Genomic DNA, 57,671 nt, shown 5'->3' on the forward strand with positions numbered 1-57,671 from the left:
GACAACGACATCGCCGGGATTCACGATCTGCTGGGCGCATACCACCGGAATGTTCACCGAGCCGAGCGTTTCCTTGACCGTCCCTTGCGCGGACACGGCCTTCGACCAGACCGGGAATTTCATTTCCCTGAGCGAGGCTACATCCCGGCAACCCGCGTCAATGATCAGTCCGCGCACACCGCGTGCCGCTAGCGAGGTGGCGAGCAGGTCGCCGAAATAGCCGTCCTCGCAGGGCGAAGTCGGCGCCACGACGAGAACATCCCCCTCGCGGCATTGCTCGACGGCGACATGCAGCATCCAGTTGTCCGACGGCGGCACCAGCACCGTCACTGCAGAACCCGCGATAGCCGGTCCTGAGTAGATCGGTCGCATATACGACGCGAGCAGGCCGAGACGGCTCTGTGCCTCGTGAACGGTGGCGGCGCCCGCGTGCTGCAGCACGGCCACATCGTGCGGATCGGCGCGGCGGATAGTCGTCACCACGACGCCCCGCTTCATGACAGATCTCCTGTCACCGTAGGCGTGATGCGCTGATAGCCTTCCGCGTATTGGATATCGCGCGTGGCTGTGATGCCGATATTGCGCTTGGCCTGCACGCCGCGCTGCAGGGCGACCCGCGTGTAGTAGTCCCACAAGTGCTCCTGGCCCGCCATGCACTCGATCGCGCGACGCTTGGTTTCCCAGACCTCGGTGATATCGAGGAACGTATTGGGTATCCATTCGCATTGTTCGGTTTGATGCGGCTCGAACGCGTAGACAGGCGGCGCACCAACCACCTTCTGCCCGGGATTTTGACCTTCGGCCTGCGCGATGATCCGCGCTTCCTGCGCCACATGCATGGCGAGCGGATGATCAAAGTTGTACGGGTCTTTCTGCGAATGGCTCAGTACGAACGCCGGTTGCAGTTCACGGTACACATCGACGAGGCGCATCAGGGCCTCGTCCGAGACGCGCAATGGGTAATCGCCAAGGTCGAAGAACTCGACTTCCGCACCGAGGATGTCCGCGGCCCGCTCGGCTTCCTCCCTGCGCGCCGCCTTGACCTTCTCGATCGTCATTTCGCCCTTGCGCCAGAGTTTGGCCGACTCCCCGCGCTCACCGAACGAAAGGCACACGACCTTCGCGCGGTATCCGTTTTTCTTGTGCAGAGCGATCGCGCCGCCTGCCCGCCACACGAAATCGGCGCTATGCGCGCTCACCACCAACATCGCCTTGTCTGCCATTTCCAACCTGCCCGTATTCACTATGTGATGGGCACTATTGTAGGATTCGAAGGTGGTCTGGAAGCACCTAAAGGAGCGTGCAATGCCATCTAATCTGTTTATCGGTATGGGTCGACTCAGCACGGGTCCGGCCACACGCCTTAAGCGGCCCGTGGCTCAGCGATGTGCGCGAACACGTCGACTGAAGCGTAGTGGCAGCGCGTGAGCGGCACGACGGGAATGCAATCACGCCGCCACACGCTCAAATCAGAACAGGTGATGTATCCCGCTCAGAAACACGGTCTGCCTTCCACCTGACGCCGCCCCGATCCCAAGCGTATTCGCCACCGCCCCGCCACCCGCGGTCTCGAACATCAGATCCGCGTAGACTTGCGTCGCTTTCGATAGCGAATACACGTTCGCCACGGTGAATTGCGTCCAGCGACGCCCGGCGAGTGTCGCGCTCCACGCCCCCGCCGCGATTTCCTCCGCGGGCGTCAAGCGGACGTTGACGCCGCCGTCGATCGTGCGAAAGTGCTCGCTGCCGCCGTCCGACTGGATTCGCACATCCGTTGCGAGCGCATGCAGCGTCACGCGTTCAAAACGATACGATCCGCCGATCCCCATGTCGCGTACCTGTTTCGCGTTGAAGGTTGAGCCGGGCGCGAGTGTCTGTCCTTCGAACGACGCCAGGCCGAGTCCATTGGAAAGCGGCAGCAAACGGTCGCGGTATTCGGAATACACCGCCACCAGCTTGAGCGGCCCATTTGTATAGTTAGCGCCGAAACTGATAGTCCGCCCATTGGTGTTGCTTGCCGACGCGCCGGGAAATCCGTAGAGCGCGCCGAAACTCAATCCACTGTAATTCGCGCTTTTCCATTTCACCGTGCTCGACAACTGCACTGGCAAGGTACTCCCGAGGCCATCGAGATTGCCGGGGTGAAACGCGGAGAAATCGCCAAGCAGTTGACCGGTCGACACCGAGCCGAGCCAATCGAAATTCCAGTCGGTCTGACGGCCGAGCGTCACGGTGCCGAACATCGGATCGGACAGTCCCACATAGGCCTGACGATTGAAGAAGGTACTGCTGCTGGCGGACGCGCCGGTCGTCGTGACGAAACCGCTTTCGAGCCTGAATACCACCGAGCGTCCCGCGCCGATATCTTCGACGCCCTGGAAGCCGAAGCGGTCGGCCTGGAACGTGCCCTGCTCGGCGATATATGCATGGGCGCCGTGCAGGTTGCTCACGTAACCAAGTCCCGCGTCGAGACTTCCATACAGCGTGACACTGCTCTGGGCGTTGGCCGTAGTAGAAACGACGAGCGCAGCCAGGCACGCGACGACCGTCGCGCGGAAAGCGATATTGGTTTTCATGGAGAGAGGGTTGAAGCGTTCGAGGGAGGACTGCGAGGGCGTGCGTTAAACGTTAAAGCTCGGGATCAGATTGCCTGGATCTTCTCCGCGGGCCTCACGCGCCATGCACCGAAAACCAGATTGACGACAATTGCGGTGAGCGTCCCCGCCGCCATGCCGTTGCCCAATACGATCTGCGAATAGCCGGGGAACAATGCATACACGTTGGGGACCAGAATCGGCAGCAAGCCCACAACGAGCGCCGCCGCGAGCGTGTACTGATTGCCGCGTGCATGCAGGTCGACCTTGCCGAGCAGGTTGACGCCCATCACACCGATCATCGCGAACACGATCAGCGCCGTGCCGCCTACCACCGGCGCGGGAATTGCGTAAGCGAAGCGTCCGAGCGGCGCAAACAGCGCGATGACCATCAGCATCGCACCAGCCGTCGCGGTCACGTAGCGCGAGCGCACACCGGTGGTCTGCACGACGCCGATGTTCTCCGCGCTCGTGATGATGAGCGAGGTGCCCAGCAGCGAGCCGAGCAGCGACGCCACTGCATCGCCGCGAATGGTCCTCGGCACGTCACGGCGCATGTCGATCTTCTTGCCGGTGATCTCGCCGACGGCAACCGTCTGACCCGTCGCCTCGGCCATCGAGATGACGCTGAAGATCAGCATCGGCAGCGCGGCGAGCACGTCGAAGCGCGGCATGCCGAACGGTAGCAGCGTCGGCAGGGTGAAGAGCGGACCGCTCCACATGCCGCCCGCGGGCATCAGCCCGATTGCCCAGCCTGCACACGTGCCGATCGCGAGGCCGATCAGCACGGCAAGCCGCCCCACCGTGCCCTTGAACAGACGCGCCACGGCCAGCGTGCCCACGATCGTGAGCAGCGCGAGGCCAAGCGACTGCGGCCGCGCGAAACCAGGCGTTCCCTGCTGGCCGACGATGATGCCGGCGTAGATCTTGATGAGACTCACCGAGACGAGCAGCAGCATCGTTCCCACCACCACGCGCGGGAAGAACCGCAGGCAGCGCGCAAATACCGGCAATACGAGCCAGTAGAACAGGCTGGTGAGAATCGCCGCGCCCGCGGCAGTGCGCAGATCCGTCTGCGTGGCGATGACGGCGAACAGCATGGCAGGCGCGCCGCCCGGCACCATCACGAAGGGCAACCGTGAACCGACCGATCCCGCCCCGAGCGATTGCAGCAGTGTGCCGGCGCCGCAGGCAAAGAAGGTCGCACCGATCAGTTGCACGGTCATGCCCGATGAGAGCGACAACATCCTCGACACCAGAAAAACCGCGGTGACGGGCGAAGCCGCCATCGACAGGACATGCTGCAAGCCGAACAGCACGAGTTGCCACGCGGGCAAGCGCGCATCGACGCTATGTGAGGCTGGGTCTGGATTCACGTTACCCCCGAGGGATCGAAATCGCGGCGTTCAGGCGCGCAGCCACGGCAATTGCTCGCGGCTGCAGCGGAAGGTCTGGAAGACACTGTTCAACTGGCCGGGGCCGGTTTTGCGTGCCGCTTCGTCCGAGTACTCGCCGAACCAGGGGATTACGTATTCCCACACCACCTCACCCGCGGGCGTCACTTCGAAGAGGCGGCCCGTCGCCGACTCGGTGATGTGCGTGTTGCCATTCGCGAGCCGCTGCGCGTTGCCCATGAAGGCGCTGTAGAACGCATTCACCATGTCGTCGGCGTACGACCACACTACTTCGTTGTTCGATGGATCGATCTCGAGCACGCGCGAGAAAGCCACGTGCGCGCCGCTGCGGAAATTGCCGTTGTCGAACGTAAGAATGTTGCCGTTGGCGAGCGCCACGGGTGCGTGCTGGTGCGACACCACGCTCGGCGGAATGTGCATCGTGACACCGCCGGTCTTGCGCTCGACGGCGATGATGCCCGACGTGGTCCGCAGGCTCATCAGCACCTCGCCCTTCGCATTCACGCCGAGCCCGTTCACGAGCGGCCAGTGATACCGGCCGAAGCCGGACGCGATCGGAAAGTCCTCGGGCTTGAGGTGCTCCCACGCCTTCCATTCCCACACCAGCTCGCCGGCGCGATTCACTTCGCGGATCACATCGGCGTACATGACTTCGTTGGGACCGTGCGCCGTGCCGCCCGGCACGCGCTCGGCAAACCCCGCTGGCACTGGTGCGCACGCGGCGTAAAGCAGATTGCCGTTGGCGAGCCACTGCGCGTCATGATGATGCGCCGGATCTTCGTAATGCCAGACCACCTCGCCTTCAGGCGTGACTTCGGAGAAATCGCCGCCATGCCACATCGACCACGGCGCGTAGCGGTTTTCCGATTTTGGATGGTTGCCGTTGTAGCCGAGGTTGCCGTTGGGAAGAATCACTGCGTGGCGGCCGGCCCGCACCGGCATCTTCCATTCATGAACGACCGTGCCGTCGATATCGATGAGATACACGTGACCGCCCGCCGTTTGTGGCGCAATCAGCGTATACCCGCCGGCTGAAGCCTTGGGGTCGTGAGCGATGAGGCCGACGCCGCGGCGCCGTTGGGTAATTTGATCGACTGTCGTGGTCACGGTTCGCTCCGTTAAGATGATGAAGTGAAATCTAGGCTATCCGACCCGTCAATAAAACCTGATTATTCTTTACGGCACGTATGGAAAAACTATACGGTTGATTTATGCGTCCAATATCGCAGACATTCCGCTGTTTCGACGAAGTAGTCAGACGTGGTTCGATCCGCAAAGCGGCCGAATCGCTGCACCTGACCGCAGCCGCGGTGCATCAGCAAATCCTCAACCTGGAAGATCAGGTCGGCTCACCGCTGTTCGACCGTTTGCCGCGCGGCATGCAACTCACCACGGCTGGCGAGATCATCATTGCTGCGGTGCGGCGCGGTCAGCGCGATTTCGATAACGCGATGACTCAGGTGGAAGACTTGCGCTCGCTGCGCCGCGGGCATATCAACCTGGCGGTGTCGCCATCGTCAGCCGAGCAGTTGGTGCCCGAAGCCATTCAGGCGGCCATGAAAAGTTATCCGGGCGTGACTTACAGCGTGCGCTCAGGCAACGGCGAGAGCATCCTCAAGTGGGTGGAGACCGGTGAAGCCGACATCGGCTATGGCCTGCGCCGCAAGCCGCCGCCGGGCGTCGTGGAAGTGCGCGCCTTCACGCAGCACCTTGGGCTCGTCACGCCGCCTGGGCATCCGCTGACGAAGCTCGGCAAGCGGCCCCGGCTGCGCGACTGTCTCGACTATCCGCTCATCCTCATGACACCGGATACGGAGTTGCGGGCCATGGTGGATCAGATCGACCACCGGGAGCAGCGCAAGGCACGTCCGCTGGTGGAAACGAGTTCGGTTTCGATGGCGCGCCGGCTCGTTGCGGACGGTGTTGGTATCAGCTTCCTGATTGCGGAGAACGTGGCGGAGGACGTGACGCAGCGCAAGCTCGCGTGGACCGCGCTCGCCGATGCCGGCGCGAAGTCGTTCAGTTGTCTTTATCAACGCTCGGATCTGACCACGACCGTCGCGATGAGCATGTTCTTGCAGTTCCTCGGGCAGGCGATCGAGACGATCGAGAGCCAGTTTCACACTTCAGGGCAAGCGGGCCGCAAGCGTGGGCAACGGGTCAAGTGAGGAGTCCAGAGGCATTCCCGGCGGAAAATCGCTCCACACAAGCCTGCCTCACTCTCTCGACAGTCACGGACCAGCCTTCGCCCACCGCCCGGCGGAACAGGCGCAGCGTGTGCGGATACCACGGCGAATCGCTGCGCTCGTGCATCCAGCGCCAGTCGATGTCTTTTTCCGGCAGCATCACCCAGCACGGTTTGCCCAACGACGCGGCCAGATGCGCTGTGGACGTATCCACGCAAATCACCAGATCGAGTTGCTCGATGATCGCGGCACTGTCCGCGAAATCGTTCACTGCCGAACCGAGATCGAACAGCGGCTGACCGTCGGGCGGGTTTTGCGCCTCATCCTCGCCCTGGCCTTTTTGCAGGCTCACAAAGCTCAGGCCGGGCACGCTCCACAGCGGCGCGAGCGTGGCCAGCGTGGGGATCGATCGGTTCGCATCGTTATGGTGTTTCGCATTGCCTTTCCAGACCAGCCCGACTTTGCGGCCAGGCGGCATCGTCTCGAGCATCGGCCGCCACTTTTCGACGAGCGACGGCTCGGCCGCGAGACGAACCGCGCGCGGAATCGTGTCCACGGTCGTACGCAAGTGCAGCGGCGCGCTCAACAGACTCGTCCAGCAGTCGTACGTGGATGCGGCCACGCGGGCCAGTGCCGTGTCGTGATCGAGCACGGCGTCGACGCCGTCCACCGAAGCCATCAACCGGTGCAAGGCAGGCGCGCACGCAAAGGCGATATGCGCGGCCCCTTGCGCCTTGAGCAAGGCGAAATAGCGGCTGAATTGGACCATATCGCCGAGCCCGTCTTCCTGCCAAACCAGCAAGGATTTGCCGGAGAGCGTGTCGCCTTGCCACTGCGGACAACTCAACATGGCGCGCGTCTTGTGATGCACGAAACCCGGCTGGTCGTAGCGGCACTCGTACAGCCGCCAGCCCTCTTCGAACCGGCCCATGCCGAGCACCAGCACGGCCAGACCGAACCTCGCATCACCGTAATCGGGGCGGAGCGCGAGCGCCCGAAGGTAAGCGGCTTCGGCCTCAGGCAGCCGCTTGAGCTGCGCTAGCGCGGTCCCAAGGTTGTAGTGAGTCTCGGCCAGATCGGGACGAAGCGCGGGCGCTTGGGCGAAGGCCTCGAGGGCTTCGGGCAAACGGTCGAGCAGACGAAGCACACAACCAAGATTGTTGTGCGCGTGGACGATGTCGGGCCGGCAGCGAATCGCCTCCCGATACGCCGTTTCGGCCTCGGGCAGCCGCTCCAGGTTGGACAGCGCAAGGCCGAGGTTGTAGTGCGCCTCCGCATAGTCCGGGCGATGCGCGATGGCCTCCCGGTAGGCCGCTTCGGCCTCGGGTAGGCGCTTGAGATCCGCCAGCACCGCACCGAGGTTGAGGTGTGCCTCGGCGTAATCCGGGCGAATGGCCAGCGCGAGCCGGCAAGCCAGTTCGGCCTCGGGCAGGCGGTACGCCGCCTTCAGCACGCCCCCGAGATTATTGAGCGCCTCGGGATACTGGGGCTTGATGGTCAGCGCCTGCCGGTACGCGGTGTCCGCCTCGCCAACACGGCCGAGTTCCATGAGCACGTTGCCCAGGTTGTTGTGCGCCTCAGCATGCTGAGGCAGCCCTGTCAGCGCCTGACGATAGGCCACTTCCGCCTCATGCAGGCGGCGCAGTTCGTGCAGCACGATGGCCCGGTTGTAGTGCGCCTCGGCGTAATCGGGGTGGATCGCGACCGCCTGACGATACGACGCCTCCGCCTCGTCCTTGTATCCCATCCCGTAGAGCACGGTGCCGAGATTGTTGTGCGCGTCGGCCTGGCCGGGGCGCAGCGCGACCAGTTGCCGATAGACCGCCTTGGCCGCCGACAGGCGCCCGAGCGATTTGAGCAGCATGCCGAGACTGCTGTACACCTCGGCGTACCCGGGTTTTGCGCGCAGACATTGGCGCCAATGGTTTTCCGCGTCCAATAGACGGCCTAAGCCATACGAGCAGGCCCCCGCAATATTCAATGCGTCGGCCCGCGCGTCTTCCGTTAGGCCCGCGCGCGGCCCGAGGATCGGCTTCACCATCGATAAAGCCTCGGCGAATTGCCCAGCCGAGCAAAGCAACGCCGCCTGCTGATTGAGGTCGGTTATCGAGGATGCGAGCGAAGATGCGCGCGTCTGCGTGGATATCATGAGTCGTCGTAGCTGGGGTCGGCGGCGTTCAGGCCGGGTCAATCGTGCATTTCGCGCCCTGTCCGGCGTTTCACGTATTTGCGCATTGCACGAGAATGCCGAAGCGCCGGCCTGAAAAGCGGAACATGGTCTACGCAGCTTACGGGAAACGGCCAGGCGGTAACGCGCGGAAATGAGCGGGTTTCGGGCTTCTAATCCAGCGCTATATCCAACGCGATAAGCAGAATCACACGAGAAAAGACCGCGCGGCAGTGCTAGAATCGCCCGCGTCTTTACGTTGACCATCATGACTCTACGCTCCCGCAACTGCATGACCGCATGGCTTGGCCTGATCGCCATGTGGCTCGTCGTGTTCGCGCCGGTCGTGAGTCAGATGCTGGTATCGAACCGCGCGCACGAGCCCTTCGCGGCGCTTTGTTCAGCGCTACAGCCGAGCAACCAGAGCCTCGCGAGCCAGTCCACGCAAGCCAGCCCCGCGCCGGTCCATCTCAGCCACGACGACGCGTTCGGCGCATGCGGCTACTGCCATCTGCTCCAACATCACGTCGCCATGCCGAGCGTGGCGGTCGTCGAACCGCCTGCCGCCCTCGTGCTGGCCGGCACCGCGCCGCCCGCCCTCTCCACCCGCTTCACGCCGCTCGGCGCGTTCCCGTCCGGACGCCCACGCGACCCACCCGCTGTTTCCTGATCGCTGTTGTTCCTGATCGCGCATCTCGTCGCACCCGTTGAGGGGGCGCGCGATCGCCTGTTCAATGCATCAAGGAAACATTCATGCTCAACTTCGCTCTGCGAAGGCTGCCCTTTTGCGCCCGCCGCGGCGCTCGGCGCATTCCATCCGGCCGGCGGCCGCTGTCGTATTTTTCGGCGTATTTCCCAGCGTGTTTTCCAGCGTTAATTCTCGCGTTCGTGCCGGCATTTATCGCATCTCCAGCTCACGCGGAGAACGCGCCCGCCGACGCCACACTCCCCGCTGTCAGCATCACCGCCAATGCCGTCGCCAGCCCGCGCGCCGTCGACCCTAACCTGCCGGCCTCGGTCGAGACCGTGACTCGCGAACAGTTCGACAACTGGAACGTCGTCAACACCGAAGACGTCTTGAAGTACATGCCGAACCTTGCCGTGCGCAAGCGCTTTATCGGCGATCTGAATTCGATCATCGCCGTACGCGGCACCAGCAACACGCAGAGCGCACGCGGCCTCGTCTACGCGGACGGCCTGCTGCTCAGCAATCTGCTCGGCAACAGTTATTCGTTTCCGCCACGCTGGTCGATGGTGTTTCCCGACGAGATCCAGCAGGTCGACGTGATCTACGGGCCGTTTTCCGCGCTCTATCCGGGCAATTCGCTGGGCGCCACGGTGCTCATCAGTACCCGCATGCCGAAGAAGTTCGAAGCCGACGCGAACGTCAAAGCCTTCACCCAGCATTTCAGCCTGTTCGGTGTGAATCAGAATTTCAACGGCAGCGAGGCGAGCGCGTCGATCGGCGACCGGATCGGGAAGTTCTCGTATCGATTGGGCGTGAATCACCTGGAGAACACGAGCCAGCCGCTGCAATTCGCCACGCTCGCCAAGTCCAGCACGCCCGCGAAAGCCGGGGACACGCCGGTTACCGGCGCGTACTTCTACAACAACCAGACTAATACGCCGACCGCAGTGCTCGGCGTGAACGGCGAAGGGATCGAACACACGGTGCAGGACCAGTTCAAGCTGAAGATGCAGTACGACTTCACGCCGACACTGCAGGCCGCCTTCACGCTCGGCTACTGGCATCAGACCTATAACAGCGAGACGTCGAGTTTCCTGCGCGACGCGAACGGCAACCCCGTATACAGCGGCAAGGTTGCGATCGGCGGCTACGAATACACGATTCCAGCTGCCGCCCTCGCCCCGAGTCTCGGCCGCAGCGAGAACTGGCTATATGGGCTCACGCTGAAAACCCGCAACGCCACCGGCTGGAACGGCGAAGCGATCGCTTCGTACTACGACGTCGGCAACAGCGTGGCGCGGACCGCGAATTCGGGTGCGCCGGGCAACGGTCCCGGCACGGTGATCTTTGGCGACGGCACCGGCTGGAAAACGCTCGATCTGCGCACCACTTACACACCCGTCACGCCGCAAGCAGGGTTGACGAGTCACGCGCTGAGCTTCGGCTATCACTACGACAACTACTTCCTCGACAACCAGAGTTACAACACGCTGAACTGGCGCGACGGCGCGGCCACGTCGTTTGCCAATGCGTTCGCCGGCAAGACGCAGACTCAGGCGCTGTACGCGCAGGATGCATGGCACTTTCTGCCGCGCTGGAAATTGGTCTACGGCGTACGGTACGAAGACTGGCAAGCCTATGACGGCTCGCAGACACTGCCAGGCAAAGCGTTCGCGTACAGCGACGCGAACCAGCATCATTTTTCGCCGAAAGCCTCGTTGTCGTTCGATGTCACCGACGATCTGACCTTGCGCGCTTCCATCGGCCGCGCCTATCGGTTTCCGACTGTGGGTGAGATGTTCCAGGGGCAAATCAACGGCTCGTCGATCATCAACAACAATCCGAACCTGAAGCCCGAAGACGATCTCTCGAGAGAGCTGACCGCCGAATGGGCGCACTGGAATGGCGTGTTCCGCTTCTCGCTGTTTCAGGACGATGTGAAGAACACGATCTTCAGCCAGACCGATACGACGGTGATTCCGAACGTGACGAACTTCCAGAACATCGGCAAGGTGCGCTCGCGTGGCGTCGAAACGAGCTACTCCGGACAGGATGTATTCGTACGCGGTCTCGATCTGCTGGCGAGCGTGGCGTACACGCAGTCGAAGATCATCGCGAATGCGCAGAATCCGGCAACAGTCGGCAAGTACTTCTATCGGATTCCGCTGTGGCGCGCCAATCTCGCCGCGACGTATCACATCGACGAACGCGCGGCGCTCACGCTCGCCGCACGCTACTCCGGCCGCGAATACAACACGCTCACCAACACCGATACGAATCCCGATGTATTCGGCGGCACCAGTTCGTACACGGTGGCGGACGCGAAGTTCACGTTCAAGCCGACCAAACAGAGTGAAATCGGCATCGGCGTCGACAACCTGTTCGACGCGCGCTATTTCGTCTATCACCCGTATCCGGGCCGTACGTTCTACGTCGAAGCGAAGCTGCGCATGTGAACACGCGATCTGCATGCGCGGTTTGCGCTCGTGTTGTAGTCGATGTGCTCGATGCCCTCGATGCACTCGCGAGTTGCAAACCAGTGCATGCATCGCTGCGCAAACCGATCGACTCACTATTTGCTTCAGGAGGATTGAATGTCGACCACCACCGCTCAACGCACGACATCGGCAACGAGCGCAGCGAGCGCCGGCTACCGCACGCTCTGGCGCTGGCACTTTTACGCGGGCCTCTTTGTGATGCCGTTTCTGGTGGTGCTTGCGATCACCGGCACGCTTTATTGCTTCCAGCCGCAAATCGAGCCGCTGCTTTACCCGCATCGCCTGATCGTCGAACCGCAAGCCACGCTCAGGTTGACTGAAGATGCATTGCTTGCCAAAGCTCGCGCGGCGATGCCGGCCAATGCGCGCGCAGTGACTGCTCCCATCGCGAGCGCACCGGAGCGCAGCACCGAGTTCATCTTTCGTCTCGCCGACGGCGAAAAGCAGAGTGTCTATTTGAACCCGTACAGCGGCGAAGTATTGGGCACGCTGAGCGTCGAGCGCCGCTTTATGCAGGTGGACCGCATGCTTCATCGCAAGCTGCTGCTCGGCAAACCAGGCGAGTTGCTGATGGAACTGGCGGCGTGCTGGACGCTGGTGATGATCGGCACCGGCATTGCACTCTGGTGGCCGCGCGAGAAAACCACCGCACGCGCGGCGCTGGTGCCACGCTTCTCGCTACAAGGTCGCGCGCTTTGGAAGAACCTTCACGCCGTGATGGGCATCTGGCTCGCGCTCGGCGCGCTCGCATTCGTGCTGAGCGGTCTGCCGTGGTCGGGTTCATGGGGTAAGCAGTTCAAGGCGCTCGCAACCGCCGCCAATCTTGGCGCGCCGCCGGGATCGTGGGGCGGCCTGCCGTTGCGCTCCTCGATGCCGGGCATGCGCGCCGGTGAGCATGCGGGCACTGCGGATACACGCGCCGAAACGCAATCGGCCCACGGAGCCCACGCATCAACTCATGAACGCGACGAGCATAGCGCCCACGGAGCGAACATGGATTCGATGCCCGGCATGGTGATGGACGACCTGCCGTTGCCGCTCACGCCATGGGCCGTCGGCAACACCCCAGTGCCGCAATCCGCCGATGCGCATACGGCACAAGCGCTGCCGCTTGGACGCATCGTCGCTCTCGTCGCATCGCTCGGTGTCTCGAGCGGTTACGACATCGTGCTGCCCACCTCCGCTACGGGCGCCTACACCATCTCGTACTTCCCTGCAGACCCGAAAGACGAACGCACGCTGTATATCGACCAATACAGCGGCGCGGTGCTGAAAGACATCCGTTACGGCGACTACGGCGCGGTGTCGAAGGCCGTGTCGTACGGCATGTCGTTGCATATGGGCCGCTATTTCGGCGTCGCCAATCAGATTCTCTGCGCCGCGATTTCACTTGGACTAGCGGGGATGGCCGTGACCGGCTGCGTGATGTGGTGGAAGCGCCGCCCGCAGCGCTCGCTCGGCGCCCCCTCGCGCGAACGCGCCGCGCCGCCGATGCGTGGCTGGAAAACCGGGCTCGTTCTGCTCGGCATCGTCTTCCCATTGATGGGCGCCACGCTGCTCGCGGTGTGGCTCGCCGACCGCACGATTTTTGGCCGCGCCACGCGGCAACCTGCTTAACGCTTCATACCTGCTTAAGCTTCATTTCCGCTGACAAAACCAAGGAGCACATCATGAAGACACGCCGCAAACTTCTACTCGCCGCCTTGCTGCGCGGTTCATCCGTTCAGGCGTTCGCGGGCGCCGCGGCAACCGCGAGCGTATCGGATTGCTGGATCCGCGCCTTGCCGGGCGATCTGCCATCGGGCGGTTATTTCAAGGCCAGCAACACCGGCGACCAATCGATCGAGAGGTCATCGGCACAGTCGGTCGGACCGAATCGGCTACGGCCTACTTTGATGCGCTAACGGTCACGCCGCGTGCCGCCGTTGCACTACTTGCTCGCTTATGATACATTGCGCTCGATTATGATCGTTTTGTAATCGAGCAAGGTGAAGTCATGCAACGAACGCGACAGGACGCAATGGACGGGCTTCTGCCCGAGGAACGGGAACGGCTGATTCTGGAACGACTGCGGGCGCAGGGCCGCGTATTGGCATCCGAACTCGCGGCTGAACTCCAGACGTCCGAACACACGGTCCGCCGCCATTTGCGCCAACTGGCCGATCAGGGTCATTGCAAACGCGTCTATGGCGGCGCCCTGCTGATCTCGCCTTCTGGCAAAAGCGCATCGGTCCGTATGCGTGAAGCCGTGGACCGCAAGGCCTGTCTCGCCGTCGCGGCTGCGTCGATCGTCCGGCCGAAGCAGATGATTTTGCTGGACACCGGGTCGACCAACGTCGCCATCGCCGCGGCGCTCCCGGACAACGCAAATCTAACCGTCGTGACGAACTCGCCAGAGGCCTGCGCACGCCTCCTGAACCGGCCGGGGTTCGACATCATCCTCATCGGCGGGCGTATCGCTCAGAACGCGGCCGGCTCGACCGGTGCCACGGCCTTGCTGCAGATCCAGCAAATCAAGCCCGACCTTTGCTTTCTGGGCGCGTGCGCGTTCGATCCCGACGAAGGGGTCGCCGCGTTCGAGGCCGAAGACGCCGAACTCAAACGGGCGATGGTAAAAGCAAGCAGCCAGGTCGCCATCGCCTTGACATCGGAAAAGCTGATGACCGCTGCGCCGTTTTCCGTTGCACCGGCGCGCGCCGTGGATTATCTGTTCGTTGAAGCGGATGTAACGGCCGAGCGGCGTGCCCTGCTCGAAGCGGTCTGCGACAACGTGATGGTGGCGCGCTCATGAAGGCACTCGCTCAACCTGTCAGTACACCGCTCATGAAGCCGCTCAAGGAGCGTGCGGCCACCCTCGGCGTGTTCCTCGCCAACGGATTCGGGATCGGCGCTTGGGCAGTCGAAGTGCCGCGCATCAAGGAAAGCCTGTCACTCAGCGACACGTCGTTGGGCATCGCGTTGTTCGCCTTCGCGCTGGGCGCCATCATAGCGATGCCGCTGGCCGGGCAATTGGCACCGCGCTTCGGCAGCGGCCGGGCCACCGCGCTGCTCGGCGCGGCGTTTGTCGTGGCGCTGCCGTTACCCGCCTTCGCGCCGAACCTGGCGACGCTTTGTATCGTGCTCCTCGCGCTCGGTGCGGCGAACGGCGCGCTCGACGTCTCGATGAACGGCCACGCCAGCACGATCGAAACGCAATGGAAGTCGCCGATCATGTCGTCGTTTCACGCGTCGTGGAGTGCGGGCGGCCTGCTCGGCGCCGCAACGGGCGCCATGCTTCAGAAAGGCGGAGTCGGCGTGATCGGCGGTCTCTTCCTGCCGGACGGGTTCATAGCCGTCCTCATTCTCGCCGCCGCGGTGCTCGCGTTGCGCGATCTCGGGCCCCGGGTGGCCGCGACCTCCAGTGGATTTGCGTGGCCCAATGCCGCAGTGATGAAACTCGCGCTGCTCGCGTTCCTTTGCATGCTGGTGGAAGGCGCAGTGGCCGACTGGAGCGCGGTGTATTTGCGCTCGGCCTTGAACGAAGAGGCCAGCGTCGCCGCGGTCGGTTACTCCGCGTTTGCATTCTCGATGGCGGCTTGCCGCTTCGTCGGCGACGTCTCCGTGCGCCGCTTCGGTTCGAGCAAGGTAATCGGCATCGGCGGTCTTCTGGCGATGGCCGGGCTCGCGCTGGTGTTGAGCCTGCCGACCGTATTCACGGCATGCGCGGGTTTCGCCATGGTGGGTGTCGGCCTCGCGAATATCGTTCCGGTCATTTTCAGTGCGGCGGGCCGCTCGACCGTCACACCGGCTATCGGCGTCTCGATGGCGGCCACGGCGGGCTATGCCGGCTTCCTGGTCGGCCCGCCGTTGATCGGACTCGGCGCGGGCTGGCTCGGCTTGCGCGTTGCGCTATGCGTGCTCGTCGTGGCCACCCTGATCGTCTGTCTGCTGGGCGGCAAAGCGGTGCGCAACGCGAGCCTTGCCTAGAACACGCCCTGAATGGGATCTTCGCAGCCTGTTCTGCGGCGCGCAAGTATCGTTTGGCGCGCAGGTTCTCAGCATAAACACGTAGCGATCAACATGGGGGCTTCGCTACGCGCTCACCTGCCTTGTCACTCAATATTCCACAAGAACGGTGACACGGCGATTCGCGGCGCGCGCCGCCGCATCGTCGCCGATGATCAGCGGGAAATTGTCCGCCCTGCCGATCGCGGCCATTCTGTGAGGCTCAATCCCTTTGTCGGCAAAGAATCGAACCACGGCACCGGCCCGTGCCGACGACAGCTCCCAGTTGGATTCGTACTTCGCGGTCGATATCGGCACACTGTCGGTGTGTCCCTCAACGAGGATGTTATTTTTCGAACGGTCGCGCAGCACCCCTGCGATCTGATTCAGCACGCCGAAAGATTCCGGCAACAAATGCGCGTCGCCCGAGTTGAAGAGCACTTTCGCGTTGATGGCGATTTCCACGCCCTGTGAGGCGTTCGAAATCGTAATCTGCCGGTTGTCCTGAAGCGGCGCCAGCAACGAAAGAAGCTGCCGTCTTGCTGCATCGGGCGCGCCGGACACACCCGCCGCACCCGGCACGGCGACCGGAGTGGGCGTGCTGCCGGCGGCCGTCTCTGTTTTCACCTCGCGATGCACGAGCGCCTTGACTTCGAGTTCGCGGTTTTTCGCCAACTGCAGCACGTAAAGCGCGAGGAACAACACCATCATGGTGGTGATGAGGTCCGCATAGGAGATCAGCCAGCGCCCGGACTGCGCCTCAGCGTTACCGTCGCCGTCATCATCGTGCTGATAGCCGGTTTTGTCCGCCGCAAGGCGCTTGTTACCCGAGTAGGTATTCATGCTCGAAACGTCTGCTTCCGAATTGCGTTTGAATGGGCGCCTCGCGCGCTATCGCCAACCGGTCGACGCCGGCTTCAAGACCGGCTTCGAAGCCAGTTATCCCAGCAACTCAGCCGACCTTTCCCGTATGTCGCCCGCCAGCCGGGTTTCGATCGTGTGGGGCGACTCCTTGCGCGAAATCGCGAGCAAACCATCGAGGTATAAACGTCTGAAGCGCAATTCGCTATCCACCTGCGCCCTGATCTTTCCGTACAACGGCAGAAAGACCAGATTCGCCAACGCGAGACCGTACAGTGTTGCGACAAACGCGACGGCGATACCTTGCCCGAGTTGCGCCGGCTCGAGCATATGGCCGGTGACCTGAATCAGACCTAGCACCGCCCCCAGAATGCCGAACGTCGGCGCATAGCCACCCGCCTGCTGCCATATCCGCGCGGCCGCCATGTGATTGCGCTCATAGGCATCCAATTCTCGTTGCAAGGCGTCTTCGAGCACGGCAGTCGACACCCCGTTGGCCAGAAGCTCCAGGCCTCGTTTGGCAAACGGATTGATGCCGCCCGCCTCGATCGACTCGAACGCGAGCATGCCGTTCAGCTTCGCCTGATCGCCCCATCCGAGCAGGATCGACAAGCTTTCCCGGTCGACCTGCCGAGCTTTCACGAAGGCGAGCCGCAGTTGCTTCATGCCGTCATAGAACCTGGCCCACGTGTTCTGGATCATCACCGCGCCGAACGTGCCGCCCAATACGATGACGAACGCCTCCAACTGAAACAGTGAGGTGAAGTGACCACCCTCGAGCGAAAATCCGGCCACGATGGCCGTCACGCCAAACAGGGCGCCAAATAGCGTCAAAAGATCCATACATCCTCTCGAACGGCTGCGCTAGTCATCGGACCGGACCTGAAAGCGGCCTGTGATCCGATCGCCAGGCGTCAGGCATTCACATTGGAAAGCGGCGCCGCCGTGACGGCCGACGATTTGATCGCGCGTACAGTCTCGATGAAGCGCTCCTCTATCTCGGCAATCTCGAGCGGATCGATCTTGATTTCACGACGCATGACCCACGACACCTCCTTCTTTCGCGCCTCGGTCATCACCGAGAACAAACGATCGGAGATCGGCTCGCCCGTCACCGCGGAGAGCAATTTCGCGAGGTCATAGGTGTCGAAAGCGCTCACGGCGTCGAACAAGGTCCGCTGATCGACAAACTCCAGATCGGCCAGAGACTTGAGCTCGCTTGTGCCACGAGGACTGCGCCGGGAAAAATACGTGATGCCCTTTTCTTCGACGTAGTTCAATACCCGGGTCTTGCGAAACGCGAAGATGTCTTCTGCAATTTCCGCGTGCGAGAGCTTGTTGAGAATCAGATTCTTTTCGACGCCGATCAGGGCTTCCAGGTCGGCCAGCTCGATCAATTCCAGTTCGCTGTTGATCGACACGTCGAGATCGTGGTCCGCCACCTGCTGAGCCCGTTCCGTGATCCGCACGGGATCGAAGGTCACGAGCTGCCGGCCGGCTGCGCCGTCTTGCGCCGAGTATCGCGCCGACTGGGTGCTCACGCGATCGGAGCGGCCCGGTTCGAGCGTCACGAGGTTTAGTTTTTCCATGCGCTTGAGCATCGCCATCACATGCGGACGGGAATGACCGGCAATCGCATGACACTTCTTGATGACTTCAGGCAGAGGCACCGAGAACTCCTCCCCTTGAGCGCGGCGCGCGCGTCCGTCCACCCGGTCTGCGTTCTCGGTGCCTGCCATCAGCGACAGAACATGCGCGTAGGAGAGAATACCGGGCAGAAAATCAGCATGCGTATTGGTAGCGAGGACATCGTCCTTCTTCTTCACGCGTCGAATCATGGTGCGCACGATATGACGCAGCAGCGGCGATACGCGTTCGAGTTCTTCCTCCACGACGCTGGCCGCGATCACGGTCAATTGACAGAAGCTGATGGCTTTCGCGGTGTGCGCTCGCGGCTCGGCCGGCAACAGGGACGCCTCGCCAAAAAACTCGCCCTTTCCCAGGGTGGCGAGGATGACTTTTTTGTCGTCGCATTGGGTGGAGATTTCGACTTTGCCGTCTGCGATCACGTAGATGACGGCGTCGCCTGCGAAGCCTTCCGAATAGATGACTTCGCCCGGAGCCGCGGCGCGCGACCATGGCGATCGTTGGTGATTCAAGATTCATTCCCCCGAAGAGCTATTACCTCGTGCATCCCGCGCCTTCATGAGGCGCAGGTATGTGCGATGGTCCTGACTTATTTGACTGGATAACGACATGCAAAACGCAAATCTTTAACCCGACAAATCGTCAGACCAATAGCCACAACGGCGCAAACGTTTGGCAGACCGTGGGCCTAGCTAAGGGATAGGCCTTCGTAGCTGGTTTCGTCCCCGGCGCGATGAACACGGACCGGCATGCGCGGCGAGGCCTGATCGTGCCGTATTCGACTCATCCCCCTGCGCCCGTGCGCAGACGTTCCAGTAATTCACGGCCCTGGCGGGTGAGTCGCAGTGTCGAACCTTGCGGATCACGCTGCCGTATTTCCACGAGCTCGTAATGGCGTAAGGCCAGCACGTCTGGATCGAAATCTTCCAGCCGCTTGTCCGTGTCGCCAAGCAGCATGAGTGTCGCGAGTTCGTGATGACTGAGCATCCTGCACCTCCATTGATCGATACATGGGCGATGGGGACATCCTAGACACGCGACACTACAGTTTGACTACGGTTATGTTTCAGTGAGTTACCTGCTGCGCTGTAAGCGTCGGCGGCAAACCGTTGCTACGCCTTGTGATAGAGGCGGTGTGCGAAGTGCGTGAGTAAAGGGGTGCAACACTTTTCGCGCGGCCCGTAATTGGGGTCTGCGTTCAGGCTACGCTTTCGACTTCCGCACGAGTCGGGATCGACGGCTGCGCACCGGCGCGCGTGACGGAAATCGACGCCGCGCGTTGTGCGAGGCTGATCGCGCCTTCCGGCGGCTGCCGCGCGGCGAGTTGCGCGGCAAAGACACCGATAAAGGTGTCGCCGGCCGCGGTCGTATCGACCGCCCGCACCTGCGGCGCGGGAAAATGCATACCTTCGCCGCCTTCCGGCAACAGGTAAGCCCCTTGTGCACCGAGCGTGACGATCACGTTGCGGGCGCCGCCGCGTTGCAACTCCAGCGCCGCCCTTCTCGCGCCGCTTTGCGATTCGACCGGCAGGCCGGCGAGTATCGCGGCCTCGACCTCGTTCGGCACGAGGTAGTCAACGAGCGGCAGCCATTCCGCGGGTAACGGGCCGGTTGCCGGCGCCGGATTCAGCACGGTGATCTTGCCCAGGCGCCGGGCGAGCGCAAGTGTTGCGTGGACGGAGTCCCACGGCGTTTCCAGTTGGCAGACCACGACGTCGCTGGCCTTGATCGCCGCTTCGTGGCGCGCAACGCTCTCCGGTGTGAGTTCGCCGTTACTGCCCGCGACCACAACGATCGTGTTCTGCCCGTCGTCCGACACCGTCACCATCGCCACGCCGGTGGGCTGTGCCGGGTCGACCTCGATACCCGCGCAGTCGATGCCCTCCGCTTCCAGATCCTGGACCCGCTGGGCGCCGTTAGCGTCCTTGCCCACACGTCCGATCATCGCCACGCGCGCGCCGATGCGGGCGGCCGCCACCGCCTGGTTGCCACCCTTGCCGCCGGCAACCTGCGAGAACTCATGACCGCCGATCGTCTCGCCGGGTCGCGGCAAATGCGGTGAGCGGGCGACCAGGTCGGTATTGATGCTGCCCACCACGAGCACGCGGCCCTGCTTTGCTTCTTTCGACACGTTCACTCTCCTGCTGACCATCCACAAATGGTCGCTAATGGTCAATTCATGCGGCGCGACGCCGGCTTCTATAAGTATCCAGCACGACGGCCACGACAATGACGGCCCCCGTGATGATGCGCTTGGTCGGCTCGGTCGCCCCAATCTGGGCGAGACCCGCGGCCAGCACCGAGATGATCAGCACGCCGAAGAATGTGCTGATCACCGAGCCGCGCCCGCCCATCAAGCTCGTTCCGCCTATCACGACGGCCGCGATCACCTGCAATTCGATGCCCGAGCCGGCATTCGGGTCCGCAGCCTCGAGCCGCGAAATCTGAAACAGGGACGCGAGTCCAGCTAACAGTCCCATCATCGCGAATACGGCAATCTTGTAGGGCCGCGGGTTGACGCCTGCGAGACGCACCGCTTCCTCGTTCGTGCCGATGCCGACCAGATAGCGCCCGAACACCGTGCGGGTCAGCACCAACTGTGCCGCGACCATCACGACGATGGCAATCAGGAACGCGGGAGAAATGCCGAACGCAATCGGGTTGGACAGAAAATCGAACGCATCGCCGATGTAGGCCGTGCGGGAGTTGGTCATCTGATACGCGAGACCGCGGGCCGCCTCGAGCACGCCGAGCGATACGATGAACGACGGAATCCGCCAGGCCACCGTAATCGCGCCGGTCACGCAGCCCGTCAATGCCGCCCCCGCCATGCCGAGCAAGGCCGCGGGCAACGCCGGCCAGTGCCACTGCAAGGCCGCGACGCTCGTGAGCGCCGCGCCGAGCGCCAGCACGGAGCCGACCGACAGGTCGATCCCGGCGATGATAAGCACAAAGGTCATGCCGACCGACATCACGACCAGATCGGGAATCTGGTTCGCGATCGTGCTGAAGGTGTCGTAGCTCAGGAAATGCGAGCTCAGCAGCGAGAACAGGACGATCATCCCGAGCAATGCGCCGAGCAGGCCGAGGTAGTTCGAGAATCCAAGGCGCGTGCCGATCGGCTTCGCGTCTTTGGGCGGTTCGTTCTGCAACGTAGGCAGGCTGGTTGGTGCGGTCATGCTTCAATACCCCACTGATTTTTTGTCGGGCGCCGGCGCGCCGGGCGCTTTCGCGTGGCGCGCCCGTGCGTCGGGTTCGATCGGATCGTGCAGCAGCGCGTCGCGGTTCGTATAACCCGCGAACGCCGCTGCAAGCAGCGCGTCCTGGGTCCAGCTTCCGCGCTCGAACATACCCGTCATCCGTCCTGCCGACATCACCCCGATCCGGTCGCAAATCGACATCAACTCGCGCAGATCGCTCGACACCACCACCAACGCGCGGCCTTCCCGCGCGAGCGCGCCCATCAAGGCATAGATATCGAACTTCGCACCGACGTCGATGCCGCGAGTGGGCTCGTCGAACAGCAGCACCGTGCAATCACGGGCGAGCCAGCGCCCGATCACCACCTTCTGCTGGTTGCCGCCGGAGAGCTCGGACACCGGCTGCGACGGCCCCGAACTGCGGATGCTCATCGCGTCGATCTGTTTGCGCGCCAGCGCCGCCTCGCGACGGCCGTCCACCACGCCGTTCTTCGATACCGCACGCAGATGACCGAGCGAGATATTGGCCGCAATAGGCTGCGTCAGCAGCAGGCCCTCGCCTTTGCGATCCTCCGTAATCAGCGCGATGCCGTTCTTCACGGCGTCCGATGGCGACGAAACCTTCACGGGCTCGAGCGGGCCGCCGCCCTGTGCGATCGACACCGTGCCGGCATCCGCGCGATCGGCCCCGTAGATGAGCCGCATCAATTCCGTGCGGCCCGCGCCGATCAACCCGCTAACGCCGAAAATCTCGCCCGCCTTCACTTCGAAGGACACATCGCGCACGACCGGCTCGCGGGTCATACCCGTGACCTTGAGCGCCACGTCGCCAATGCGCCGCTCGCCGAGATCGATTCGCTCGCCGATATCGCGCCCAACCATCAGCGTAACCAGACGGTCGGCCGAGAGATTGGCCATCTCGTCGACATGTACGAGCCGCCCATCGCGCAGCACCGCAGCGCGGCGCGCGATACGCTTCAACTCTTCCAGTCTGTGCGAGATGTACACCAGCGCCACGCCGCGCGTCTTGAGCCGCTCGACCTGCTCGAACAGCAGGTCCACTTCGCGGGCGGTCAGCATCGCAGTCGGTTCGTCGAGGATCAGCACGCGGCAATCGCCGATCAGATTGCGCGCGATCTCGACCATCTGCTGATGCCCGATGCCGAGCGTGCCCACCAGCGTGTCAGGGTGGATCGCGTCGAGCCCGACTTGCGCCATGGCGTGCCGGGCATCCTCGCGCAGTTTGGCGCGGTCGATCCAGCCGAACATGCCGCGCTGCGGCAAGCGGTTCAGGAACAGGTTCTCCGCCACCGAGAGGGTCGGCAGCAGGTTCAACTCCTGCATGACCATGCGCACGCCGAGCGCCTCGGCGTCCTTGCGGCTGGTCGGCGTGTAGACCGCGCCGCCTAGCGTCATCGAGCCGGTAGTCGGCGTGACGAGACCGCCGACGATCTTGGACAAGGTGCTCTTGCCCGCGCCGTTTTCGCCGGTCAGCGCCAGCACCTCGCCTGCGTACAGTTCCAGCGAGATATCGGCGAGCACCGGCCCGGCGTAGGTCTTGCCGATGCCGTGAACACTCAGCACGGGCGGGACATCGGCAAGCGATAGGATGGGAGTAGACATCAGAATGATAAAGCGCGACAAAGATCAGGCGGCGTGGCCCGTCATGCAACACGGGCCACGCGTTATGCCCGTCTTACTTGGTGACCAGATCGACAGGCGTTTCGACGACGCCCGACAATTCCGACTGCTTCTTGTGTTCAGCAAGTGCCTTCAAAGCCGTATCGATACCGAACACGGCCTGTCTGGCGGCGTACTGATTGGCTGTGGCGAGAACGCGGCCATCGGCGAGCATCGGCTTGATCGCATTGATGTCGTCGTAGCCCACCACCTGCACCTTGCCGGCCTTGCCTGCCGCGCGCACAGCCGATACCGCGCCGATTGCCATATTGTCATTGCCGCACAGCAGCGCCTTGACGTCCGGGTTCGCATTCAGAATCTGGCTCGCGACGGCGTTGCCCTTGTCGATTTCCCATTCGCCCGACTGCAGCGAGACGACCTTCATGCCGCCCGCCGCCATGGCCTGCTTGAAGCCGGCCGAGCGTTGCTGCGCGTTGGTGGTGGTCGAGACGCCTTCGATAATGGCGACGTTGTCGCCCGACTTCAGATGCTTGGCCAGGTAGTCGCCCACCTTCAGTGCGCCCTTCGCGTTATCCGGGCCGACGAACGGGATGTTCAGGTCTTTCGACTTGAGCACGTCCGGATCCAGCTTGTTGTCAATATTGACCACGATGATGCCGGCGTCGACCGCCTTCTTGAGCACCGGCACCAGCGCCTTGGAATCGGCCGGTGCGATCACGAGTGCATCGACTTTCGACACGATCATCTGCTCGACGATGCGAATCTGGTTAGCCGTATCCGTTTCGTCCTTGATGCCGTTCGTGACGAGATCGAATTTCGTCGGGTTCTGCTTCTGATAGTCTTTCGCGCCGGTTTCCATGGTCAGGAAAAACTCGTTCGCCAGGGACTTCATCACCAGGGCGACTTTCGGCTTGTGAGCGGCCTGGGTGGCCTGAGCGAACGCCGCGCCCGGCAAGATCGACACCGCGAGGAAAGCTGCGCTGGCTACGATGGCGCGACGCCGCGCCGGTTGGAAATGACGAATCATTGATGTCTCCGTATCGCTCGTTCGGTCTACGTACTGATAGCCGTTGAGTCGTGTGATGGATTGGGTCGCCACACCTGCCGCCGGCCACCGATGAAACCCTCGAGTTTCTCTGCCGGATGCTCGGACGAGTATGGCCAGGTCCAATGCTATCCTCGCGATCCACGTTATGCTATGCCCAATTTCAAAACTTGGCGTTTCAAAAATGGAACACGTAGACTGGGACGACCTGCGGATTCTGGTGGAGATCGCGCGCGGCGGGACCATGCGAGCGGCTGCGGCGGCATGCGATCTGAGCGCGCCGACCCTGTCGCGCCGCCTGACCGAGCTTGAACGGCGGCTGGGCGAGCCGCTCATCGACCGGGTGCCGTCAGGCTGTGCGGTGACGGCATTCGGCGCGCGCGTGCTGGCCTGGGCCGAGCAGATGGAAGATCTCGCCCACCAGATCGAGCGCGCCGCAGACGTGACCGGCGGCGCAGGCGCTCACGGCACGGTGCGGATCAACGCCGTCGAATGGCCGTCTTACATATTGCTTAAGTTGCTCGGCTCGTTCCAGGAGCGGCTGCCCGGCCTCGCCATCGAAGTGCTGACTTCACGACGGCCGTATAGCCTTGCCCGCCGCGAAGCGGACATCGCGCTGTGGTCCGAATGCCCCGACGAGGGCGATCTCTATGTCCGGCGCATCGGCAAGATCCGCTTCGGGCTCTTCGGTTCGCGCGACTACTATCTGCGCCACAAGGCAGCGATCACGAGGAAGGAATGGGACAAGCTGTCGTTCGTCGGTTATGACGACCGGCAGCCCGATCATCCGGCCACGCAATGGCTGAAAACCCTGCCCGGCGCGCCTGCGCCTTCGCTACGAAGCAGCTATGGCATGGGCGTATTCGACGGCGTGCTGGGCGGCTCAGGGCTCGGCGTCCTAGCCCAGCTCGCGGGCGACACCACGAGCGATCTCGTCTGCATCGAGAAGCACATCAAGCCGCTCGACCAGGACGTGTGGATGGTGCTGCATCCCGCCCTGCGCGATAGCGAGCGGATCCGGACCGTGGCCGACCTCATCGCCGAGATCTTCCGTTAGGCCGGGGCCGGGGGCCCTGTCGCTCGCGATGTTCCGGTAGCTTCACCGGGCATCGGCAAAAACTCACGCTTTTCCGTTATCTAGTGCGCAAGCACCGCGCCGAGATTGAGTTCATCGGCAACCTTCTTCAATCGCTTGTCGCGTGTCCAGAGGGTGGTGCCGGGCTGTAGGCGCGCGGACGCCAACAGCGACGTATCGACATATCCGATTCCACGATTGAACAAACCTTCGCGCTCGATCAGATAAAACGTCTCCTCCGGCGTTGCAACTGGCGCGCGCGGCAGATCGAGCAACGCGCCAAGCACGACCTCACGGTCACGCAGGCTACCGAGCGAAATCTCGCCTATCACATAGGGATGAGCCAGCACACGCTCTTCGGCAAGCAGGCTAATCAGCATGGAATCAGAGGCGTTGATGTGGTCAATCCAGATCGACGTGTCGACAAGAATCATTCGACGTCCTGCCGGCGACGCGGCGCCCCCTTGATGCCCGGTTGGCTACCGCCAAGATTCGCGAGCCGTTTCGCTGCTTCGCGTTGGATCAAGGCCTTTAGCGCTTCGCGCACGAGCGCCGTTTTTTCCTCCACGCCTGTATAAGCTTGAGCCTTGGCGATCAAGTCGTCATCAAGCGAAATAGTCGTACGCATGGGAATCTCCGCAAATATTAGCACCAATAATAGCATCGTTTGATGCCTATAAAAGTGCATTTTGCCGTCTCGTAATGAGCGCGCTTTGCCGCAACATTCCAATGCAGTTGCACGTGAAAACAGCGAAAACCGCCCGCGAACACTGACCAGATATCGCGTCCTCGGAAAAAAGACGGTTCCGGGTCGCCAGTCAGCCGGATTGCGTTAAACAGGTTTGCAACACGCTCGCAGCCCCTCCTACCGGGTTGTCAATTTTGTTTGCCGATGTAATGATATAACATTCTGGACGTCAAACGACAGCCAGGAAGAACGTCAACAAGACGGAAACGCATCCACCCAGCGCTCAACCCTGAATAAATAAAGATGAAAAACCGCACGCGCGTCTCCCACGCAGCCCTGCTGCTGTTCGCTATCGCTGCCCATGCCCATGCCGCGCCCGACGAAAGCTCGGTAACGGGCGCCGTCACCGACGCAGCGGGCAAGCCCGTCCGGAACGCCACCGTCAGCGTTCAGAACGCAAGCGGTGCCGCTATCAGCGAAGCGAAAACAGACGCAGACGGCCATTTCGCGATCGCTCACGTGAGCCCGGGCACCTACGCGATTGTCGTCACCGCGCCGGGATTCGCGAGCGGCAGCAGCATGGCGACCACGACTGCGGGCGCGGAAAGCGCGGTGAGCGTCAAACTCGCTCAAAGCGACACACTCGATGTTCAGGTAAACGCAAAGCGTCTCGATCGGGCCCGCAACGGACTGCTGCCGGAAACCGGCAGCAGCGTGTACCGCTTCAGCCAGGCCGATATCAATGCGCTGCCCGCGGGGCAAGATACGCCGCTCAACCAGGTGCTGCTCCAGGCGCCCGGCGTGGCAAGCGATTCATTTGGGCAGTTGCACGTGCGCGGAGACCACGCGAACCTGCAATACCGCATCAACGGCATCATCATTCCCGAGCCCATCAGCGGTTTCGGCCAGGCACTCGACACCCGCATCATCGACCAGGTGAACCTGCTCACCGGCGCATTGCCGGCGCAGTATGGCTACCGCACGGCAGGCGTGGTGGACATCCGCACGAAGACGGGTGATGCAGGCAACGGTGGATCCATCGACGTGTTCGGCGGCAGCCATCAGACGATCAAGACCAGCGCGGATGTATTCGGCAATCAGGGGCCGTTCAGCTACTACTTTAGCGGCTCGCTCGGCATGAACAACCTCGGGATCGAGAATCCCACCGCCAGTGCCAACGCGATTCACGACCACACCCGTCAGGGCGATGCGTTCGGCTACATGTCGTACATCATCAACCCGCTCACGCGCGTGAGCGTGATGTTCGGCACGACGAGCAACCAGTTCGAGATTCCCAACACGCCCGGCTTGCCGACCAATTTCACACTCAACGGCAACAACACGTTCGATTCGAGCCAGCTGAACGAAACGCAATCGGAGTTGAACAACTTCGCCGTGGTCGCCCTCCAGGGCACCAATGGCGGAGCTCTCGACTATCAGGTTGCCCTCTTTACACGCTACACGCGGACGCAATTCAATCCCGATCCGGTCGGCGATCTGCTCTTTAACGGCGTAGCGTCACAGGATTTTCACAGCAACTCGGCCAACGGCGCCCAGGTGGACACGACCTGGCGGCTGAACGACAAGCATACGGTCCGGGCGGGCCTCTTCTTCCAGCAAGAACACGCGGTGTTCGATGACAGCGTCAACGTATTCGCGACGGACAGCAATGGCAGCCAGTTATCCGATCAGCCCTTCAATATTCAGGATTCCAGCAGCAAGACCGGTTATCTGTACAGCGCCTATGTGCAGGACGAATGGAAAATCACCGACAAGCTCACGCTCAACTATGGCCTTCGCTACGACAAGATGGACGAGTACGTCAGTGCAAGCCAGCTTAGCCCTCGAATCGGCCTCGTCTATGCGCTGACGCCGGCCACGACGTTCCATGCCGGTTACGCGCGCTATTTCACACCGCCTGCGTTCGAGCTGGTGTCCGGGTCGACCATTAGCCGCTTCAATGGCACGACCAACCAGAGTCCGTCGAACCTGAACGATCAGGTGCAACCGGAACGCAGCCATTATTTCGACCTCGGTGTGACGCAGCGCCTCGGGTCGAACGTGACGGTCGGACTCGACGCTTACTACAAGAAATCGACGAACCTGCTCGATGAAGGACAGTTCGGCTCCGCACTCATCTTCACGCCGTTCAACTATCGGGAAGGCCGCGTGTATGGGGTCGAATTCACGGCCAACTATAAGCAGGATAACGTATCGGCTTACGCGAATCTCGCGTGGAGCCGCGCGCAGGGAACGCAGATCGATTCAGCGCAGTTCAATTTCGACCCCGCGGAACTCGCCTATATCAACAGCCACTGGGTCTATCTGGATCATGACCAGCGCGTCACCGCGTCATTCGGCGGAACCTACGATCTCGGCAGAACGACCTTTACGTTCGATGGGCTGGTGGGAAGCGGTTTGCGTAGCGGCTTTGCAAACACCGATAGGCTGCCGGTCTATGCGCAAGTCAATCTCGGTGTGATTCAGCACTTCAACCAGCCGCTCATTGGGAAATTCGATGCACGCCTGCTCGTGGTCAACGCGTTCAACCGCGTCTATGAGTTGCGCAACGGATCGGGGATCGGCGTCGGCGCACCGCAATATGGCCCACATTTCGCCGTTTACGCCGGCATCACCAAGAATTTCTAAGTCCGTCAGGCTACGAAGAGGTGCGGTATGCAAGATTGGGTAAGCGTTCTAACGGCGGTACGGGTAGGCGGATGGGTCATCTATCCGTTGACGATACTCGCCATTCTGGCGGTCGCCATCGCCCTCGACCGGGCCTATGTGTTTCTACGCTTTGGCCGGTTGCCGGGCACACTGTCTGGCACGCACGAAATCGCTGCGCCCGGATCGGCACTTGATTGGGCCGGCAGATTAAAGGATGCCTCCAGTCAGAACGCATTCCGACGCATGAGCGCGCCGTGGGCGCCCGATCCTTCTGTACCGCTGTGGCTGCGCGAGGCAAAGGCGCAATCGGTTGCCTCGCAGATCGAACGCGACATGAGCAAAGGTTTCTGGGTGCTGGAAACCATCGTGACGGCGGCGCCTCTGCTGGGTCTGCTGGGCACCATCGTCGGCATGATGCATTCGTTCCAGCTGTTCGGCGGCGATGGTCTCGTCGACCCGGGTGGCGTGACCGGCGGCGTGGCACAGTCGTTGGTGGCAACCGCGATCGGCCTGGTGGTCGCGTTGTTCGCGCTCTTTGCATTCAACTATTTCTCGCGCCGACTCGAACGACTCATGGATGAACTCGAGTCGTTCGCGAATGCGCGGCTCAGCGAAATCCGTCTTGCCGACACGCCCGCCGGAGCGCTGCCGTGAAGTTAAAGCGTTCGCGCGCGGCGAAGCGCGGTCGCATCGAAATCATTCCGATGATCGATGTGATGTTCTTTCTGCTGGCAACCTTCATGCTCGCATCGCTCGCAATGCAGCGGCTCGATGCCGTCAAGGTCAACCTCCCGGCCGGCCGCGCGCAGCAGATGGCGGCCCATGAACCGCTGACGATCTCGGTGGACAGCAGCAATGCGATATTCGTGAACCATCAGTCAGTTCATCTCGATCAGATCGAGCCGACGGTAAAGCGCCTGCTGCAACCGGACGGCAATGTTGTTATCGCGGCTGACGACGCAGCGGGCAACGGCGTGGTCGTTCAGGCGATGCTGGCCGCGCGCCGCGCTGGCGCCGAGCGGTTTCTGATCGCAGTGCGTCGTGAATAGTCGGATACGCTTCAAGGCCGCTTTGGACGATTCTCCGAAAATACGGATCACGCTAGCGGTGCTGGTCGCGCTAGTCGTATGGGTCGTGTTCCTGTTTCAGTTGGGACGCTGGTTGGGTACAACGACGTCTGCACATGTACCTGCCAGGCCACTCGAGATGCGGGTGGTGGAACTCGATCCTCCGAAGGCTCCGGTTACGACGCCTTCCGCAGCTCCGGCTACGCACACTACTCCCGCTCCGATCGCACCGGCAAAGCCACGACAACCTGCCGATCCGCTCCCTCACGTTTCAACGCAATCACGCACGACGCCACAAGTGCCATCGAAGCCGGATGTGCGATCGGTGCAAAGCGTTGCACCGGCCCAGTCGGCGCCCGCGGCGCAAGAGCCGAAGCTGACAACCGAATCACCGGCGCGCGCCGCCGCACCTTCAGAAGAAAGCGCAAACGCCACACCGTCCGCCAAGTCATCCGGCGATGCCGCAGCGCACTCTATTTCCCAACCGCTGCCGGAACTCCCTGACGATTTACGCGAGCAGGCGTATCAAACTGTCGCAACAGCCCGCTTCGCGATTCACGTCGACGGCTCAGCCGACGTCGAGCTGATCAAGCCGACACCCAACCCGCGGCTCAACCAGATCCTCCTCGAAACGCTCCGTAAATGGCGGTTTTTCCCCGCGATGCAGGCCGGCCATCCAATCGAAAGCCGGCAGGACATTCGTGTGCATTTCAATGTGAATTAGGGCGCTGAAGGTCATGCGTCAAGGCCGACAACAACCGCACCACGCGTGCAGTTTCTCGATGCTCAAACCAGCAAGGTCACGGTATCAAACAGCGCAAGGTCTTCTTTCTTTGCCGATCTTGCATGCTTGCGGATCACTTGCAAGAGACACTCGATAAAGCAATGCGCCGCGCCGCTGAGCGTGCTGTTCCGGCGCGTGACAACGCTCAATTGTCGCGAATCGAACTTCTCTTTCAGCGCCAGCGCCACCAGTTGACCTTGAAACAGGGGAGCCGTATGGAGGACGGTTGGGCACCATGTGCACATGTCAGCACGCTCAACCAGCATCTGCAGCGTGCCCAGCGACTGGGCCCGCACAATACGGTTCGCTTCCATCTGCGCGCCATGGCGCGTGAACAGATAGTCGATAAGCGCGTCCTGCCCGTCAGGCGCGAAATTGAGCGCCCAGTCCTGATCCAGCAGATCGTGAATCGAACGGCAGTGCTGACGCGGATGTCCTCGGCGAACCATCACGGCCGTCTCGTAGTTCAACACCGGCTCGCACGAAAACTCCTGAGTGGCAGTAGACGGATGCAACTGTCCGATTACGAAGTCCATATCGCCGGCACGTAAAAGCGGTTGCGCGACGGCCATCAGACTCTCGAACAGTTCCAGCTGAATGTCGGGCATGCGCTTGCGAAACAGCAATACCGTCTCAGCCAGAAACGTCAACGTGATCCACGGTGTCACACCGACGCTAAGCCTTCCCTCCGCTCGACCGCGCAATCTTGCCAGGTCGTTCTGCGCGTGCTCCAACTGATTGAGGACCAGTCTCGCGTGCGTTAGCAACGCCTTGCCATATTCGGTAAAGCTGATTCCTTCAGGTGCGCGTATCAGCAACGGCAGTTGCTCGGTGGCTTCGAGTTCGCGCAGCGAGCGCGTGACGGCGGCCTGCGAAATCCCCAATGAACGCGCGGCCGCCCGGATGCTGCCGGTTTCCGCACTCGCGACTAACGCCTGCAGTTGATGAATCTTCACGAAACCACCCCGACAACAAATGGTTGTCAGCATAACAAAACTGCGGCTTCACCCTCGAAATTTAGCTGAATAGCATTCCGACCAGTGCAGACAGTTGCAGCGCCCGAAGCCCAAACGGCCGGGGGGCGCGGCGGCCGGGTCCGTCCGCTCTTCAAAGGACTTCATCGATGGTTCAAGACTTCGTTTTGCCCGGCATCGCCGCCATTCAAGAGGAAATGATCGGCTTGCGCCGCCGTATTCACGCCTATCCGGAACTCGGTCTTCAGGAAGTCGCAACCAGCGAACTGGTCGCCGAATGCCTGAGCCAGTGGGGCTATCAGGTCACGCGCGCCGTGGGTAAAACCGGCGTTGTGGGCACGTTAAAGATCGGAGACGGGCCCTCCCTCGGACTGCGCGCCGATATGGACGCGCTTCCGATCCACGAGACGACGGGCCTGCCCTATGCCAGCCGGAATGAAGGCATCATGCACGCCTGCGGTCACGATGGGCACACCGCTACATTGCTGGCCGCAGCAAAATACCTGGCCGAGACGCGAGCTTTCTCCGGCACGCTGAACCTGATTTTTCAACCCGCTGAAGAAGGCCTCGGCGGCGCGCAAAAGATGATGGAAGACGGCCTCTTCGAACGCTTTCCGTGCGACGCCGTATTCGCTCTCCACAACGTTCCGGGGTATCCCGCGGGTCATCTTGGCTTCTTTAGCGGCGCATTCATGGCGTCTGCCGACACCGTCACGGTGCGCGTGGTGGGCCGCGGCGGGCACGGCGCCGTGCCGGACAAGGCGATTGACCCGATCGTCGTGTGCGCGTCGATCGTGACTGCATTGCAAAGTATCGTGTCACGTAACGTGAGCCCGCGCGATCTGGCCATCATCAGCGTCGGCTCGATTCATGCGGGCGTCGCGTCGAATGTGATCCCGTCATCGGCGCAGATGCTGCTGACCGTGCGGGCGCTTGCGCCGGACGTCCGCGACCTGCTCGAGCGCAGGATTCACGAACTCGTGCATGGGCAGGCGGCAAGTTTCGGCGCGCACGCGGAGATCGATTACGTCCGGTGTCATCCGGTGCTGATCAATCATCGTACGGAAACGGGCTTCGCGCGCCAGGTGGCGGCGGACTGGCTCGGCACACAATCTATCATCGACGACCTCGAACCCTTCACAGCCAGCGAAGACTTCGCATGCATGCTCGAAAAATGCCCGGGCAGCTACCTCGTGATCGGCAATGGCGACGGCGAACGCAGTTGCGCACTACACCACTCCGGCTACGATTTCAACGACGACTGTCTGGCAGTGGGCGCCACCTATTGGGTCAAGCTGACCGAACGTTTTCTGGCAAAACCTGTTCGCATAGAACACAAGCAGTTCAACAACGACGTCGAGGAGAAACACACATGAAAAAGACACTTGCAACGATCTCGCTCGCTTTGATGGCGCTGTCCGGTGCCGCCAGTGCCGCCGACTGGTCCGGCAAGGAAATCAGGCTGGCGGTCGATCCGACTTACCCGCCGCTGGAGTTCAAGACGCCAGACGGAAAGCTGACCGGCTTTGGCGTGGATATCGCCAACGCGATGTGTACCGAGCTTCATGCACGGTGCGTATGGGTCGAAACCAGCTTCGACGGCATGATCCCTGGACTGCTGGCGAGAAAGTTCGATGCGATCTCGTCGTCGATGACCATCACGCCCAAGCGCATGCAACAGATCGCGTTCACGAACAAGATCTCCAACGCGCCTGCAAGACTGGTCGTCAAGCGCGACTCCGATCTAATGCCGACTGCTGCGTCGCTAAAGGGGAAGCGTGTCGGTGTCGAACAGGGTTCGAGCCAGGAGGATTACGCCAAAGCGCAGTGGCAAGCGGCTGGCGTGCAGATCGTCTCTTATCAGAATCAGGATCAGGTCTACACGGATCTTTTAGCGGGACGGCTCGATGCGGCATTTCAGGCGTCGATTGAAGCGAACGACGGTTTTCTCAAGAAGCCCGAGGGCAAGGACTACAAGTTTGCCGGCCCGGCTTTGGACGATCCCAAGTATTTCGGTCTCGGCGACGGCCTTGGGCTTCGCAAGGAGGACGTTGCGCTGCGCGATGCATTCAATCAGGCACTGTCAGCCATCCTGGCAAACGGGACCTATGCACGGATCAACCGGAAGTATTTCGATTTCGATATCTACGGCGCAAAGTGAGCCGGGCCTGAGCGCTTTGCCGCTCTCTATTTGCCACGCCGGCAAATCGTTGGTTTGGTCGACAAAAATCGAATAGAAAAAAATCTTATACATTCAGGATGACGAATTGAATAAAACAATTATTTGTATTGCGATAACGTCCGCATGTGCAACGTCGGCTTTTGCGCAGAGCAGCGTAAGCCTGTATGGCGTTATTGACGAGGGGCTCGATTTCACGAATAACGTGGGTGGAAGCCACGTGTACGAAATGACAAGCGGCTATGCACAGGGCAGCCGCTGGGGACTGAAAGGCACTGAAGATCTGGGCGGCGGTCTCAAGACGGTCTTTCAAATAGAAAGCGGCTTCAATGTCAACACCGGCAAGCTTGCCCAAGGCGGGCTCGGGTTTGGTCGCCAGGCGTATGTCGGAATTGAAAGTGAGCAGTACGGCACGGTTACGTTCGGCCGGCAATACGACTCGGTGGTCGACTATCTTGCGTTGACGACAGCCAGCGGCAACTGGGGCGGCTATCTGCTATCCCATCCGTTCGACAACGACAACACGGATAACACGTTCCGCGTCAACAACACGGTCAAGTATGCGAGCCCGGACATCGCCGGCTTCCAGTTCGGCGGCGCGTATAGCTTCAGTAACAGCACCGGCTTCGCGAATAACCGGCAGTTGAGCGTTGGCGCACAGTACACGAACGGCGGACTGTTGCTCGCCGCGGCTTATCTGAATGCGGACAATCCTGGATCGACATCCGGCGGCGCGATTGCCGGTTCGAGTTCGACGGTTGCCGCCGACGCGAACTTTCAATCCGAGCGCTTGCGCATCTTTGGCGCAGGGATCAACTACACAGTAGGCCCGGCGACGCTTGGCTTCGTCTATACCAACACGAACATCAGCAACCCGGCGGCGAATGTCGCCTACCTCAGCGCGCAGGAGAGCATCCAGCCGACCAGCGGTGCACTCGTAGGCGGAACGTTGACCAGCTTGAAGTACCAGAATTTCGAATTGAACGGAAAATATCAGTTCACGCCAGCGTTCTTCGTGGGCGCGCAATACGTCTATACGCTGGAAAACTACGATGCAACGACAGGTAGCGTGAAGCCGAAGATTCACACCGTCGGCTTGATGGCGGACTACAACCTGTCAAAGCGCACCGATGTCTATCTCCAGGGCGCCTTTCAGAAGATCACAGGCGACGCCACCGGATCGGCACTTGATCAGGCGTACGTGCCCGGCGCGCAAGACCTGTCATCGTCGTCGAGTCAGATTGTTGTCCGGGCGGCGATCCGGCATACGTTCTAACTCAAATCCAGCGGGGCGCGTTGCCCTAACGCGCCCTCACCCCTTCGTCGCCCCAAACGTCAACCCTGCAACAAAATGCTTCTGCATCGCAAAGAACATCGCGACCGAAGGCAACGCGGCAAGAATCGACCCAGCGGACACAAGATTCCACGCCGTCGTCCACTGCCCCTTCAATGCCGCGACGCCTACGGTAATCGGCGCGGCGTCGTCACCTTGCGTCAGACACAGCGCCCAGAAGTAGTCATTCCACACGAACGCGAACACGAGAATCGCCAGCGCCGCAAGCGCAGGACGGATCAATGGCAACACAATCTTGAAGAACACAGTCCATTCGTTCGCGCCTTCGATCCGCGCCGCCTCAACCAGTTCAAATGGCAATTGCTTGATGAAATTCCGCAGAAACAGCGCGCAGAATCCAGTCTGAAACGACACATGAAACAGAATCAGCGCGCTCACCGTATTGAACAGGCCGAACTGCAATGACAGGTCCCGCACTGGAATCATCAACACCTGCACCGGGACAAAATTGCCCGCGACAAATGTCGCAAACAGCGTCGAATTCCCACGAAACCGATAGATGGCCAGCGCGAATCCCGCCATCGCCGCGAGCGCAATCGAACCCACCACAGCGGGCACCGTAATCAGCACGCTATTCCAGAAGTAATGCAGCATCGGCGAGGTCGTCAACGCCTCGCGATAATTATCGAACATCGCGAAGTGCTTCGGCCAGCCCCAATAGTTGCCCTCACTCAGTTCTTCCGTCGAACGCACCGACGTCACGAGAACCGCGATCATCGGCAGCAGCCAGATCAGCAGCGCGAGCGGCAACGTCAATTTGTACACGCGGCGCGTTGCCGGCTTCCATTTGTCGATCGGGATCGGAAACATGATCGGCTCCTTATTGCTCGGTGCGCAGCATGCGGCGCAGGTGATAAACGATGTACACCAGCATGATCCCGAACAGCACGACCGCCACCGCGGCGGAATAGCCGATGCGGTAGTACTTGATCGCCTGGTCGTACATGTAATACGCGAGCACCGTCGAACTTTCGAACGGTCCGCCGCCGGTCATCACCGAAATCAGATCGAAGCTGCGCAGCGCGCCGATCACGGTGACGACGATCGCCATGAACGTGGTCGGCCGCAATTGCGGCAGGATCACGTGCCACAGCATCGACCAGCCACGCGCGCCCTCCATTCGCGCAGCCTCGATCTGCTCGGCGTTCAGCGACGTCAAGCCGGTCAGGTAAAGAATCATGCAATAGGCGGTTTGCGGCCACAGTGCCGCGAACACGATCCCGAGGGTCGCGTAACGCGGGTCGCCGAGTACCGGCACGCCGTGCCCGAGAATCACCGCGAGCAAGCCGAAGGTCGGGTCATAGAACCACGAGAAGATCAAACCGACCACCACACCCGATAAAACAAACGGTGCGAAAAACAGCGATTTGACGATGCGGATACCGGCCACCGCCTGGTTCAGATAGAGCGCGACGGCGAGCCCCATCGGCGGTGCAAGCAGGAACAGCAGCAGCCAGACGAGGTTGTTCTTCAGCGCCGTATAGAACGTCGGCGCATGGAACAACTCGACATAGTTTGCGAGGCCGACGAAAGACGGGTCGGTCATCCCATCCCAGTTGAAAAAGCTCAGGCGGATGGTCGAGATGATCGGCCACACGACGTAGATCGCCACCATCACGCAGGCGGGCGCGAGAAACAGAAAGGCGGCTCGCCGCTGCCGGCGCGCGGTCGGCGACGGCGGGCGCCGGCGCGCCACGCGAGGCGGCCCGCCGCGCAATGCCCCGCCCGAGCCTGGTACGCCCGATGCGGACATGCCCGGGCCACCAGGTTCGGCAGGACCGCCGACAGTGTGACGGGTGACGGAGTGCGACACGATCATTCTCCTGTCGACCAGAGTTGGTGCAAAGCACGCACTCTGGTCCCATGCAACATAGTTGCCAATCTGATGCAACAAGTAGCGGCCCAAGCTCGGGCCGCCACCGCTCACTTCTTGTAGATCCGCTTACGCGTCTGCTCGAGTTGCGCGAGTATGTCGTCGAGCTTCGAGGGATCGGAGATGAATTGCTGCATCCCCTTCATCCCCTCATCGGCCATTTCCTTCGTCATGTCGCGATCGTAGAACTGCGCGATGCCGCCCTTCGTGTTCGCGAGAATCTGGAAGCCGATCTTCGAGATCGGATCCTCGGGCTCAGGCGACTTGCTGTTCGCCGACAGCGAGCCGAGCCCGGCCGCCAGCTTCGCGCCATTTTCCGGCGTCTCGACGAACGCGAGGAAGGCATGCGCATCCGACTTGTTCTTCGCCTTCGACGGAATATGCAGCGATTCGACCGGACCGTCTTCGGCGGTCGGTACGTTCGCGTCGATGATCGGGAACTGGAAGTAGCCCATTTCCGGCTTGACGTTCGGCGGAAAACCGCCGGTGATGAAGGTGCCCATCAACATCATCGCGGCCTTGCCCTGGAACAGGAACGGCTGCACGGCATCCAGATCGTAGGAGAGCGAGTTGTCGATGAAATAGCCGGCATCGATCAGTTGTTTCCACGTCGTGTAGACCTTCTTCACGCGCGGATCGGTGTATGCGATATCGCCCGCCATCAGTTTCTGATGGAACGCGTTGCCGTTCAGGCGCAGGTCGAGATAATCGAACCAGCCGGCCAGCGTCCATGAATCACGGCCTGCCACTGCAATCGGCGTAATGCCCGCTGCTTTCAGCTTCTTGCAGTCGTCGAGAAACTGATCCCACGTTTTCGGTTCGCCGGTAATGCCAACCTTCTGGAACAGATCCTTGCGATAGAACATGCCCCACGAGTAATACACGGTCGGTGCGGCGTACTGCTTGCCCTTATACGACGACGCTTCCTTCGTCGACGCATACATGTCGTTCCAACCGTTCTTCGCCCAGTCGCCGCTCAGATCGTCGAACAGGCCGCGCTGCGCGTAATACGCCATGCGCTCGCCGTCATGCCAGTTGACGATATCGGGCGCGACGGTGGAGAGCCAACCAGGCAACTGGACTTTGTACGCTTCTTCATCGACGAACGACACCTTCACGTCGGTACCGGGATGCGTTTTCTTGAAGTCGTCGATGATCGACTGCCAGACGGCGCGTTGACTCGCGCCCTTGAACGCGATGTTGACCGCGAGCGTGCCGGCCTGCGCCGTGCTGACGACGGATGTGCCAGCGGCCGCCGCGGCGAGCGCGAGTGCCAGCAGAATCTTGCGAGGTTTCAGTGCCATATTGCTGTCTCCTTTATGCCTTGATTTTGCGTCGTTGTCGTTACTGCATGGAATCCTTCGTTCAGCGCTTTGGATCAGTTGCTCGATCGATAGACGGCCACACCCTGCGGTTCGATAGCGCGTGAACCGATCACGAAAGCGTCGTCGGCGACATCGGCCAGCGTGTGGGTCTTATCGCCGTAGTTCAATACGTAGGTCAGCGCGCCGCGACGGCTGACTCGCACGCTGTCGCCGAGCGGTATCGTGTCGACGCCCGCTTCTCTCGCGATCTGCGCGAACAAGCGGACGGTAAGCGCATCGTCGAACAGGCTCGCGAGGTAATGAAACGCGCCGCTTTTCACGTAGGCGGGATGGCCGTCAGCGAAACGGGCACGCACGTCGAGAGCGTTCGTTGCATCGCTGCCGCTGTCGCCGTCGTCTTCAATGAAGTCGCGCCAGTGGCGCGCGACGCCGTCTTCCTCGGCCGCGTCCGTGCTGTCAACCAGCCACACTGGCTCGGTCACATTCGGCCGCATCGATTCGACGCGCCACACACGCAGCTGCAGCACAGAGGCGAGCGCGCCTGGAGGCAGGTTCGCCGGAATCTGCAGGTCTGCCGTCTTCGAACCGGTGCGTGGACCAAGCACGACTTGCGCGCCCGAGCTCGCCAGCCGAGCGGCGAGATCCGCAGGCACGACCGGCAACGGCGGCACGACGATAAGGCGATAGCCGTCGAGCGACGCATCGACAGGCACGATATCGACATCCAACCCGAGCGCGCGCAGTGCCGAGTAGTACTCGAATGCGAAGCGCGGATAGTGAAAGTCCGCACCCTGCGGATGAATCTCGAAGAGCCACTTCGCTTCGTAGTCGTAGACGAGCGCGACCTTCGAGCGAATCGTGGCATTGGCGTCGGCGTTCGCGGCGAGCACCGCTCGAATCTCGTCGACGACCTGCGCGGCTTCATTGCCGCCGATGTCGAGCCGGTTATCGGGCGTATTCAGGCCGGCGTGCATCTGCTCCTGCGCAAACGGCGCCTGGCGCCAGCGGAAATACGACACACAACCCGCGCCGTGCGCGAACGCCTCCCAACTCCACAGTCGGACCATGCCGGGCAGCGGCGCCGGATTCCACTGCGCCCAATTCACCGGACCGGGCTGCTGCTCCATCACCCAGAACGGCAGCTTCGACATGCCGCGGTACACGTCATGATTGAACGACGCAAAGTCGGGATGCCCGCTGCGCAACCAGCGCGCCTTCACGTCCGGCGCAAACCACTGCTCTTCAAGCGCGCCGAGCGGATAGCTGTCCCACGCCGCGACATCGAGATCGGCCGCCACCTTGTAGTGATCGAACTCGGTAAAGAGCTGCATGAAGTTGTGCGCGACCGGCCGCCCCGGCGAATGCGCGCGGATGATCTCGACCTGCATGCGGTTGTAGCGCGCCACTTCGTCGGAGGCGAAGCGCCGGTAATCGAGCCGATGCGACGGATGCGCTTCGGTAACGGTCGCTACCGGCGCGTCGATCTCGTCGAAGCTGCGGTATTCCATGCTCCAGAACACCGTGCCCCACGCACGGTTCAGCGCATCGATGGTTTGATAGCGCGCCTTGAGCCAGTCGCGAAAACGCCCCACTGCCGCCGGCGAATAGCTGACCACCGTGTGATGGCAACCGAATTCGTTATCGGTCTGCCAGTACGCGACAGCCGGATGCTTGCCGTAACGCTCGGCGACTGCCGTGCAGATCCTCTGCGAGGCAGCGAAATACGACGGCGACGAAAAATCGTAATGACGGCGTGAACCGAAGGCGCGTGGACGGCCATCCGCACCGATCGGCAGAATGTCCGGATGACGGTCGATCAGCCACTTGGGCGGCGTCGCCGTCGGCGTGCACATGACGACCTGCAAACCGGCCGCGCCGAGTACGTCGATCGCGCGATCCAGCCAGCCCCAGTCATATTCGCCTGGCGTTGGCTCCATCCGGCTCCACGCAAATTCGGCGATTCGCACCTGCTCGATGCCGAGTGCTTTCATCCGGCGAGCGTCGTCTTCCCACATCGACTCCGGCCAGTGTTCCGGGTAATAACAGACTCCAAGGCGCATCCGAATGTCCTCTATGCGTAGTGTTCGACGGATTCGAGCGAAGCAGCGGCAAAGCCGTCTTCGGTAAACAAATGGCAAGCGCGGCTGGGGACACGCAAGCTCGCACGGTCGCCGGGCGCGAGACGTGTGTCGCCCGGCGCCTTGGCGATCAGCGCGGCGCCGCCGGGCTGATCGAGGTGGACATAGCTGTGCTCGCCGAGTTGTTCGACGAGGGACACGGTGCGAGTCAGCACGGCGTCCTGCGCGTTTTCAGCAGTTGCCGCGCCGATGAATTCCAGGTGTTCCGGACGCACGCCGAGCGTGACGGGTTGCGACGCCTGGAGTCCATCGCCGTTGACGGGCACGCGCACGTTTTCATCTGTGTGATTGAGCGTGACGATCACGCCATGCAGATCGACCGACGTCACCCGCCCCGGCAAAAAGTTCATGCGCGGCGAACCGATGAACCCCGCGACGAAGCGGCTCCTCGGACGGTGATACAACTCGAGCGGCGCGCCGATCTGCGCGATGCTGCCGTAGCGCTCAGTGTCCTTGCCCGCGTGCAGCAGCACGATCTTGTCGGCGAGCGTCATCGCTTCGATCTGGTCGTGCGTGACGTACACGACGCTGGCTTTGGCGAATTGCTTGTGCAACCGTGCGATTTCGACGCGGGTCTGGCCGCGCAGCGTCGCATCGAGATTGGAGAGCGGCTCGTCGAACAGAAACACGCCCGGCTCGCGCACGATGGCCCGGCCAATCGCCACGCGCTGCCGCTGGCCGCCGGACAGTGCCTTCGGCCGGCGCTCGAGCAGGGCATCCAGTTGCAGGATGCGCGCGGCTTCCCGCACTTTGCGGTCGATTTCTTCTTTGGGGGTTTTGGCGAGCTTGAGGCCGAAGGCCATGTTCTCGAACACGGTCATATGCGGAAACAGCGCGTAGCTCTGGAACACCATCGCCACGCCGCGCTGCGCCGCCGGTACGTCGTTGACGAGGCGGCCGGCGATCGACAGGTCGCCGTCGGTCACGTCTTCGAGGCCAGCGATCATCCGCAGCAAGGTGGACTTGCCGCAGCCGGACGGACCGAGAAACACGCAGAACTCGTTCTCGCCGATCTCCAGATCCACATCGCGGATCACCAGCGCGCCGTCGCCATACGCCTTCTGCACGCCTCTCAACGAAATGCTCGCCATCGCATCGACTCCGTGATTTAATCGGCTCGACGTCGGAGATTAAGCGCTTAATCAGCAGAGCCGAAAAAAATCGATCGCATGCGATCGCTGGGCCTTGCCTGTCTCCGATATCGTTTTGTCTGTGCGGCAAATGGTGCCGCGCCTTTGGCCGCGATGCAAATGCCGAACAGCCATCCCAAAGATTGAAAAGCCATGCCCACACTCAGCGAAGTTGCGCGTCACGCCGGCGTCACCCCGGCCACGGTATCGAACGTGCTGCGCAATCGCGGCCGGGTCGGCGCGACCACCAGGCAGCGGGTTCTGGACGCCGTCGACGCGCTCGGCTACCGCCCCCATCTGGCCGCCCGCGCGCTCGCCGAAGGCCGTGCGCCGACGCTGGCGTTGATGGTGTCGAGCATTGCCAATCCGTTCTATCCGGAGTTCGCGCTCGCCGTCGAACGCGCGGCGCGCAGCAGCGGCCACTTCGTGATCATCTGCAATACGAACGAAGATCCGCTGACCGGACGGGCGTATCTCGATCAGATCGCCGGCACGCTTTCCGAGGGCGTGCTCGTGACGAATGCGAACCTCGATTTTACGGACCTTCACACGACCGAATCGCGCGGCACGCCCGTGGTGCTATGCATGTGGGAGCGGCCCAATGAGCCGCCGGGGCTGCCGTGCGTCGCGGTCGATTTTCGTCTGGCAGGCGAATTGGCGGGCAGGCATTTACTGGAGCTCGGCCATCGGCGGATTGGCGCGATTGTCGGCAGCAAGGCCTCAGGCATTCACGCGGCCCGCTATGAAGGGTTTGTCGATGCGTTGCGTGCGGCCGGCGCGCCGAAAGGTCGGGTCAAGCATGCGCCCGACACGATACAAGGCGGCTACACCGCGGCGCGCGCGCTCTTGGAAGCCGATCCGACACTTACCGCGATCTTCGCGACCAACGATCTGCCGGCGCTCGGCGCGATGCACGCCGCTGCCGATCTCGGTTTGAACGTGCCGGGCGATCTGTCCGTCATCGGCATTACCGACATTCAACTGGCGCGCGAGTCACGGCCCGCGCTGACGACGGTCGCCGTGCCGACCGTCGAAGTCGCCGGCCTCGCGGTATCGCTGTTGCGCGAGTTGATCGAATCGTCGTATGGGCAAGCGGGTCATCAACCCGCGGCAAGCGTGCCGATGCGGATTTCCTCCGCGCCGAAACTGGTTGTGCGCGCATCGACGGGGGTGCCGCGCCCGAGGTAACGTGGCCGTAACAGCATCGAGGACGTTACGTAGCGAACCCTACCTACCGCCGCTTGCACCTCCCGGGCCACCGCCCGCAAACGCCCGTATCAAGCGGTTCCACGGCAAAAACACCGTTTCGATCAGTCCATCCATGCAGTTGGCACGGTCCCTGCAAACAAGCAGGAAAAGGCCGAGCGCCGGCATGACTCACATGCCGCCTGCGCTCCCCCAACCGGCCTGGCCTTGGCCATAACAAGCATGGATACTCCAATGATTGCCGATCTTCTGCTGGACGCCGATGTCGCTGAACAGACCACCAACGCAGACTCGACTTTCGCGCAGCGCCATCCCCTGCAAATCGCAGTTTGCCTGCGCAAGCTGGTGGCCGGGCAGGACTTCGTGACGGTGGAATTCAATGGCCGCCAAATCGTTACGCAAGTACTCGATGTCGATTCGCGCAATGCTCGCTTTATCTTCGACGCCGGCAGCATGGAGGCGGACAATTACGCGCTTCCGGCTGCGCGCCAGTTGATCTTCCGCAGTTTGCCATGTGGCATTCGCACGGAGTTCATGACGCTTAACGCAAGCCCAATCATGTTCGAAGGGCGCCCGGCTTTCGAAGCCGCATTCCCTTCGCTCCTGTACTACGTTCAACGCCGCGAATTCTTCCGCGTGCAAACGCCCGTGCTGGATCCTTATATCGCTAGCGGGCCGTATGTGGACGGCGGTTCGTTCCGGCTGGAGCTGCAGGATCTGTCATTGGGCGGCGTGGCGTTGAAAACTGCTGACGCGAGCTTCGGCTCACTTGAAAGCGGCACCGTATTGCGCGACGTCACGCTGCAACTCGGCAGCTTCGGGACGCTACGGCTCGATCTGGAAATCGTCGCGCCGCGGCAATTGACTACGTCGAAGGGCGACCGGCGCTTCGTGATCGGCTGCAAGTTCGTGCAGACGCCGGGGCCGGCTGAGCGAACCTTGCAGCGTGTCGTCACCCAGCTCGAAACGAACCGTCAAACGCTCGCGCAGCGCAGGTAAGTTCCTTCAAGCACTCACTGCCTTGGAATCGCATCAGATTCCAAACCGGATCGCTGAACCTCGGCACCTTCATTGAAGTGTCGAAGCCTGTATGAGACCGGGCGCGCCGACAAGCTGGTACGGCGGAATCTGCCGAATCGCGCTTTCGCCAGCGGGAGCGCCTGTGAGCAGATGGACTGCAAGGTCGAACGTCGTCGAGCGGCGCGTAAGCATGAGGCACGTTACTTCGTCCTGCAATGAACGCGTGGCGTGCCAGCAGCGCGGCCGCATGCAGATCCCCTCCCCGACGGGCACCTTGAAAGCTGCCAATGAATCAAGGTTCGGATGCCCGTCTGGCGTACTCGTCGCGACAATCTGAACGAGAGGCCCAGTTAGCGGCACCACGGCCTGCTCAGTAAGCCAATGCGTCTCGAGCTTCATCACCTCGGCTTCGCAATCGCGGTATCTGACCCACAGGATTTCAGGATCGCCGGACAGTCCGGCATCGAACAGATGCTCACGCCAGAAATCGGAAGACTGGCTTGCAAACGAAGGCGCCGCGCTATCCTCCGGAAACGGCTTGCCTAACATCCATCCATAGGGTTCGAAAGCGCCAGCAGTAAGCGGTTGAATGATCAGAGGCGTGGCAGTCGGCATCTCGGTTCAGGCCTTTGATAATCGAAGAAAAATATCACGGGGTGCGACTCAATGAGGTGGCAGCGCTTCGTCGGTGTCTGGAAAGAGCGCGATATCTGGTCCGTTCTCCAAGCTGAACTCTCGCATGACCTTTAGCGCCAGATGCGTGATCGACTCGCATAGCAAACTGTCCGGACTTCGCCGGAAGGATGCGAAAAGCGGGAGTTCCGGGACTCGATGCGTCACTTTCAGCAGTTGCAGATGACCGGACTCCAGTTCACGGGTCACGAAAGCTGTCGGCAGAACCGCAATACCGAAACCGTCGAGCACGAGCCTGATAATCGCAGCGACCGACGACACGCAGTTGATTTGCACGTGCGGCTCGCCGGCGGCTGCAAACAGGCCAGCGACAAACACATGCGGCGACGAATGACGGGCAAAGCTCACAATCGGAAAGCTCGCCAGTTCAGCTTCCGATAGTGCTTCAGCCGACAGATTCAGCGACGGACTCGCCACCCATCGCATCGGCAATGCGCCGAGCGAAACATTTTCCGCGTCAGCACCTGCGACCGCCGTGCTCAAAAAAGCGATATCCACGTTGCCATTAACCAGCTGCACGGACAGATTTGTCGAGGTGTCGCAGGTCAGTTCGATCGTCAAGTTCGGGTATTCGTCCCGCACTCGCCGCAGTAACTCGGGAAGCCACGTATGCACGACCGATTCCATCACGCCGACGCGCAACAACCCGCTCACATGCGAGCGGTCACTTACGCTTGCGAGCATGTCGTTCGTGAGTTTCAGAATCTGCTCGGCGAAGGCCAGCGCTTTGGTCCCCTCCTGTGTCAGCTTGACGTCGCGCGGTCCCCGATCGAATAGACGCACGCCGAATTCCTGCTCGAGCGCAGATATCCGGCTGGAAATTGCGGCCTGTGTCGCATGCAAGCGCTCCGCTGTCAGCCGGAAATTGCGCAGCTTTGCAAGCCATACAAACGTTTCTAGAAAACGGACATTCATCAGACACCTTGACAGTCAACGGACGCACAACCAGGTTCCACGTATTGCGCCCGCGCAAACGGACAGCTTCAGTGCATTGGCAGAGTTTAGCGCCGCAAAATCATGCCCGTGACAACAAAAACTGGCCACCTGGAACAACTTTTTGTTGTGACCGTGGCGGCTCAACGCGTAAGCGTCGGCCTACCGGGTAAGTCCTGGGGGGCAATCAGATTTATCTATCGCCGGTCAATAAAATAAGTCGTTGGACGGAAGAATTTGGCGTTCGAATACTCATTGAACCGAAAACCAAGGAGCCGCCCATGTCACCCTCGTTCAATAAATTGAATCGGACGCTGCAAACGACCGCCGCGGCGCTGCTGCTGAGCGCCGGCAGCGCCAGCTTCGCTGCGGAGCCGGAGGTGGTCCTGATTGGTCATGCCGCGCCGTTGACAGGACAGCTCGCGCATATGGGTAAGGACAGCGAAAACGCGGCCAGGCTTGCAATCGACGAGATCAACGGCCAGCATCCGGTCATCGGCGGCAAGGCGGTCCGTCTGCAACTCGACGCTCAGGACGACGCCGCCGACCCACGCACAGGTACTCAAGTCGCCCAGAAGCTCGTTGACGATGGCGTGGTAGCCGTGGTCGGCGATATCAACTCCGGGGTTTCGATCCCGGCATCAAAGATCTACAGCGAGGCCAGTCTGGTGCAGATCTCGCAAGGCTCGACCAATCCCACCTATACACTGCAAGGCTTCAAAACGACCTTCCGCGTCGTCGCGACCGACGCACTGCAAGGGCCGGCACTGGCTCGCTACGCAATCGACTCAATGCACGCCAGGCGAATTGCAATCGTGGACGACTCAACCGCATACGGCCAAGGTCTCGCGCAAGAATTTGAAAGAGCGGCAAAAGCACGAGGAGCTGTTATCGTGACCCACGAAGCGACGACCGATAAAGCCGTCGACTTCCGAGCGATTCTGACGAAAATCAAAGGTCTGAAACCCGACGCAATCATGTATGGCGGCTCGGACGCAACGGCCGGCCCGCTGGCGAAACAGGCGGCTAACCTCGGCATCACCGCAAAGGTGCTGGGGGGCGATGGTGCCTGCACGGATAACATGACTCAACTTGCCGGCAGCGCAATTGGCAACGTGACGTGTTCAGAAGCCGGACTTGCCTTGTCAAAAATGCCAAAGGGTCAAGACTTTGACAAGCGATACGTGGCGCGCTTCAAAACACCGATAGACGCCTACGCCCCATTCACGTATGACGCCGTCTACGTTATCTATGACGCAATGAAGCGAGCGAATTCGACCGACCGGTCGAAAATTCTCGCAGCGATGCCTGCGACCAGCTATGACGGCGTGATCGGGCACATTGCGTTTGACCCGCACGGCGACCTGCGGGACGCCGCGATTACGATCTATCAGTTTAAGGACAACAAGAAGACCGTGATGGACGTCATCAGAATGTGATCCGGCTGGAAGGGACGGATATTGTGTACATGGCATCAATCAAGACGGCCACCCACTTTGATTTGTGCACGCCGACGTCGGGGCCGAACGCATTTGCCTATGTCAGCCACCACTGAAGACTCTCGCGACAGCAGCTAAACCTGTCGCGAAAGATCACTTAAGTCTTCAATTCGCTTTCAAACGAACCAGGACTTTCCCGAAGTTCCGGCGTTCGACCTTGCGCCGCACCACGCCCGCCAAGCCCCGCCACGTAAGCCCTCCAGCCTTGTCGGCCGCGTCGGCACATCAATTTCCCTCCCAATCGTTTTCTTGACGGGCGTCCATGCGCCTGCTGTACTAAATCAACCAAAGTGATTTAAGCAGTCCACTTCGGACTGCCTCGGAGTCACTTCAGGTTCCAAACCAGGTTGCAAACAGGTGGCAAGCGCGCAGCGTTCGCGTATGCAACCGCCAGCAGTTCACAACGTCGTGGCCAATAACCGGAGGAGCGTCCCATGAATCTGAATTCCCGCAGGCATCCTGTCGCCAGGAAAATCGTGTCGATGTGCGTCGCGGCATCGGCGGTGTGGTGTGCGAGCGCGAGCCAGGCGGCCGACCAGCCTGTCGTCGGCCTCATCACCAAGACCGACACCAATCCGTTCTTCGTGAAGATGAAACAGGGCGCCGAAGCGGCTGCCTCGAAAGACGGCGCCAAGCTGCTCACCGCCGCCGGCAAGTTCGACGGCGACAACGCGAGCCAGGTCACCGCCATCGAAAACATGATGACGGCCGGCGCGAAAGCGATTCTGATCACGCCCAGCGATACCAAAGCAATCGTGCCGAGCATCAAGAAAGCGCGCGCCGCCGGCGTGATGGTGGTCGCGCTCGACACGCCGACCGATCCGCAAGATGCCACCGACGCCCTCTTCGCCACCGACAACTTCAAAGCCGGCGTGCTGATCGGCAAGTACGCGAAAGCAGCCATGAACGGCAAGCCCGCGAAGATCGCCACGCTCGACCTTGCGCCCGGCGTATCGGTTGGCGTGCTGCGTCATAACGGCTTCCTGGAAGGCTTCGGCGTGAAGGACGGCGATCCGTCGATCGTCTGCAGCCAGGACACCCGCGGCGATCAGTCGAAGGGCCAGACGGCGATGGAAAACTGCCTGCAGAAATCACCGGATATCAACGTGGTCTACACGATCAACGAACCGGCCGCGGCGGGTGCGTATCGCGCGCTCAAAGCGGCGGGCAAGGATAAGAGCGTGATGATCGTTTCCATCGACGGCGGCTGCGAAGGCGTACGCAATGTGACGGCCGGCGCGATTGCCGCGACCTCGCAGCAGTATCCGTTGAAGATGGCCGCGCTCGGCGTGACGGCGGGCGTCGACTATGCGAAGACCGGCAAGAAGGTCTCCGGCTATCAGGACACCGGTGTGACGCTGATCACCGACAAGCCGATGTCCGGCGTCGACAGCAAGGATACGAAGTACGGCCTCGACAACTGCTGGGGCAACAAGTAACGCGCATTGATCGGCGGCCCACTCCGATGGGCCGCTGGATTGCTGGATTGCTGGATTGCTGGATTGCCGGCCGCCGGATGGCCGACCCCGGTTTTTGCCGTGTGGCCAGCCCGCCACGTTTATGCATTGAGGACACCTATCATGTCGACCCCTTCCGCGCCCGTGGGCCACTCACGCCCCTTCACCGACCGCTTGCCGTCGCTCGCTGAAATCGGACCGCTGATCGCCCTGCTGCTGGCCTGTGGCTTCTTCATTTCGCAGAGCAACCGGTTCCTGTCGTTCCAGAACCTCTCGCTGATCCTGCAACAGACGATGGTGGTCGCCGTTATCGCCATCGGCCAGACGCTGATCGTGCTGACGGGCGGGATCGATCTGTCGTGCGGGATGGTGATGGCGTTCGGCTCGATCATCATGACCAAATTCGCGGTCACGCTCGGCGTGCCGCCCATTCTCGCGATTCTGTGCGGCGTCGCCGCGAGCACGCTGTTCGGTGCGCTCAACGGCGTGCTGATCACACGCATCAAACTGCCCGCCTTCATCGTCACGCTCGGTACGCTGAACATCGCGTTCGCGCTCACGCAGATCTATTCGAACGCGGAGAGCGTCTCGAATCTGCCGGACGCGATCATGTTCCTCGGCAACACGTTCAAGCTCGGCCCCGCCGACGTCACCTACGGCACCGTCCTCACGCTGCTGATGTACGTGGCGACGTGGTTCGTCTTGCGCGACACCGTGCCCGGCCGGCATCTGTATGCGCTCGGCAATAACCCCGAAGCCGCGCGCCTGATGGGCCTCTCGTCGCAGAAGATTTTGCTCACCGTGTATTCGCTGGCCGGGGCGATCTACGGTATCGCTGCGCTGTTGTCGGTGTCGCGCACCGGCGTCGGCGATCCGCAGGCAGGGCAAACCGAGAACCTCGACAGCATTACGGCGGTGGTGCTGGGCGGCACGAGTCTGTTCGGCGGACGTGGCTCGATTGTCGGCACACTGCTCGGCGCGCTGATCGTCGGCGTGTTTCGTAATGGCCTGACGCTGATCGGTGTCTCTTCGGTCTACCAGGTGTTGATCACCGGCATGCTGGTGATTCTCGCGGTCGCCGCGGACAAACTTTCCCATCGTCGCGGTTGAGCACTCATCGCAATTATCTTGCATGGGACCAGAGTAAGTGCTTTGCATGGGACCAGAGTAACGCGCTGAAGCGCGAACTCTGGTCGACAGCTAAAGCGCCAACTCTGGTCGACACTGGAGCCTGTCATGTCGACACCTACTTCCGCTTCTGCCGTGATGCCTGTTCTGCAGGCACGCGGACTCGTCAAACGCTACGGCAACGTCACGGCGCTCGACGGCTGCGATTTCGAAGTGCTGCCCGGCGAGATTCTTGCCGTGATCGGCGATAACGGCGCGGGCAAGTCGTCGTTGATCAAGGCGCTTTCGGGCGCCACCGTCCCCGATGAAGGCGACATCCTGCTAGACGGCAAGCCGGTCAAATTCCGCAGCCCTTTGGATGCACGCGCTCAAGGCATCGAAACCGTGTATCAGGAACTCGCGGTAGCGCCCGCCATGAGCATCGCCGAAAACCTGTTTCTCGCCCGTGAGCTCGTCAAACCAGGCTGGCGCGGCTCGATCTTCAAGATGATCGACAAGCGCCGCATGCTCGAGGAAGCCACCGCGCACATGAAGGATCTGCAAATCGGCATCCGGTCGATGCGCCAGGCGGTCGAAACCTTATCCGGCGGCCAGCGCCAAGGCGTGGCTGTCGCGCGCAGCGCGGCGTTCGCGCGGCATGTGGTGATTCTCGATGAGCCCACTGCCGCGCTCGGCGTGAAAGAAGGCAACATGGTGCTCGAACTGATCCGCCGCGTGCGCGAGCGCGGGCTGCCGGTGATCCTCATCAGCCATAACATGCCACACGTGTTCGAAGTCGCGGACCGCATTCATATCCAGCGACTCGGCCGCCGCGCAGCGATCGTGAACACCAAAGACATCCACATGTCGGAGGCCGTGGCGATCATGACGGGCGCGAAGACAGCGGACGTCAAGGCGATTGCATGATGCATGCATCCCGCTAAGGGGCACGCGACGATGGAAACTACCGGCACCCGTTCGCCCCTTAAACGCACGGTCGGCTCCAATCAGGTCGGCATGCGGCAGTTCAATGAACGAATCGTCTTGCAGGCGATCCGTTTGCATGGGCCGCTGCCGAAAGCCGACGTGGGCCGTCTCACGCGTCTGTCGATGCAGACGGTGTCGATGATCGTCGATCGTCTGATCGACGACGGCCTGCTCGAGAAGCAGGCGCGCGTGCGCGGCCGCATCGGTCAACCCTCGGTGCCAATCGCGTTGCGGGCCGACGGCGCGTACACCATCGGCATCAAGGTGGGACGCCGCAGTCTCGACGTGCTGGCGATGGATTTCGCAGGCCACGTGGTGTGCCGCGATGTATTCGACTATACCTATCCCGATCCGCGCACGCTATTCCCCGCGCTCGAAAGCAAACTGGCGCGCGTGAATCAGACACTCGGCGCCAAGGCGAACAAAGTGGTTGGCGTGGGCGTGGCGGCGCCGTTGTGGCTCGGCGGCTGGCGCGACTTTCTCGGCGCGCCGCCCGAAGCGCTGGAAGCGTGGCACGAGATCGACTTGCGCAGTCGCATCGCAACGATGACGGGCTTGCCCGTCGAGTTCGCTAAAGACACCACCGCCGCCTGCGCGGCCGAACTCGTCATGGGCCAGGGCCGCGGGATTCACAATTTTCTATACTTGTTCGTCGGGACGTTTATCGGCGGCGGTCTGGTGATCGACGGACGCTTGCATGCCGGACCGCACGACAACGCGGGCGCGGTCGGTTCGATACCGCTGCGGGACGGCAGCGCTCGCAAACCCGCGCGGCAACTGCTGCACGCGGCATCGGGCTTTGTTCTGGAACGGCTGTTGGGCGAAGCGGGCGCGCCGTCCGCCGCCGCGCATGATCATCGCGCGTTGTCGCCTGAACTGTGGCGGCTGACCGAACAATGGCTCGACACCGCTTGCCCTGCCATCGCCAGTGCGTTGACCAATGCGGCTGCCTTGCTCGACCTGGAAGCGGTGGTGATCGACGGTGAACTCGACCGGCAACTGGTCCGCGAAATCATCCGCCGAACCGAGCGTGTGCTCGATCGCTTTGAATGGGAAGGAATGGTGCGTCCGCAACTACTGGAAGGCACCATCGGCGCCGATGCGCGGGCAATGGGCGGTGCGATTCTGCCGCTGTACGCGCATTTCGCGCCCGTGCACGAGCTTTTTCTTAAGCCGGCGACGGACGCGGGATATTAGGTTTCGCTGCTCATTGCACGGCCACCTTCGTCACCGAAGCCGTCTTGGCAGGCGGGTTCTGCAACAACGGTTGCAACACCGGCGCGAGCGTCTTCAGCAACTGCACCGAGAGCGCACTCGTGAAATCGTAATGGGCTGCATACGGCTCATGCACCCAGGCGGTCAGCGTGCCGTAGAAGCGGTCGCCCATCACAAACACGAAGGTTGCGCTGCGGTTCACCTTGCGCGACTCGATCAGGCGCGCGCCTTTGGCCCACACATTGAAGCGCTGATCGCCGGTGCCGGTCTTGCCGTAAATCTCGAGTGTCTGACCATCAGGGAACGTCATCCCCTGCGCGAGACGCTTGGCCGTACCGCCTAATACGACATCACGCAACAGCCCCCTGACAACCCCGGCGATCTCCGGTGACAACTGCTGCTGCGGCGCTACCGTCGCGCGCTGGAAATGCGTTTCGTACGGCGTGTTTTTCGCGAAATCGAGTTGCGTGAGGCTTTCCGTCGGCACCTTGTTGCCGTCGTTGGCAATCACGCCGATCAGTTGCGCGAGCGCAGCCGGCCGGTCGCCGGACGCGCCGATCGCCGCCGCAAACGACGGCGTGAGTGTCGCAAACGGATAGCCGAGCGCCTGCCACGCTTTGCCGATCGCATCGTACGCGCGCAGTTCGACCATCCGTTTGATGCGGCGGTCCTGGGTGGCGTGATAGCGGGTCTTGAAGAGCCACGAATACGTCGACAGACGCACTTCGCGGCTCGCGTTTTGCATCTGGTCGAGCGTCGCATCGGGATGGGTGCGCAGATAGTTGAGAGTCCACAGTTCCAGCGGATGCACGCTCGAGATGTAGCCACGGTCGTTCAGATTGAAGCGGTCGATCGCATACTTGTCGTACAGATTCGCCAGATCCTCATCGTCCGTCACGGAGGCAGCCGGCGTGTTCTTCAACGCGGCACGCATCTTCGCGTTGAACCACGCATTCGATTCGTCCGGTGCCACACTGCGCAACACCGTCGCCACTTTAGGCGGCGATTTGCGCACGCCGAGCAGCAGCAAAGCCAGTTGCTGATCGGGCGTTTTGCCGTGGTACTTCGTGTAGAAACGATTCATGTACACGCGGCTTTCCTGATCTGCGAAACGCGTGAGATACATCTTGCGGATCGCCGGATCGCCCAGCCATTGCGATGACGGCCCGGTGGTCTGCACCATCTCATAGTGGACGATATCGCGCATCAGCCGCACGAACACCAGATTCACCGAATGCTGGAATGCGCGGTGCACGGTGAGAATGCGACTGTTGTCGTCGGAGTCGAAATTGTTGAAGCTCTGCGCGCCGCCGCCCGTATAAAACGTTTCGCCCGGACTCGCCGAGTATTTGCGTTCCACGGCCGCATCAAGCATGGCTTGCAGCGAGCGGTCCGAGGTATGCACCAGATAGTCGAGCGCCCAGCGCGTGAGCTGATCATTCGGATCGGGCTTCACGGCTTTCAGCTCCGCTGTGCTCAGCGGGGCATAACGCGTATGCAGGTCGGAAACGATCTGCAAATACGTCACCACGGTACGCATTTTCGCGGTCGAACCGAGATTCAGCCGGGCGCCGGAGTTGATGTCGAATGGCTGGTTGACGCTATCGGTTTGCACCCGCACGAGGTTCGCGCCGTCGCGCCGTTCGAACAGCGTGAAGCTATAGGCGATTTTCGACGGGTCGTCGGAAGCGCGCAGCATTTCATAGCCGACGATCCCGGCGGCTTTCGCGCCGTCGCGCGTCGCGGCGGCGGCGAGGCGTTCACTCACGGCCTGCTGCACGGCGTTGTTGAGCGTGCCTGTCGCCTGCAAGTCGAGCCGGTCGAGTTCATAGAAACTCGGAATGCCGAGCGCCGTCAACAGATGCGAGCGCATCGACGTCACGGCCTTGCGCGACACGAACGAGTCCGCGTTCTGCGTATCGTTCGGTCCGTGGCGCAGATCCACTTGCGCGGACAGCGCGGCATCACGCAGCGCAATCGGTATGACACCACCGTTCGCCAGCAACCGTATATAGCTATCCGTCAGACGTTCGAGTTCGGCATAGCCGTGACGCAGGAAATACGACGGCGCGCGCTGCGCGATCATCAGCGAAAGTACCTGGCGAAACGCGACGCTCTGCTCGGCAAGATTCTCTTCTGTCGACGGTGCTTTGAGAATGCGGTTGACGTCGTTGAAATCGCAACCGTACCAGGCGGCCAGACCGTCGCCAATCCCGTTGATTTCGCCGATACCCGGTTGCGCGGCCAGTGGCACCGAGTTGAGATAGTGGACGACGATCTGCTGGCGCGCGGGCATGGTCTGCGGGCCATTCAGATAAGCGCGTACCGAGGCCGATGCGATTTGCCGCAATTTCTCCGGCGGCGTTGCCGTGCGCCCCCCCGCGGAGTGGCGGAACTTCTCGATTTGCGTAGCAAGCGTGCTGCCGCCCGGCGTCGCCTGATGCCGGTCGAACACGCGCGCGCCCTGGTCGACTAGCGCGCGGCTAAAGCGCCCCCAGTCGATCGCCGGATTGCGGTTCGGCTGATCCGGATCGAGCAGATAGCGGTCTTCGATAAACAGCAGCGAATTGACGACAAGCGGCGGGACCGAATCGAAGCTGTCATAAACGCGGCCCGGAAACTGTGCACCAAAGAGCGGCGTGCCGGTACCGTCGAAGAGTTGCAGCCCCGCCTGATCTTTTTCGGCGTAGGGAATAAATAGACCGTTATCGGCCAGCGACAGCATCCGCTCGGAATCACGCGACTGTGCGCTGATTTCAAACCCGCGTTGCAGCAATCGCTGCTGGAACGACGGCAGCAACGCGTAGCCGAGGCGGCTGTCGTAGGGGCCTTTGTCTGACTGAGGGAATCGGATGGAATGACTTGGACCGTCGTCGACGGAAAAACCCACGTCGCGTGTAAGTTCGGAGAGATAGCGTGCCTGCAGTCGAGACGTTTCGATCTCGACCTGGATAAAGCGGGCCGCCAAAGCCAGCGCGAGCAGAAATGCCGCTACCAGGCCCCATTTGAGCCACTTCCTTACGGACGCCGTGCCTGTCGCGCGAAGCGGTAACCGAACCAGTGGCCGATTCATGGCTGCTCTCCCCGAGCGTGCGCCATGCTCTTGATTCTGGCGCACCTTCAATCAAGTGTAGCGCGGAAAACGAGCATGCATTCGGTTCGGATTTACCCGAGAGTGTCGTCGCCGCAACACCCCTTCGCAAGACATGGCGGCGCGCCGCTTGGCGTGAGATATTGAACGTCTGTCTTGAGTCGAAAAACCGCTGTTTCAAGCGGTTTTTTGCTTCTGCATCACCTGATCCACGACCTGCCCCGATTTTCGTCCTCGCAACAACTCGATGAATTGCTCGGCCGGCGGCGACAGCACGCCGCCTTTGCGCGTCACAATGCCGAAGGTTTGCGAAGGCGACTTCAGTTTGACCGGCACGAAGCGCAACATTTTCTGCCGCACGAACAACTCCGCGATCGCGGTCGGTAAGAGTGACGCCAGATCGGCACTGCTTTGCAGTAACGCGACTGTCACAAAGGTGGAAGCGGTCGAGATCGGGTTGTCCGGCATGTCGAGTCCAGCCAGATCCATCTCCCGTTCGAGTAACGCGTGCAACGGCATATGCGAGGGATACATCACCCAGCGGTGGCCTGCCAGGTCACGCAGTTTCAATTCCTTCCTGGGCAATGGCGGATGGCCATAACCCACCACCACGGATAACGGCTCGTCTCCGAGCGGACGATAGTGATATTTCGACGGATCGGCGGCGACTGCCGCACGGCCGATCACCAGATCGAGCCGGCCTTCGTCGAGTTGCAGCAGCATGCGCGCGCTCGTGTCTTCCACCACTTCGATCGATAGTCCTGGATGCCCGGCATGCAGATCATTCAGTGCCGGCACGACACACTCGGGAATCGCGCCCATGATCGCCCCGATCGCGAGACGCCCGCCACGCCCCGAACGGATCTCGGCGACGTCCTGGCATAACGCGGTGAGATCCGTCGCCAGGAGCCGCGCGTAGCGGATCACGCAGTGGCCGAGCTCGTTCGGAATCATGCCGCTCTTTGAGCGCTCGAAGAGCGGCGCCTCGAACATCGACTCCAGTTCCTGTAACGCCTTGCTGGCGGCCGACTGCGTCATCGACATCGCGCCGGCTGCTTTGTGCAGCGACGTGTGGTCGTCGAGCGCGATCAGCAATTGCAGTTGCTTCATGCGCAGTCTCGACAGCAGAACGTTCAGGGTGTCTTTCATGGCATGCCTGGAAGCTGCGGGGTGAGTCGCAAAAGCGATCACAAGATGGAAACAATTCAATATACCCGCCACGCACGCGGCCGTATAGTCAACGGCGGAGACATTCAAAAACCCACGCCTAATCACCGCATCACGTCATCACCTCACCTCAGCACAACGCCCATCACCATGCCCCAAACACACAACCCTGCTCCCTTGCGCGGCGTGTTCCCCGTCGCACCGACCATCTTCGACGAGGCCGGCCGTCTCGACCTGGAAGGCCAGAAACGCTGCATCGATTTCATGATCGACGCGGGTTCCAACGGCCTGTGCATTCTGGCGAACTTCTCCGAGCAGTTCGCGCTGTCCGACGACGAGCGCAACACGCTGATGCACCTGGTGCTCGAACACGTCGCCGGCCGCGTGCCGGTGATCGTCACGACCACGCATTTCAGCTCGCGCCTGTGCGCTGAACGCAGCCGCAGCGCGCAGGCTGCAGGCGCCGCGATGGTGATGATCATGCCGCCCTATCACGGCGCAACGATCCGCATTGGCGAGCGCGGCATCCATGAGTTCTATCGCACGGTGTCCGATGCAATCGGGATTCCGATCATGATCCAGGACGCGCCGGTCAGCGGCACGGCCTTGTCCGCGCCGTTTCTCGCGCGCATGGCGCGTGAACTGCAGAACGTGTCGTACTTCAAGATCGAAGTGCCGCAGGCGGCGAACAAGCTGCGCGAGCTGATCGAACTGGGCGGCGACGCCGTCGTGGGTCCATGGGATGGAGAAGAAGCGATCACGCTGATGGCCGATCTCGATGCGGGCGCAACCGGTTCGATGACCGGCGGCGGCTACGCGGACGGCATCCGCTTGATCTTCGACGCCTATGCGGCCGGCGACACCGAAGCGGCCGCCGCCCACTATCAGGAATGGCTGCCGCTCATCAACTACGAGAACCGCCAGGGCGGCCTCGCGTCGTGCAAGGCTTTGATGAAAGAAGGCGGGGTGATTCGATCGGACGCGGTGCGCCATCCGTTGCCGCCGATGCATCCGGCCACGCGCGCGGGCTTGCTGAAAGTCGCGCGGCGGCTCGATCCGTTGGTGTTGCGGTGGGGCGTTTGAGTTCGACCGGCCGCTTATCAGATGAGACGAGGCTGGCAAGGCCGGCATTCGCTACGCGTGGATACCGGCCTTCTGTTTAACCGCCCCGAAGTGCAAGCATTGTCAGATGGCTGGACGTGAGCGCAACATTCCCGCTACCCTTAAGCCTATGCAAAGCTTTTATGAAGCCACTGTCGCCCGCTCTCCCGGGCACTCGTCCGCTTACGCGCCGCTAACTGGCCGGCGCAGCGTCAACGTCTGCATCATTGGCGGCGGCCTCGCGGGTTTGTCCACGGCCTTGGGACTCGCCGAACGGGGCGTCGCCGACGTCGCCGTGCTCGAAGCCGAGCAGGTGGGCTTCGGCGCCTCCGGCCGCAACGGCGGCTTCGTGTTCGGCGGCTACAGCCTCGATTGCGCGGATCTGCTGAAAACCCTCGGGCCGGCCCGCGCGCGCGAACTCTATGCGCTGACCACCGACGCCGTCGATCTGATGAGGAAGCGTATCCAGCGCTACCGCATCGATTGCGATGTAACCGACGCCGGCGTGATCCTCGCCAACTGGTTCGACGAACCGGCAAGGCTCGACACGCAGCGGCGCTTGATGCGAGATTCGTTCGGTGTCGAATGGGAACCCGTGGCGGCCGCGGCGCTCGCTTCACAATTGAAGACGAGCCGTTATCACGGCGGCCTGTTCGAGCGCAACGCGTTCCACTTTCATCCGCTGAAATATGTGCTCGGCGTCGCTGGCGCCGCGGCCAACGCGGGCGTGCAGATTCATGAGAAGTCGCCCGTCGTGCGCCTGCAGCCTGAAGGCTCCGGTTTCGTGGTGCATACGCCGCACGGCGCGCTCGAGGCACACCACGTGGTGATGGCCGGCGGCGGCTATGCGCACAACGTCTATGCGCGGGTCGAGCGCGCGGTGCTGCCGATCGCCACCTACGTGATGGCCACCGAACCGCTCGGCGCACGCCTGAAAGACGCGATGGACACCCGCGCCGCGGTCTACGACACCCGCTTCGCCTTCGACTATTACCGCCCGCTGCCCGACACG

Annotated in this window: 50 protein-coding genes (2 of these 50 cut by a window edge); 24 read left to right on the top strand and 26 right to left on the bottom strand. The window is 61.7% G+C overall.

Features of this window, described 5'->3' with window-relative positions; all coding sequences use genetic code 11:
- From GNZ13_RS05625 to GNZ13_RS05645, 5 genes are all read right to left on the bottom strand, one after another.
- On the bottom strand, nt 1-498 hold the 5' portion of the coding sequence (locus tag GNZ13_RS05625; protein ID WP_172161271.1) for a 4-carboxy-4-hydroxy-2-oxoadipate aldolase/oxaloacetate decarboxylase. It extends 198 nt beyond the left edge of the window; only the first 498 of its 696 coding nucleotides appear in the window; it begins with the start codon at nt 496-498; the stop codon falls past the left edge of the window.
- The gene (locus tag GNZ13_RS05630) at nt 495-1,223 is read right to left on the bottom strand and encodes a PIG-L deacetylase family protein (protein ID WP_172161272.1); all 729 of its coding nucleotides are present in this window, start codon (nt 1,221-1,223) and stop codon (nt 495-497) included. Before GNZ13_RS05630 ends, GNZ13_RS05625 begins: the two co-directional genes overlap by 4 nt.
- Nucleotides 1,224-1,469: 246 nt before the next feature.
- Nucleotides 1,470-2,576: a porin gene (locus GNZ13_RS05635; RefSeq protein WP_172161273.1), complete on the bottom strand. Its 1,107-nt coding sequence runs from the start codon at nt 2,574-2,576 to the stop codon at nt 1,470-1,472.
- A gap of 65 nt (nt 2,577-2,641) precedes the next feature.
- Nucleotides 2,642-3,970 carry a uracil-xanthine permease family protein gene (locus GNZ13_RS05640; RefSeq protein ID WP_172161274.1) on the bottom strand — a complete coding sequence of 443 codons (1,329 nt, stop codon included), beginning with the start codon at nt 3,968-3,970 and terminating at the stop codon, nt 2,642-2,644.
- Between the two features lie 30 nt (nt 3,971-4,000).
- On the bottom strand, nt 4,001-5,116 hold the full coding sequence (locus GNZ13_RS05645) for an aryl-sulfate sulfotransferase (protein ID WP_172161275.1): 1,116 nt from the start codon (nt 5,114-5,116) through the stop codon (nt 4,001-4,003).
- Between the two features lie 104 nt (nt 5,117-5,220).
- Here GNZ13_RS05645 and GNZ13_RS05650 point away from each other — a divergent pair, with 104 nt between their 5' ends.
- The gene (locus GNZ13_RS05650; protein ID WP_172161276.1) at nt 5,221-6,177 is read left to right on the top strand and encodes a LysR family transcriptional regulator; all 957 of its coding nucleotides are present in this window, start codon (nt 5,221-5,223) and stop codon (nt 6,175-6,177) included.
- Here the strand turns inward: GNZ13_RS05650 and GNZ13_RS05655 are convergent.
- The gene (locus GNZ13_RS05655) at nt 6,170-8,344 is read right to left on the bottom strand and encodes a tetratricopeptide repeat protein (RefSeq protein ID WP_172161425.1); all 2,175 of its coding nucleotides are present in this window, start codon (nt 8,342-8,344) and stop codon (nt 6,170-6,172) included. The genes GNZ13_RS05650 and GNZ13_RS05655 overlap by 8 nt on opposite strands.
- Before the next feature lie 286 nt (nt 8,345-8,630).
- Between GNZ13_RS05655 and GNZ13_RS05660 the strand changes: the two genes are divergently transcribed.
- The 6 genes from GNZ13_RS05660 to GNZ13_RS05685 all read left to right on the top strand — a co-directional run bounded on the left by GNZ13_RS05660 (nt 8,631) and on the right by GNZ13_RS05685 (nt 15,514).
- On the top strand, nt 8,631-9,032 hold the full coding sequence (locus GNZ13_RS05660; protein WP_172161277.1) for a DUF2946 domain-containing protein: 402 nt from the start codon (nt 8,631-8,633) through the stop codon (nt 9,030-9,032).
- Nucleotides 9,033-9,115: 83 nt separating this feature from the next.
- Nucleotides 9,116-11,506, top strand: coding sequence for a TonB-dependent receptor (locus tag GNZ13_RS05665; protein WP_172161278.1), 2,391 nt, complete (start codon nt 9,116-9,118; stop codon nt 11,504-11,506).
- 138 nt (nt 11,507-11,644) lie between these two features.
- Complete coding sequence (locus GNZ13_RS05670; protein WP_172161280.1) at nt 11,645-13,165, top strand: PepSY-associated TM helix domain-containing protein; 1,521 nt, start codon at nt 11,645-11,647, stop codon at nt 13,163-13,165.
- Between the two features lie 53 nt (nt 13,166-13,218).
- Nucleotides 13,219-13,452 (top strand): copper chaperone PCu(A)C, encoded by a 234-nt coding sequence (locus GNZ13_RS05675; protein ID WP_172161282.1) that lies wholly within the window; start codon nt 13,219-13,221, stop codon nt 13,450-13,452.
- A 116-nt stretch (nt 13,453-13,568) separates the two neighbouring features.
- Nucleotides 13,569-14,339 carry a DeoR/GlpR family DNA-binding transcription regulator gene (locus GNZ13_RS05680; protein ID WP_236001822.1) on the top strand — a complete coding sequence of 257 codons (771 nt, stop codon included), beginning with the start codon at nt 13,569-13,571 and terminating at the stop codon, nt 14,337-14,339.
- Nucleotides 14,336-15,514: an MFS transporter gene (locus GNZ13_RS05685; protein WP_172161286.1), complete on the top strand. Its 1,179-nt coding sequence runs from the start codon at nt 14,336-14,338 to the stop codon at nt 15,512-15,514. The genes GNZ13_RS05680 and GNZ13_RS05685 overlap by 4 nt, the downstream gene beginning before the upstream one ends.
- Before the next feature lie 129 nt (nt 15,515-15,643).
- Here GNZ13_RS05685 and GNZ13_RS05690 read toward each other — a convergent pair whose 3' ends face one another.
- The 8 genes from GNZ13_RS05690 to GNZ13_RS05725 all read right to left on the bottom strand — a co-directional run bounded on the left by GNZ13_RS05690 (nt 15,644) and on the right by GNZ13_RS05725 (nt 23,908).
- The gene (locus GNZ13_RS05690; protein WP_172161288.1) at nt 15,644-16,375 is read right to left on the bottom strand and encodes an OmpA family protein; all 732 of its coding nucleotides are present in this window, start codon (nt 16,373-16,375) and stop codon (nt 15,644-15,646) included.
- Between the two features lie 96 nt (nt 16,376-16,471).
- Nucleotides 16,472-17,236 carry a flagellar motor protein gene (locus tag GNZ13_RS05695; protein WP_172161290.1) on the bottom strand — a complete coding sequence of 255 codons (765 nt, stop codon included), beginning with the start codon at nt 17,234-17,236 and terminating at the stop codon, nt 16,472-16,474.
- A gap of 71 nt (nt 17,237-17,307) precedes the next feature.
- Nucleotides 17,308-18,552 (bottom strand): Crp/Fnr family transcriptional regulator, encoded by a 1,245-nt coding sequence (locus GNZ13_RS05700; protein WP_172161292.1) that lies wholly within the window; start codon nt 18,550-18,552, stop codon nt 17,308-17,310.
- Between the two features lie 271 nt (nt 18,553-18,823).
- Entirely contained in the window at nt 18,824-19,027 is a 204-nt protein-coding gene (locus tag GNZ13_RS05705; RefSeq protein ID WP_172161294.1) for a hypothetical protein, read from the bottom strand.
- A gap of 211 nt (nt 19,028-19,238) precedes the next feature.
- Complete coding sequence (gene rbsK, locus GNZ13_RS05710; RefSeq protein ID WP_172161296.1) at nt 19,239-20,192, bottom strand: ribokinase; 954 nt, start codon at nt 20,190-20,192, stop codon at nt 19,239-19,241.
- A gap of 25 nt (nt 20,193-20,217) precedes the next feature.
- Nucleotides 20,218-21,219, bottom strand: a complete 1,002-nt coding sequence (locus GNZ13_RS05715; protein WP_172161298.1) for an ABC transporter permease — start codon at nt 21,217-21,219, stop codon at nt 20,218-20,220.
- 3 nt (nt 21,220-21,222) lie between these two features.
- On the bottom strand, nt 21,223-22,863 hold the full coding sequence (locus GNZ13_RS05720) for a sugar ABC transporter ATP-binding protein (RefSeq protein ID WP_172161300.1): 1,641 nt from the start codon (nt 22,861-22,863) through the stop codon (nt 21,223-21,225).
- Between the two features lie 73 nt (nt 22,864-22,936).
- On the bottom strand, nt 22,937-23,908 hold the full coding sequence (locus GNZ13_RS05725; RefSeq protein ID WP_172161302.1) for a sugar ABC transporter substrate-binding protein: 972 nt from the start codon (nt 23,906-23,908) through the stop codon (nt 22,937-22,939).
- Between the two features lie 202 nt (nt 23,909-24,110).
- On the opposite strand from GNZ13_RS05725, the gene GNZ13_RS05730 reads away from it, so the two are divergent.
- Nucleotides 24,111-24,983 carry a LysR family transcriptional regulator gene (locus GNZ13_RS05730; protein ID WP_172161427.1) on the top strand — a complete coding sequence of 291 codons (873 nt, stop codon included), beginning with the start codon at nt 24,111-24,113 and terminating at the stop codon, nt 24,981-24,983.
- Nucleotides 24,984-25,063: 80 nt separating this feature from the next.
- Here the strand turns inward: GNZ13_RS05730 and GNZ13_RS05735 are convergent, their stop codons facing one another.
- Nucleotides 25,064-25,435 carry a type II toxin-antitoxin system VapC family toxin gene (locus tag GNZ13_RS05735; protein ID WP_172161304.1) on the bottom strand — a complete coding sequence of 124 codons (372 nt, stop codon included), beginning with the start codon at nt 25,433-25,435 and terminating at the stop codon, nt 25,064-25,066.
- Nucleotides 25,432-25,629: a type II toxin-antitoxin system VapB family antitoxin gene (locus GNZ13_RS05740; RefSeq protein WP_063499809.1), complete on the bottom strand. Its 198-nt coding sequence runs from the start codon at nt 25,627-25,629 to the stop codon at nt 25,432-25,434. The genes GNZ13_RS05735 and GNZ13_RS05740 overlap by 4 nt, the downstream gene beginning before the upstream one ends.
- A 363-nt stretch (nt 25,630-25,992) precedes the next feature.
- Here GNZ13_RS05740 and GNZ13_RS05745 point away from each other — a divergent pair, with 363 nt between their 5' ends.
- The 4 genes from GNZ13_RS05745 to GNZ13_RS05760 are packed head-to-tail and all read left to right on the top strand — an operon-like array spanning nt 25,993 to nt 30,150.
- Nucleotides 25,993-28,338, top strand: a complete 2,346-nt coding sequence (locus tag GNZ13_RS05745) for a TonB-dependent receptor (protein ID WP_172161306.1) — start codon at nt 25,993-25,995, stop codon at nt 28,336-28,338.
- Nucleotides 28,339-28,365: 27 nt separating this feature from the next.
- On the top strand, nt 28,366-29,013 hold the full coding sequence (locus GNZ13_RS05750; protein WP_172161308.1) for a MotA/TolQ/ExbB proton channel family protein: 648 nt from the start codon (nt 28,366-28,368) through the stop codon (nt 29,011-29,013).
- Nucleotides 29,010-29,408 carry an ExbD/TolR family protein gene (locus GNZ13_RS05755; protein ID WP_172161310.1) on the top strand — a complete coding sequence of 133 codons (399 nt, stop codon included), beginning with the start codon at nt 29,010-29,012 and terminating at the stop codon, nt 29,406-29,408. The genes GNZ13_RS05750 and GNZ13_RS05755 overlap by 4 nt, the downstream gene beginning before the upstream one ends.
- The gene (locus tag GNZ13_RS05760) at nt 29,401-30,150 is read left to right on the top strand and encodes an energy transducer TonB (protein ID WP_328807185.1); all 750 of its coding nucleotides are present in this window, start codon (nt 29,401-29,403) and stop codon (nt 30,148-30,150) included. Before GNZ13_RS05755 ends, GNZ13_RS05760 begins: the two co-directional genes overlap by 8 nt.
- Nucleotides 30,151-30,212: 62 nt before the next feature.
- Here GNZ13_RS05760 and GNZ13_RS05765 read toward each other — a convergent pair whose 3' ends face one another.
- Complete coding sequence (locus GNZ13_RS05765; protein WP_328807186.1) at nt 30,213-31,166, bottom strand: LysR substrate-binding domain-containing protein; 954 nt, start codon at nt 31,164-31,166, stop codon at nt 30,213-30,215.
- Between the two features lie 167 nt (nt 31,167-31,333).
- Between GNZ13_RS05765 and GNZ13_RS05770 the strand changes: the two genes are divergently transcribed.
- From GNZ13_RS05770 to GNZ13_RS05780, 3 genes are all read left to right on the top strand, one after another.
- Entirely contained in the window at nt 31,334-32,560 is a 1,227-nt protein-coding gene (locus GNZ13_RS05770; RefSeq protein WP_172161314.1) for a M20 aminoacylase family protein, read from the top strand.
- On the top strand, nt 32,557-33,345 hold the full coding sequence (locus GNZ13_RS05775) for an ABC transporter substrate-binding protein (RefSeq protein WP_172161316.1): 789 nt from the start codon (nt 32,557-32,559) through the stop codon (nt 33,343-33,345). The genes GNZ13_RS05770 and GNZ13_RS05775 overlap by 4 nt, the downstream gene beginning before the upstream one ends.
- 106 nt (nt 33,346-33,451) lie before the next feature.
- Nucleotides 33,452-34,639, top strand: coding sequence for a porin (locus tag GNZ13_RS05780; protein WP_172161317.1), 1,188 nt, complete (start codon nt 33,452-33,454; stop codon nt 34,637-34,639).
- A gap of 36 nt (nt 34,640-34,675) precedes the next feature.
- Here the strand turns inward: GNZ13_RS05780 and GNZ13_RS05785 are convergent, their stop codons facing one another.
- The 5 genes from GNZ13_RS05785 to GNZ13_RS05805 form a co-directional block, all read right to left on the bottom strand.
- Nucleotides 34,676-35,527, bottom strand: coding sequence for a carbohydrate ABC transporter permease (locus GNZ13_RS05785; RefSeq protein WP_172161319.1), 852 nt, complete (start codon nt 35,525-35,527; stop codon nt 34,676-34,678).
- 10 nt (nt 35,528-35,537) lie between these two features.
- Nucleotides 35,538-36,536, bottom strand: a complete 999-nt coding sequence (locus tag GNZ13_RS05790) for a carbohydrate ABC transporter permease (protein WP_172161320.1) — start codon at nt 36,534-36,536, stop codon at nt 35,538-35,540.
- Between the two features lie 104 nt (nt 36,537-36,640).
- Nucleotides 36,641-37,894, bottom strand: coding sequence for an ABC transporter substrate-binding protein (locus tag GNZ13_RS05795; RefSeq protein ID WP_172161321.1), 1,254 nt, complete (start codon nt 37,892-37,894; stop codon nt 36,641-36,643).
- Nucleotides 37,895-37,968: 74 nt separating this feature from the next.
- A complete protein-coding gene (locus tag GNZ13_RS05800; RefSeq protein WP_172161322.1) occupies nt 37,969-39,975 on the bottom strand; it encodes a beta-galactosidase in 2,007 nt (668 codons plus the stop codon).
- Nucleotides 39,976-39,986: 11 nt separating this feature from the next.
- On the bottom strand, nt 39,987-41,144 hold the full coding sequence (locus GNZ13_RS05805) for an ABC transporter ATP-binding protein (RefSeq protein ID WP_172161323.1): 1,158 nt from the start codon (nt 41,142-41,144) through the stop codon (nt 39,987-39,989).
- Nucleotides 41,145-41,336: 192 nt separating this feature from the next.
- Between GNZ13_RS05805 and GNZ13_RS05810 the strand changes: the two genes are divergently transcribed.
- Nucleotides 41,337-42,371 carry a LacI family DNA-binding transcriptional regulator gene (locus tag GNZ13_RS05810; RefSeq protein WP_172161324.1) on the top strand — a complete coding sequence of 345 codons (1,035 nt, stop codon included), beginning with the start codon at nt 41,337-41,339 and terminating at the stop codon, nt 42,369-42,371.
- 252 nt (nt 42,372-42,623) lie between these two features.
- Complete coding sequence (locus GNZ13_RS05815) at nt 42,624-43,388, top strand: flagellar brake protein (protein WP_172161325.1); 765 nt, start codon at nt 42,624-42,626, stop codon at nt 43,386-43,388.
- A 69-nt stretch (nt 43,389-43,457) separates the two neighbouring features.
- Here GNZ13_RS05815 and GNZ13_RS05820 read toward each other — a convergent pair whose 3' ends face one another.
- Both GNZ13_RS05820 and GNZ13_RS05825 read right to left on the bottom strand, forming a co-directional pair.
- Nucleotides 43,458-44,024 carry an ureidoglycolate lyase gene (locus tag GNZ13_RS05820; protein ID WP_172161326.1) on the bottom strand — a complete coding sequence of 189 codons (567 nt, stop codon included), beginning with the start codon at nt 44,022-44,024 and terminating at the stop codon, nt 43,458-43,460.
- A gap of 48 nt (nt 44,025-44,072) precedes the next feature.
- Nucleotides 44,073-45,017: a LysR family transcriptional regulator gene (locus GNZ13_RS05825; protein ID WP_172161328.1), complete on the bottom strand. Its 945-nt coding sequence runs from the start codon at nt 45,015-45,017 to the stop codon at nt 44,073-44,075.
- Between the two features lie 299 nt (nt 45,018-45,316).
- Here GNZ13_RS05825 and GNZ13_RS05830 point away from each other — a divergent pair, with 299 nt between their 5' ends.
- The 5 genes from GNZ13_RS05830 to GNZ13_RS05850 all read left to right on the top strand — a co-directional run bounded on the left by GNZ13_RS05830 (nt 45,317) and on the right by GNZ13_RS05850 (nt 51,282).
- Nucleotides 45,317-46,474 carry a branched-chain amino acid ABC transporter substrate-binding protein gene (locus GNZ13_RS05830; RefSeq protein ID WP_172161330.1) on the top strand — a complete coding sequence of 386 codons (1,158 nt, stop codon included), beginning with the start codon at nt 45,317-45,319 and terminating at the stop codon, nt 46,472-46,474.
- A gap of 494 nt (nt 46,475-46,968) precedes the next feature.
- Nucleotides 46,969-47,973, top strand: a complete 1,005-nt coding sequence (locus GNZ13_RS05835; RefSeq protein WP_172161332.1) for a sugar ABC transporter substrate-binding protein — start codon at nt 46,969-46,971, stop codon at nt 47,971-47,973.
- A gap of 141 nt (nt 47,974-48,114) precedes the next feature.
- A complete protein-coding gene (locus GNZ13_RS05840; RefSeq protein ID WP_172161334.1) occupies nt 48,115-49,101 on the top strand; it encodes an ABC transporter permease in 987 nt (328 codons plus the stop codon).
- A gap of 126 nt (nt 49,102-49,227) precedes the next feature.
- Nucleotides 49,228-50,025, top strand: a complete 798-nt coding sequence (locus GNZ13_RS05845; protein ID WP_172161336.1) for an ATP-binding cassette domain-containing protein — start codon at nt 49,228-49,230, stop codon at nt 50,023-50,025.
- Between the two features lie 30 nt (nt 50,026-50,055).
- Entirely contained in the window at nt 50,056-51,282 is a 1,227-nt protein-coding gene (locus GNZ13_RS05850) for an ROK family transcriptional regulator (RefSeq protein ID WP_172161338.1), read from the top strand.
- A 10-nt stretch (nt 51,283-51,292) separates the two neighbouring features.
- Here the strand turns inward: GNZ13_RS05850 and GNZ13_RS05855 are convergent, their stop codons facing one another.
- Together GNZ13_RS05855 and GNZ13_RS05860 are read right to left on the bottom strand one after the other, a co-directional pair.
- Nucleotides 51,293-54,373 (bottom strand): transglycosylase domain-containing protein, encoded by a 3,081-nt coding sequence (locus tag GNZ13_RS05855; RefSeq protein ID WP_172161339.1) that lies wholly within the window; start codon nt 54,371-54,373, stop codon nt 51,293-51,295.
- A gap of 195 nt (nt 54,374-54,568) precedes the next feature.
- On the bottom strand, nt 54,569-55,540 hold the full coding sequence (locus tag GNZ13_RS05860; RefSeq protein WP_172161340.1) for a LysR family transcriptional regulator: 972 nt from the start codon (nt 55,538-55,540) through the stop codon (nt 54,569-54,571).
- 168 nt (nt 55,541-55,708) lie between these two features.
- On the opposite strand from GNZ13_RS05860, the gene GNZ13_RS05865 reads away from it, so the two are divergent.
- Nucleotides 55,709-56,641, top strand: coding sequence for a dihydrodipicolinate synthase family protein (locus tag GNZ13_RS05865; protein ID WP_172161341.1), 933 nt, complete (start codon nt 55,709-55,711; stop codon nt 56,639-56,641).
- Between the two features lie 148 nt (nt 56,642-56,789).
- Nucleotides 56,790-57,671, top strand: partial view of an NAD(P)/FAD-dependent oxidoreductase gene (locus tag GNZ13_RS05870; protein ID WP_172161431.1) — the 5' portion only. Its footprint extends 420 nt past the window's final position; the window shows 882 of its 1,302 coding nt (coding positions 1-882); the start codon lies at nt 56,790-56,792; its stop codon lies off the right edge, out of view.

It is taken from the genome of Paraburkholderia elongata (assembly GCF_013177735.1).
GTDB lineage: Bacteria > Pseudomonadota > Gammaproteobacteria > Burkholderiales > Burkholderiaceae > Paraburkholderia > Paraburkholderia elongata.

What these genes read in the sequence shown, in the direction of transcription:
- GNZ13_RS05795 (WP_172161321.1), bottom strand. Translation starts at nt 37,894, where the DNA reads ATGGCACTGAAACCTCGCAAGATTCTGCTGGCACTCGCGCTCGCCGCG.
- GNZ13_RS05830 (WP_172161330.1), top strand. Translation starts at nt 45,317, where the DNA reads ATGTCACCCTCGTTCAATAAATTGAATCGGACGCTGCAAACGACCGCC.
- GNZ13_RS05850 (WP_172161338.1), top strand. Translation starts at nt 50,056, where the DNA reads ATGGAAACTACCGGCACCCGTTCGCCCCTTAAACGCACGGTCGGCTCC.
- GNZ13_RS05770 (WP_172161314.1), top strand. Translation starts at nt 31,334, where the DNA reads ATGGTTCAAGACTTCGTTTTGCCCGGCATCGCCGCCATTCAAGAGGAA.
- GNZ13_RS05705 (WP_172161294.1), bottom strand. Translation starts at nt 19,027, where the DNA reads ATGCTCAGTCATCACGAACTCGCGACACTCATGCTGCTTGGCGACACG.
- GNZ13_RS05750 (WP_172161308.1), top strand. Translation starts at nt 28,366, where the DNA reads ATGCAAGATTGGGTAAGCGTTCTAACGGCGGTACGGGTAGGCGGATGG.
- GNZ13_RS05835 (WP_172161332.1), top strand. Translation starts at nt 46,969, where the DNA reads ATGAATCTGAATTCCCGCAGGCATCCTGTCGCCAGGAAAATCGTGTCG.
- GNZ13_RS05675 (WP_172161282.1), top strand. Translation starts at nt 13,219, where the DNA reads ATGAAGACACGCCGCAAACTTCTACTCGCCGCCTTGCTGCGCGGTTCA.
- GNZ13_RS05665 (WP_172161278.1), top strand. Translation starts at nt 9,116, where the DNA reads ATGCTCAACTTCGCTCTGCGAAGGCTGCCCTTTTGCGCCCGCCGCGGC.
- GNZ13_RS05820 (WP_172161326.1), bottom strand. Translation starts at nt 44,024, where the DNA reads ATGCCGACTGCCACGCCTCTGATCATTCAACCGCTTACTGCTGGCGCT.
- GNZ13_RS05735 (WP_172161304.1), bottom strand. Translation starts at nt 25,435, where the DNA reads ATGATTCTTGTCGACACGTCGATCTGGATTGACCACATCAACGCCTCT.
- GNZ13_RS05860 (WP_172161340.1), bottom strand. Translation starts at nt 55,540, where the DNA reads ATGAAAGACACCCTGAACGTTCTGCTGTCGAGACTGCGCATGAAGCAA.
- GNZ13_RS05655 (WP_172161425.1), bottom strand. Translation starts at nt 8,344, where the DNA reads ATGATATCCACGCAGACGCGCGCATCTTCGCTCGCATCCTCGATAACC.
- GNZ13_RS05745 (WP_172161306.1), top strand. Translation starts at nt 25,993, where the DNA reads ATGAAAAACCGCACGCGCGTCTCCCACGCAGCCCTGCTGCTGTTCGCT.
- GNZ13_RS05825 (WP_172161328.1), bottom strand. Translation starts at nt 45,017, where the DNA reads ATGAATGTCCGTTTTCTAGAAACGTTTGTATGGCTTGCAAAGCTGCGC.
- GNZ13_RS05635 (WP_172161273.1), bottom strand. Translation starts at nt 2,576, where the DNA reads ATGAAAACCAATATCGCTTTCCGCGCGACGGTCGTCGCGTGCCTGGCT.
- GNZ13_RS05715 (WP_172161298.1), bottom strand. Translation starts at nt 21,219, where the DNA reads ATGACCGCACCAACCAGCCTGCCTACGTTGCAGAACGAACCGCCCAAA.
- GNZ13_RS05840 (WP_172161334.1), top strand. Translation starts at nt 48,115, where the DNA reads ATGTCGACCCCTTCCGCGCCCGTGGGCCACTCACGCCCCTTCACCGAC.
- GNZ13_RS05695 (WP_172161290.1), bottom strand. Translation starts at nt 17,236, where the DNA reads ATGGATCTTTTGACGCTATTTGGCGCCCTGTTTGGCGTGACGGCCATC.
- GNZ13_RS05670 (WP_172161280.1), top strand. Translation starts at nt 11,645, where the DNA reads ATGTCGACCACCACCGCTCAACGCACGACATCGGCAACGAGCGCAGCG.
- GNZ13_RS05815 (WP_172161325.1), top strand. Translation starts at nt 42,624, where the DNA reads ATGATTGCCGATCTTCTGCTGGACGCCGATGTCGCTGAACAGACCACC.
- GNZ13_RS05740 (WP_063499809.1), bottom strand. Translation starts at nt 25,629, where the DNA reads ATGCGTACGACTATTTCGCTTGATGACGACTTGATCGCCAAGGCTCAA.
- GNZ13_RS05855 (WP_172161339.1), bottom strand. Translation starts at nt 54,373, where the DNA reads ATGAATCGGCCACTGGTTCGGTTACCGCTTCGCGCGACAGGCACGGCG.
- GNZ13_RS05720 (WP_172161300.1), bottom strand. Translation starts at nt 22,863, where the DNA reads ATGTCTACTCCCATCCTATCGCTTGCCGATGTCCCGCCCGTGCTGAGT.
- GNZ13_RS05775 (WP_172161316.1), top strand. Translation starts at nt 32,557, where the DNA reads ATGAAAAAGACACTTGCAACGATCTCGCTCGCTTTGATGGCGCTGTCC.
- GNZ13_RS05725 (WP_172161302.1), bottom strand. Translation starts at nt 23,908, where the DNA reads ATGATTCGTCATTTCCAACCGGCGCGGCGTCGCGCCATCGTAGCCAGC.
- GNZ13_RS05690 (WP_172161288.1), bottom strand. Translation starts at nt 16,375, where the DNA reads ATGAATACCTACTCGGGTAACAAGCGCCTTGCGGCGGACAAAACCGGC.
- GNZ13_RS05845 (WP_172161336.1), top strand. Translation starts at nt 49,228, where the DNA reads ATGTCGACACCTACTTCCGCTTCTGCCGTGATGCCTGTTCTGCAGGCA.
- GNZ13_RS05685 (WP_172161286.1), top strand. Translation starts at nt 14,336, where the DNA reads ATGAAGGCACTCGCTCAACCTGTCAGTACACCGCTCATGAAGCCGCTC.
- GNZ13_RS05810 (WP_172161324.1), top strand. Translation starts at nt 41,337, where the DNA reads ATGCCCACACTCAGCGAAGTTGCGCGTCACGCCGGCGTCACCCCGGCC.
- GNZ13_RS05680 (WP_236001822.1), top strand. Translation starts at nt 13,569, where the DNA reads ATGGACGGGCTTCTGCCCGAGGAACGGGAACGGCTGATTCTGGAACGA.
- GNZ13_RS05800 (WP_172161322.1), bottom strand. Translation starts at nt 39,975, where the DNA reads ATGCGCCTTGGAGTCTGTTATTACCCGGAACACTGGCCGGAGTCGATG.
- GNZ13_RS05785 (WP_172161319.1), bottom strand. Translation starts at nt 35,527, where the DNA reads ATGTTTCCGATCCCGATCGACAAATGGAAGCCGGCAACGCGCCGCGTG.
- GNZ13_RS05650 (WP_172161276.1), top strand. Translation starts at nt 5,221, where the DNA reads ATGCGTCCAATATCGCAGACATTCCGCTGTTTCGACGAAGTAGTCAGA.
- GNZ13_RS05730 (WP_172161427.1), top strand. Translation starts at nt 24,111, where the DNA reads ATGGAACACGTAGACTGGGACGACCTGCGGATTCTGGTGGAGATCGCG.
- GNZ13_RS05865 (WP_172161341.1), top strand. Translation starts at nt 55,709, where the DNA reads ATGCCCCAAACACACAACCCTGCTCCCTTGCGCGGCGTGTTCCCCGTC.
- GNZ13_RS05790 (WP_172161320.1), bottom strand. Translation starts at nt 36,536, where the DNA reads ATGATCGTGTCGCACTCCGTCACCCGTCACACTGTCGGCGGTCCTGCC.
- GNZ13_RS05660 (WP_172161277.1), top strand. Translation starts at nt 8,631, where the DNA reads ATGACTCTACGCTCCCGCAACTGCATGACCGCATGGCTTGGCCTGATC.
- GNZ13_RS05630 (WP_172161272.1), bottom strand. Translation starts at nt 1,223, where the DNA reads ATGGCAGACAAGGCGATGTTGGTGGTGAGCGCGCATAGCGCCGATTTC.
- GNZ13_RS05805 (WP_172161323.1), bottom strand. Translation starts at nt 41,144, where the DNA reads ATGGCGAGCATTTCGTTGAGAGGCGTGCAGAAGGCGTATGGCGACGGC.
- rbsK (WP_172161296.1), bottom strand. Translation starts at nt 20,192, where the DNA reads ATGGTCAGCAGGAGAGTGAACGTGTCGAAAGAAGCAAAGCAGGGCCGC.